The organism is Chitinophaga sp. LS1 (assembly GCF_034274695.1).
GTDB lineage: Bacteria > Bacteroidota > Bacteroidia > Chitinophagales > Chitinophagaceae > Chitinophaga.
Genome location: NZ_CP128362.1, coordinates 1,845,488 through 1,903,158 on the forward strand (window position 1 = coordinate 1,845,488; position 57,671 = coordinate 1,903,158).

Here is a 57,671-nt window from a genome sequence, read left to right on the forward strand (position 1 = left end):
TCATTAGGTGATGGCTTACGTCCCGGTAGTATTGCAGATGCCAACGATGCCGCGCAGTTCGCTGAACTGGAAACCCTGGGCGAACTCACTAAAATCGCCTGGAAACACGATGTACAGGTCATGATCGAAGGCCCCGGCCATGTACCCATGCACCTGATCAAAGAGAACATGGATAAGCAGCTGGAACATTGTCACGAAGCACCTTTCTATACACTTGGCCCATTGACCACTGATATCGCTCCCGGTTATGATCATATCACTTCTGCCATCGGCGCGGCCATGATCGGTTGGTTTGGTACGGCTATGCTCTGTTACGTCACGCCTAAGGAACACCTGGGCCTACCCAACAAAGAAGATGTACGACAAGGTGTAATTACCTATAAGATCGCCGCACATGCTGCCGATCTGGCCAAAGGTCATCCGGGAGCACAACACAGGGACAATGCACTCAGCAAAGCCCGCTTTGAATTCCGCTGGGAAGATCAGTTTAATCTTGCGCTTGACCCTGACACAGCCCGTTCTTATCATGACGAAACCCTGCCTGCAGAAGGGGCCAAGGTGGCTCACTTCTGTTCTATGTGCGGACCACACTTCTGCTCTATGAAAATATCGCAGGAAATAAGGGAAGCCGGCATGGCAGAGAAATCAACAGAATTCCGCGAACAAGGCAGCACTATTTATTCATAGAAGGAGCTGGCCACAAGCCACTCCCGCTCCTCACCGGAACACTATTTATTCATAATCTGACTGTTATACAATCGCGGTACAGTTTTGGGATCATTTTTAATCAAACTCCAATACTTTGATACAGATCATCACACATACTGGCAAGATCAATCACGAACCTACACGCTGGTTACAATTGTTGCAGGCAGGCGCTGATAGTATACTGGTACGTAAACCAGGCTGGCAGGAGGCTGATTACGAGATGTTGTTGCTCGAAGCTAATCCATCCTGCTACCCTCACCTCATCATAGCTGATCATCCTGATTTATGTGAGCGCTATGGTCTGTTAGGGATACATTTTGGGGAGGCCATCAGGGGATCTGTCTCGCAGGAAAAACTGCTTAGATTCCAGCAGTTGGGTTGCATACTCAGCACCAGTATCCATAGTGTGATGACCCTACCGGTAGTGAGTAATATCTGGAACCAGGTGCTCCTAAGCCCGGTGTTTGATAGTATTTCCAAAACTGGATATAAAGCCGCGTTTGACACCAACTTCCGGTTGGACAAAGATGGTTATGCAGGCAATGTACTAGCGTTGGGGGGCATTAATCAGCATACTGCTGACAAAGCCCGCCATATGCTATTTGATGGCATTGCCCTGCATGGCGCCATCTGGCAACATCCGGCACATGCAGTACGGAACTTTATCAGTATCCGGGATGCATGGTCAGGTAATCCATTCAGCTCATCATGATTTCTATTCAGTACATTTCACAGCAGACTGACAACTATTCACATCTTGACAATATCCGCATGGCTTGCGAAGCAGGCTGTAAATGGATACAATTGCGCATGAAGCATGCGAACGTTCCTACTATTACAGCAACAGCCGCGCTGGCGAAAGAAGTGTGTGATGCACATAATGCAACACTTATTATCAATGATCATCCTGACATTGCAGCATTAGTGGGTGCACACGGCACACACGTGGGGAAAGAAGATATGACGGTCGCCGCCGCACGTCGGATAGTTGGCCCACATAAGATAGTGGGTGGCACAGCCAATACCCTTGAAGACATCATGCGGCATATAGCAGATGGCGCCGATTATGTAGGCGTGGGACCTTATCGTTTTACGAAGACAAAGCAAAACCTGAGTCCGATTTTAGGACTGGAAGGTATTCGCAGTATCCTGTCTCAATTGTCGGTTCGCATACCAGTTATCGCCATTGGCGGTATTGAGCTGGAAGATGTTCCTGACCTGTTCAGTACAGGTATTCAGGGTATTGCTGTGAGCGGCCTTATTACACACGCGCCCGATAAGCGACAGTTATTATCTACACTTTATCAAACCATCACACATGCAGGCATTGAAAATAGCTGATCATACATTTACTTCCCGGTTGTTTACAGGCACGGGAAAGTTTGCTTCTCTACAATTAATGGAACAGGCACTGTTGGCAGCTGCTACACAATTGGTGACAGTGGCGCTTAAGAGAGTGGATATCCATGATGCAGGTGATGATATGCTTCGCCATTTGCAGGCTTTTAAGTTAATGCCTAACACCTCTGGTGTGCGTACGGCCCATGAAGCAGTATATGCTGCACAACTGGCCCGCGAAGCACTGGAAACAAACTGGGTCAAATTAGAAATACATCCTGATCCACGATACCTGATGCCGGATCCTATTGAGACATTAAAAGCCGCAGAAGAACTGGTAAAACTGGGGTTTGTGGTTTTGCCCTATGTGCATGCAGATCCAGTATTATGTAAGCGGTTAGAGCAGGTGGGGGTCGCGGCAGTCATGCCTTTAGGTGCTCCTATTGGTAGTAACAAAGGCTTACGCACGGCAGATTTCCTTGAAATCATCATTGAGCAGAGCAATATACCTGTTGTAGTTGATGCAGGTATTGGCAGTCCGTCCGATGCTGCGAAGGCAATGGAAATGGGTGCTGATGCCGTACTGGTCAATACTGCCATTGCAGTGGCAAAAAACCCGGTAGCAATGGCGCAGGCATTTGCAACGGCAGTCGTGGCGGGCAGACAGGCATATGAAGCTGGATTGGCCCCCCTGTATAAACAGGCGGTAGCTTCCAGCCCTCTTATTGGATTCTTAGATGAAGTATAAGTATGGCAGATTTTAAATCACTCTTTTCCCAATATGATTGGGAGCAGGTCAAAGCAGGCATCTATGCAAAAACAGCTGTAGATGTAGAACAGGCTTTGCATAGCAGCCGACGTACTATTGAAGATTTCAAAGCATTGATATCACCAGCGGCTACCCCTTATCTCGCAGATATGGCGGCTTTAAGTCAGCAGCTCACCAGGCAGCGGTTTGGCAATACGATGCAATTGTATATTCCGCTTTATCTGAGCAATGAGTGTCAGAACATCTGTACATATTGCGGGTTTAGCCTTGACAATAAGATTGCCCGCAAAACGCTGAACAGGAGAGAGGTGCTGTCAGAAGTAAAGGCAATTAAAGATATGGGATACGACCATGTATTACTGGTAACAGGCGAAGCGCAGCAAACAGTAGGGCTTGCCTATTTCAGGGAAATGCTTGAGCTGATCAGGCCTCACTTTGCCAATATCTCTATGGAAGTACAACCTATGGATCAGTCAGATTATGAAGCGCTGATTCCACTGGGCTTGCATAGTGTATTGGTCTACCAGGAAACTTACCATGAAGCAGATTATAAATTGCATCATCCCAAAGGACGGAAATCTAATTTCAACTATCGGCTTGATACACCAGATCGCCTGGGCAAAGCGGGTATTCACAAAATAGGATTGGGGGTATTAATTGGTTTGGAAGATTGGCGTACAGATAGTTTCTTCACTGCTTTGCATTTGCAATATTTAGAAAAAACTTATTGGCAAACCCGGTACAGTCTTTCATTTCCACGTCTACGCCCTTGTGCCGGCGGCCTGATGCCAAAGGCGGTCATGAATGACAGGGAACTGGTACAGTTGATCTGCGCTTATCGCTTATTATCATCAGAGGTAGAGTTAAGTCTTTCCACACGCGAGTCTCCGCGATTCAGAGATCATGTAATTCAATTGGGTATTACTACGATGAGTGCGGGGTCGCGTACAAACCCGGGAGGGTATACGATAGATGCAGATTCATTGGAACAATTTGAGATTTCGGATGAACGAAGCCCTTTTGAAATTGCTGCTATGCTGCAGGCAAATGGCTATGAGGCAGTTTGGAAAGATTGGGATAAAGCTTTTTAGAAACGCAATTCTAAGGCCATCGCAGGTGTTGCCCTCTGGCGCGAAACTGCTTCTGCCAAAGGCGGAAGTAGTTTCGCGCCAGAGGCTCTTTAATACAACAGTCCCGCCAGCTGACGGGACTGTTATTTTTACCTAAATCCATTACTGAAATTTGTTACTTATAAATATAAGTAGCCGCTTAATCTTTGAATTCAAATGTAAGTTGCCCATAATGAACAATAGCATTATGCGTCATTTTGAACAAAAAGAACAGCCAGACTTATAATGAACAACATGTTCAGTGCACAACTTTTTCCAGATCCCGATACGTTCTTACAGTATCATGTGCACTCTTCAGCGCTCTGCGCTGATTCGCCACCAAATCCCGGATGCTGTATGGCATGGAGATACTAGACCCCAACACATCCTCATAAGTCCGCTGCGTGGCATCTTCCCCATACTCACATGCAGACAGGATTGAATGCCTGTCATGCCCTGAAAAAGTAGCTTTCACATCCATCCAGGTTCTGTACAGCTTACCATAAATAGTAGTATTGTATGTAGGTTCTGCGCCACCATCCTGCAATATATTATTCAGTTGATCTATATATGTAATACTTTCTTCTTTCATTCTCTGGAACAGTGCTTTCAGATCGGCATCATCCGTCTGATCAATGGCTTTATGATATCCCTCTACTCTGTCATTATTGATCCGGATCAGATCATTCAGGGCTTCTATCAATTTCTCGTTCAATTGCATGATGGTAGTTTTAAAATGAATGAAGATTGTTGTGTTCTTTAATTTCAAAAATGTGACCAGCCTTTTCAGATACCATGGTTTATTACCTGGCCCGCAATGAATATACTTACTGCCGACGGAAAGCACTTATCAGTAGCGTACATTTTACCTCCCTCCGGGGAATATGTTCTACAAAGCCTTTTGGCCGCAAACGCAGTATGTATAGGGATTCCGGGGTGCTAAAACGGTTTACATCGCTATCAGAAGCACTTCTCAAAGCAGAGTTGCTTAACTGGCATAAATTTTCTATTCCTTAAGATAACCAAATCTTTTTGATATGAACGGCTTACTTTATTTAATCGCGATTATTCTGATCATCGGATGGGTTTTGGGCGTGTTTGTTTACTCCGCAGGTAGTTTGATTCACACTTTGCTGGTATTAGCAATTATTGCTATCCTCGTAAATATAATACGCGGTAGAGCTGTTTAAAACAGACTACCTCAGAATTAGAAATTTCATGTTGCAGCCGACTGTAAGAAGGTAATCCTTCTTGAGTCGGCTGTAACATGTTATATATATTCAATTCGTCTAAAAACAGCATCGGTAATGGTTTTTCAGAAAAATAAAACCAGATGGAAATCATGCTCGTATATCTTATCGTTACACTTGTGAAGAATTACCCAAAAATCGACCATGTTAAGTTGTAGCTAGTCATGTAATGTTTGTTTCATTCTCTAATTTTTAAAACTCCTTTATTATGTTCACACGGAAAACCCACTCCGTAACCAGTAATGGTAACGAGGATGGCTTTGCCATGCCTAATGTACATCGCCGTACATTTCTCAAATATGCAGGTATGAGTGCTGCTATACTCTCTGCAGGCTCTGTATTAAGTAGTTGTAGTGATGATGATACTAATGATGGTACTGGTGTTAGCCTCGGTAGTGGGGATGTCGCCGTATTGAATTATGCATTCGCACTCGAACAGCTGGAAGCAGCATTTTATACACAGGTAATACTTACACCGTATAGCGGCATCAGCGACTCAGAAATGACACTGCTGACCGATATCCGCAATCACGAAATTGCACACCGTGAATTCTTCCGTAAAGCACTCAGTACAGGGGCTATCCAGGATTTACAGGTCGATTTCAGCACCATCGATTTTACCAGCAGAGATAAAGTACTTGCAGCAGCACAAACGTTCGAAGACCTGGGTGTAGCAGCATACAATGGCGCCGGTAAATACATTACTACGCCTGCTTACCTGGCACTGGCCGGAAAAATTGTATCTGTAGAAGCGCGTCATGCGGCTTATATCCGCGATCTGGTAAGTAATGGCACCTTCTCTTCCAATGCTGATAGTAATGGTCTGGATGGGGCTAAAACACCTACTGATGTATTCGCCGCCGCCAGTGTATATATCAAAACCCAGATCAATACCAACACACTTCCAAAATAACTTTAAATTCTACACTCATGGACCTGCAAAATATCTTTTCTGAAATAGAGAAAAAAGATCCTGAAATTTATGACAGGCTGGATTCCCGCAGAAATGTGATGAAGCAGTTTGGCCGTGTGATGGCTTTGACAGCCGTACCTTTTGCACTCGGCAGCATGTTGAAAAAAGCGTATGGTCGTACGCCATCTGATGTACTGGCAGTGCTGAACTTTGCCCTCACACTGGAATACCTGGAAGCAGCTTTCTATGCCGAGGCAATCACACATACTTCCTTATTCCCCACCGCCGCATCGCTGAATGCATTTACGACTATCGGTACACATGAAAATGCGCATGTTGCTTTTCTGAAAAGTGCCATTACCAGTTCAAGTGGTACACCTGTTGATAAACCAACCTTCGACTTTACTGCGGGTGGTACTTTCAGCGATGTATTTACTAACTATGCAACACTGCTGGGCGTAGCACAGGCATTTGAAGATACCGGTGTAAGAGCTTACAAAGGACAGGCAGCTACACTAATGGAAAATCCGACAGTGCTCACAGCAGCATTGCAGATTCACTCTATCGAAGCAAGGCATGCTGCGCATATCCGTTCTATGCGCCGTGCATCTACCGGGAATACTAAAATAAAACCATGGATCACGGGTAAGTATACCGATATCGCCGCTACACAACCTGTATACAATGGTGAAGAAAATGAGGTACAGGCAAACATCACTATTACCGGCATTACTTCACTGGTAACACAGGATGCTGCAACGGAATCATTTGATGAACCGCTTACGAAAGATGAGGTATTAGCGATTGCGAATCTCTTTATCGTTCAGTAATCCTTTTCGCTGGCCGAAGGCCGAAAAATTTTTTTTGAAAAAGCTTTTGCCAAAGGCAAAGGCTTTTTTCTTAAAGGGCTTTACCTTTGCTGCTATGAGAAAATATCTTTTGTTTAGCCTGCTCTTAGCAGCCTGCAGCACCTCTCGTCAACCTGTGAATACTTTGGATGTATCTCAACTCCACCTGCTCCACAAGCACATTATTCCTTACAATACAACCTTCAACGGTACGACAATAGGAGGCCTCTCAGGTATCGATTACGACAGCGCCCGCAATGTATATTACCTCATCTGCGATGACCGTTCTGAACACGAAGCAGCCCGTTACTATACCGCACAGGTACCGGTAAACGATGATAAGGTGACCTTCACCGCTGTAAATACCCTCCCGATGCGCGACGGCCATCCTTTTCCCGCTACAAAAAACCTCGCACCAGATCCGGAAGCCATGCGCTACAACCCACACGCTGATCACCTCATCTGGAGCAGTGAAGGAGAGCGCATCGTGAACGCCAAAGACACCATACTAAAAGATCCGGCTATATACGAACTCTCCCGCGACGGGCATTTTCCCGATACCTTCCCCATCCCTGCACAAATGCATATGCAGGCTACCAACAATGGTCCCCGCAAAAACGGTACTTTCGAAGGATTGGGTTTCACCCCCGATGGTAAATACATGTTCGTCAGTGTCGAAGAACCCCGTTATGAAGATGGTCCCCGTGCAGGGCTAAAAGACACCACTGCCTGGATCCGCATTATCAAATACAATCTGCAAACCAGGCAACCCATTGCTCAGTTTGCCTACAAACTGGCACCTATTGCAGCAGCACCTGTACCTGCCGATGGTTTTGCCATCAATGGTATTCCTGATATCCTGGTGCTTTCAGAAAACCAGTTGCTCATCATGGAGCGCTCTTTTTCTACCGGGGTAAAGAATTGTACCATCCGCCTCTACAAGGCAGACCTTTCCCATGCCACAGATGTATCGGCTATTCAATCTTTGCAGACAGATACGCACTTTACACCTGTAGTGAAAAAACCTTTGTTCAATTTTGAAAGTCTGAATACCTATGTGGATAATGTGGAAGGAATGACCCTTGGCCCTCTACTGCCAAATGGCCACAGAAGCCTTATATGTGTGGCAGACAATAATTTCTCAGACAAAGAAGAAACTCAATTCTACATCTTCGAAATCAAATAACAATAGTATTTTATCAATGAGTGGTATCATCTGGTTGTATAGTTGGAGATCCAATCATTGTCAGCTATATTAGAGAATCATACTACATCTTGAATGTATAATCTATGCCAATTTTTAGGCTATCCGTGAAAACCCTATATTCCATTTGACGCAGTCAGAATAATAGGTTCCCCACTCGTTACAAGCACAGTATGCTCATGCTGGGCCACAAAACTGCCATCTTTGGTCACCAGTGTCCAGCCATCCCCCAATGTTTCAGCATAGTTAGCCCCGGTGGAGATAAAGGTCTCGATCGCAACCACAGAATTGCTGCGGAAACGGGTTCTGTTGAACCGGTCATAGAAGTTAGGGATCTCTCTAGGCGCTTCGTGCAGACTTCTGCCTATACCGTGCCCCACCAGGTTCCTGATTACCCTGTATCCTTTTTCTCTGGCGGCATCTTCCACAATACGGCCAATGTGGGAGAGGCGTACACCATCGCTGATATTGCTGATAGCTTTGTGCAGGATTTCGATAGAGGCATTGACAAGACGGGCATGGTGGTGAATATCTTCGCCTAAAATGAAGGAACCGCCATTGTCAGCATAGTATCCCGCCAGTTCTGCGGACACATCCACATTTACCAGGTCGCCGGGTTGTAAAATTCTCTTTGCAGAAGGGATACCGTGGGCAACTTCATTGTTCACGCTGATGCAGGTAAACCCAGGAAATCCGTAAGTGATTTTTGGTGCTGATCTGGCGCCCATTTGTTGTAATAAGGCGCCCCCATACTCATCCAGTTCTTTCGTAGACATGCCGGGTGCGGCATATTGACGCATCTGCTGCAACACTTTGCCAACTACTTCACTGATGGCCTGCATGCCGGTTAGTTCTGTTGTGGATGTAATGGACATAATTTCTCCTTTTTTGCTGAAAATGGATTTGGTGAATGGGCTTCCCCTTAAGGAAATTATTTCCTGAAAATGAGGCGCATGCCTGCTGGCAAATCGCTTTTTTTTCAGAAAAACCCCTGCTGATTTCCACTTTCAGGAATGTATTAAATCAGTTTTTCAAGGCAGGCTATGATGCTGGCATGGATGTCTGCAATGGTACGCATCTCGTTTGCCCCATTATAGCATACTATTTTGGTAATGGCAGGGTCTGTATCTGCCAGGATTTCGTATTCTTTTTTCACCGCGAGCTGGAGGGAGAAGTCCTTTTCATGGATATCTTCCTTACCATTCAGGTAGCTGCGGTCTTCATTTTTCATTCTTTTGGTCAGAGCCTGCTCGGTGTGGGAGAAAGGCACATCCAGGTAAATGGAGAGGTCTGGCTGGGGAATACGGTTGTATTCATATTCAAACATGTTGATCCAGTCCCGCAATTCCTGTTTTTCCGCATCAGTATTCAGTTTAGCACACTGAAAGGCGATATTGGACAATACATACCTGTCAACCAGCACAGTATAGCCATCAGCCAGCCATTCGTTGATAGTGCTGGCAAAGTCTTTTCTGTCTTCTGCAAAAATAAGGGCCACCAATTGTGGGTGTACATTTTTCACATCGCCGAACTCACCGCGCAGGAATTTAGCTACCAGGTCGCCAAATACGCCTCCGTTCTGACTTCTTGGGAAGTGTACGAAGCGGGTTTCTATACCCTGCTGGTGGTAATAATTGGTCAATAAGTCAATCTGGGTCGATTTTCCTGCCCCATCTAATCCTTCGATGGCTATAAATCTGCTCTTCTGCATTGATCTGGTTTAGGGGGTAAAGATATTACATCCGGTTCAGGTTTGTGAATCCGGGTTGAGTTGGATATCCGGTTCAGAGGTAGCATATCCTGCACATGAACATATAGGTGACCCGGTGGTAACTCATAGATAAGCCGTAGATAACCCGCCTCTATATAGATGCGGGTTATCTACGGCTTATGGGCGGCTTATAGGCGGCTTATAGGCGGGTTATCTCCGGGAGAGACCTATGGATGATACTTATAGACGAAGGTGTTATTTGCTATATAGGCTTTAACATAACCTTAAGGGAGTTAAACATTATTTTTAATGTCTATAATCAGTGACTGTATGCCCTACATTGAAAAAGAAATTATCCACTTATTTGACTATACCATACATCCTTCATCCAGTGAGCGGTTGTATCAGATCTTTTCGGTACCCCGATTGTCGTTTTCTGCGACTTTGGAGCGGCAGCAGTTATTACAGGCATTTTTGTTTTACTGGGAGCGGATACAGGGTTTTACCTATCATAAGGCAGACTTGCAGGAGGTGTATCAGTTCACTACCTATGTCGAGCAGCCGGAGAGTACTATTGGTCAATATTTTGGGAAGGACAGGTACCAGTTGCAGGGGAGGTGTTTACAAACGATCCGGTTGCTTCGTAATATTTATGGGAAATACCTGCTTCCATTGCATGGCATACCATTGCTGGAAGATTTTGCAGGGCCGGCCAGGGAACTGTATGAAACATTGGAGATTGATAAACTCCCCAAAGAACTGACCTTTCAGCAGACATTTTCTTTTGCCCGCAAACTGGTGGCATGCAGGGAGAGGAACCTGACAGCCAGGTTCTGGGATTCGCTGTTTGAATATGAGGCATGGTGGTCACTGGCCATGGGTACGATTAAGTACGGATTTACTATTCCTTCCTTTTCTGCAGATAATTTTGTGATAGAGGAGTTCTGGCACCCTATGGTAACAAATCCGGTCAAAAACAACCTGCAAACGACGAGTAATATGATTGTATTGACAGGGCCGAATATGTCGGGGAAATCGACGACTTTAAAGGCGATAGGGCTGTGTGTATCTTTGGCACATATCGGGTTGGCAGTGCCGGCGGAGAATTGTAGGATACCGTTTTATGACCAGGTGTTAGTGGCGATCAATGTGACGGATGATCTGAAGAATGGATTTAGTCATTTTATGCAGGAGATCGTGCACCTTAAAAATACGGCCATACAGGCGAAGGCGGGGCAGCGGTGCTTTGCCATATTTGATGAGATATTCAGGGGTACGAATATAGATGATGCGATGGAGGTGACGTTTACTACCATTAAAGGGTTGAGTCAGTTCAGGCAGTGTCATTTTATTATTTCGACACATTTGTACCAGTTGCAGGGCTTATTACCTCCGGAATTATACGAACCGTATCAGTTACGGGCAGGCATACAGGAGGGGGTACCAGTGAATAGTTATCGACTGGATAGGGGTTGGTCTGACCTGAAGTTCGGCAGACTTATTTTTGAGAAAGAAGGGTTGAGTCAGTTGCTGGAATAGCGGGTTGGTTCAACAGAAGAGCCCTGGCCCACAGCAATTTTTGGGAGGCTCATTTTTTGCTCAACAGCCACTTATTTGGATGACCATTTTTGCTCAATAGCCACTTATTTGGATGACCATTTTTGGATGCTTAATTACCAATTCTCTTTGCAGCAATTTTGCGGTAAGCTTTTAGATATTTGTTTAATCTGGCTATGTCTTTTTCAGTTACTTCCGGAATGCGTTTTATATCCATATTATCCGTGAGATCGTTCATTTTTACAGCGCAGGATAATGGATTTTGTAAGGTACGATCTACAAAATGATCATAGTCTTCATCTTCTGATAGTTTAGTAACCCCTTTTAATGCTTCCAGTAGTTTTGGCGGCAGCCCTTCAGCAGCGAGCTTTTCAAAAGTCCAGTCTGTATCTTCGACTACATCGTGGAGTGCGCCTACAATTTTTTCTTCTACTGTAATACCCATGTTCATGACTCTTAATACATGTCCGATATAAGGGGCTCCGTACTTATCTTTCTGACCGTGATGGGCTGCAACGGCGATTTCAATAGCTCTTTCCAATGTCATTGTAAAACGGTTTTTCAATCGCTTCAAGTTAGTGCAATTTGCTTAATAAATAATTTACGATCAGCAGGGAAAGTACATTCATTCCAGTAGCCTATCTATAAGCATGTAACCATTGTTGCCAGTCAGGAGCATTGCCTGTCAATTGTAAAAACAAACCGCCTGTAATACATACGCCTAATGCAATAGATATTTGTTGAAAAATAACGTATGTACCTGCAGCTGTACCCGCCAGTGATATTTGCTTTAATGCTAATAGTAGGCAGAAAATCGGCTATGGCCTCGTTTCCGGAACACCCGTTTTTTTCTTTAACTGTGATGTAGATAACCGGAAAAGCGCTTGATCTCCTTTTGCCCGGATTATCGCAAAGCCTTTATCATCAACACCTCTTTCATATAATATTCCTGATAATTGTCGCTCTGTTTGACTTAACTTTTCCCTTGCTTTCACTCTTTCAAATTCCAGCAATCTTTGTTCAATTATTTCTGCTCTTCGTGTTTGGACAGCAAAATAAGTCTGTGTAAAGGCAACTTCCGGCTTTCTGGAATCTCCATTTTGTGCTATCAAGTAGCAGGCATAGCGTATAAGCATAATATGCTGTATTTCCTGTTGAGCTCCTTTTCCTGCCTCGATCACCTTCCTGACGTCGGGAAAGTGATCCTCTATTTTCCCACCAGCATTACTTTGTGCAAATCCTGTGCAAATGAAAAAAGGCTTTTAGCAATTCAGCTAAAAGCCTTTACCATCTTGTGCTCCCAACAGGGCATGATCCTGTGCCCCCCTGACTATGAGTCAGGTGCTATGGTAAAAAAACAGGAAGCCTATTTATTAGACCTCCTATTTAATTTGTCACTTTAATAATGATATCTACATTGTAAGATAAGAATAGCATCATCCAATACTTTATACACTAACCGATGCTCTTGATCTATTCTTCGAGACCAGCAACCCGTTAAATTTTCCTTGAGTGCTTCTGGTTTTCCCAAACCTTCAAATGGCTGACGCATTGTATCTTTTATCAGCTCATTAATTTTCTTGAGGATCTTCTTATCTGTCTTTTGCCAATACAAATAATCCTCCCACCCGTTTTGGTCCCAACTTAATTTCATTAATCGTCGATTAATTCATGTTCTTCATTAATACCATTATTTGTTCTTTCAATCGCCTCCATTAAACGAGTTCTGTTTTTCTCTGACTTCATAAGGTGTAATGTTTCCAAAATAGAATTATATTCTTCCAAAGAAATAATTACAACACTTTTATCTCCGCCTCTGGGCACAATAAGCGTATCATGGTTTTCTGTTACATTATCCAAATGCGCTTTTAGTTGTTGCCTAAACTCGCTATAGTTTACAACTTGCATAAACACGTTATTTTAAAATATGTCTGAGCATAAAAAATGCTCAGAATGAAAAAAGTATCGCAAATACGTACTTAAATCCGTACAAAAGTACGAAATAACTTTGAGATGAACAAGTAAAAAACAAAAAGCCTCCGGCGCATTGCCGAAGGCTTCATCTTTGTGCTCCCAACAGGGCATGATCCTGTGACCCCCTGATTATGAGTCAGGTGCTCTAACCAACTGAGCTATAGGAGCTGTTCTTTTCAGAACGAAATTATATATGTAAACTTTCTCGGGTCCCTTTGCGGGACGGCGAAATTACTTAAAATTTATTCAATTTTCCCAAACCCCAGGTAAAAATTTTTATTCTACCTCCTCTACCTCTATATAGAAATTCTCTTCATCTATCTCGAAGTCCGCTGCTGCCTGATTACGAAGGGTCAGTGTTTTCCATTCAGTAGTAGGGTATATAAATTCATGGTTTTTAATTTTCACCGGCATCCGGAAATAGGGAACATCAGCCACCCAGCGATAACGGACCATGAGGGTGGTCCCTTTTTCGGAGAGGGAATATTCTAAACGGGGAACCCGGGTGTAATGAAGGTATTGATTGAATAAATAGTGGTAATCGTTTCCTGTGAAGTCGCAGATAAACTGTTCCAACTCATCAGCAGATAGGGTCTGATAGCGAAAATGTTGTTGGATAGCTAATAGTAAGCGATTCCAGCAGGAAGGGTCATTGATCACATTCTGTAAGGTGAACAATAGCAGACTTCCTTTTGTGTACATGTCGCTAATGTCATAGAAGATATTGTTCACATTGTATACGCCGGTGACCGGTCGTTTGTTTTGTACCTGTTCCCGCTGGTCGTTTAGAAACTCGCGGGCAGCGGCTTCGCCATCGCGGCAACCGATGTAGATGCTTTCTGCATAGGTGGCGAAGGCTTCATGGATCCACATGTCTGCCATATCCTTACAACTAATGTTGTTTCCCCACCACTCATGGGCCGATTCATGCCAGACCACAGCCGCGAATTCAGGATGTGGGTCGTTGGGGATCCGACCTACACAGACACCGCTTTGGTGTTCCATGGGATAAAGGCTTTCTACTAAAGTAAAGCTGTCTCTGGGAAAGGGGTAGGGGCCGAAATGCTGCGAATAACAAGATAACATGGCGGGAACTTCTTTGAAGTATACTTTTGCCTGTTCCAGGTGGTAAGGCATGACATAATAGTTCACTCCCTGATCCCTGTAATGGGTATATTTTCCAATACTGAAGGTTACATTGTAATTATTAATAGGGTAACTAACAGCCCATTCGTACCTGGTTTTGTGATCAGAAAGAGGAATTTGGCGTTGTAACCGCCCATTGGAGACTTCGGAAAAACCGGAAGGGACGGTGATCCAGATCTCCATACTATCCGGTTCATCTGATAAATGATCCTTGCAGGGCCACCATAAGCTAGCCCCTGAACCCTGACAAACAACTTGTGCCCACGGATTGCCCAGGTCATCTTTGTCCCATAAGACGCCGCCGTTCATACTGATGCTTTTGTCCGGGACCTGAGGGATGCCTTCATAATAGATGGTGATTTCTTCTATTGAGCCGACAGGTTGCATGCCTGGAAATTTTACAAAGACCGCATTTGCTTCGCGGGTGAAGGTCAAAGACTGGTTTTTGAACAGGATTTCGTTGATTTTCATATTTGCATATAAGTCGATCTGCATTTGATCGAAGGGAGATATGACTTTAAAGCGGATCTTATTGTTCCCACTGATGCGCCGGCGATCCAGGTCTATATCCGCATCCAGGTGGTAGAAAGTGACGTCATAGCAGGAGCGGAGTGGGGACAACATTCCCCTGAGTGTATCGGCCCGGGTAAAATGCTGGTGAGGAGCGGAAAGACCAGTAACTTGCTTTAGAGACAAAGACCTACTTTTTACCGACAGAAAAAAATCCGCCCGCCAGGCTACATCTTTTAAATGTCTCTTATTACTATTAATCACCGTCTCCCAATGCCGCCTTACATCCTGCAAATAATATTTCCCATTTTCCTGCTGATAAGTCACAATCATCCTAATCTGCTCAAAATCCATGGATGCTCTCATAATTTTTGACATTAAGGTATACCGGATCCCACCTCTGCCATGCTTATTTACATGCCTGATCCCCGCCGGACTAGCCACTAACTCACACCTCACCAGCGCCAGACTGGCCGTATCAATAAATAACCGCCCACTCACCAACCCGTTCTTATTATTATTCTTAGGTACCACTGCTATTATTAGCTGGCGCCCACACAAGGTGTCTACATAATAATTATAGTATCGGAAGGAATTGGGGTTTAAAATAGCGTATCTGGTATTCGCATATTTAATAAGGTCTTCATGCAAGGCACCGGCTGGGGCATTGGAAATATTACTTATCCAGTTATAAAACTGAAAGTCAGGGTTGGAAAACATCTTTTTCCGGCCCACCTTCGTCACTTTCCACTGATCCCCCTTTATTTCCAGTTCGGATTCATTATAGTTGAGCGTATCACCCGCCAACCGGATATCTTCCTTATAAAAGGCCCTCATTGTCACCAGGCTGGTGTCATAGTTATTCGGAATAGCAGCGATCATTCTTTTGACTATCTCCAACCCCTGACCGGGGTGAACAGCGACCTCCCTGAGGTGAACTACCTGGGCAAAAAGTGAAGTGGGGAATAACAGGAGAAATAACCCTTTCAATAACCGGTGAAACAAATACTTCATGGCCTCTTTTTCCTGTAAAACAACAGGAATCTCCGCCACCAGTCTACTCAAATCCGGATTTGATCATTCATTTTGATGTATTCTTTAGGGCTCATCCCCATCCTATTTTTAAAAGCCCGCTGGAAAGTAGGAAGGGAATTAAACCCACAATCCAGGGCGAGGCCCATAATAGTAAGATGCTCAAACGACGGATCTGATACCTTTTCTTTGAACGCTTCTATGCGGTAATTATTGACAAACTCATTGAAGCTTTTATTCAAATGCTGGTTTAAAACCGTCGAAATAGTTTTGGCCGGGAGGCCGGTATGCTTAGACAATAAAGCAAGATTCAGGGAAGGATTTAAAAACAATTGATCCTCTTCCATTACCTTTTTCAGGAGAGGCACAGCTGTATCGATCAATTGAGACTCCAATGGGGCAGGGGTGGCCTTCACCTCCCGCACCGGCATCAGCAATCCTTTTATGCCTAAAAAGTACACCAATACCACCATCGGAATATACACAGGGTACCAATCTACCGCATTCAACACATAATCAGTCAGTTGTGGAATGATATAGGGAATCAGATACAGTAGCCAGACTGCCTGAAACCCCATGAACGCCCCTGTAAACTGCTTCATCCACTGCAACCGGTCCTTATGCAGGTTGAACCTTTCCAGATAACGATAGGAAAGAAACAGGTAAATAGTGATCGACAACCAGCGGGGAATATCCGAATACACATTATAAGTATCAATAAAGAGCGCCCATGGGCGATTATTGTTCACAATTACCCCGGAAACTACCCCTACTACATAGATCACTGCCGTTACCTGGGGAACCACATCCACCACCACCGGCCAGAAATGCCGGCGATACCGCTGCGTAACCCGGAAATCCGGGTCGGTCACTGATCTGACATAGAAATACAAAAATGGTCCGATGGGCATAATGATGATCAGGGGTACAAAATTTAACATAAACCCAATCGGGATAGGTAACGAGGATAAATTGCCCAGGTACATATTCAGACAAGCCAGGGTAATACACAGGATCAATCCCCCCAGCCACTGATTGGCGTACTTATTTTTAGAAGAATAGAAGAGAAATCCGCACATAATGAACCCTTGCAGGGTTCCCAGCAACATCAATGTATTGAACGCAAAGTGCATGGAATCAGGTTAAACAACCTGAAAATAAATAATTTTTTCCGCCGCAGACATTATAATTTGCAACTGCACAGCAATAGCATTCTAAGTATGAAAGGCATTAAAAACATCATATTCGACCTCGGCGGCGTAATCTTAAATATTGATTATCAGGCGACAAACAAGGCCTTTACAGACCTGGGGGTAACAGATTTTCACAGCCTGTTCAGCCAGTTCAAAGGCAATAAATTGTTCGACGACCTGGAAACGGGTAAGGTAAGTAATGAAGAGTTTTTGACGGAAATGCAGAAACATACCCCGGCTGGCACAACCGAACAGCAGATTATTGATGCCTGGAATGCCATGCTGCTGGACTTTCCGTTGCGCAGACTACAGATATTGCAGCAATTGAGACAACATTACAGCCTGTATTTGTTGAGTAATACCAATGCCATTCACATGGCAGCATTCAATAAAATCCTGGAAGAGAGTAGGGGAATCCCATCTTTGGCTGCTTTTTTTGACAAAGCATATTATTCTCACCTGATTGGCTACCGCAAACCAGATAAGGAATCATACCAGCTGGTGTTAGATGAGAACGGGTTGAAACCTGAAGAGACCTTATTTATAGATGACACCCTTCCTAATATAGAAGGGGCTACAGCGGTTGGGGTGCAGACCATTCACTTGCTTGCACCCAGAACCATTACAGACATTTTCAAATAGAATTTACTTGACTTCCTCAAAATCGAGGTAATCACCCTTGTCTATTTTAGGTTTAGCCTGCTGCTGGCCGCTGAAGTTATTCGGCTGTTGCTGCTGATGATACTGTTGTTCCTGTTCATATTGCTGGCGCATACGGTCCTGGATGTCTCCCATCTGGCGGCGTACCTGCCTGGCTGTCTGGTACATTGGTAATACAAGATTGAATACGAACTTGTAAAGTATATAGCAGATAAATAATAGAAATATAATCTTGAACATAGTACAAATGTAGCCCATAATCCGTTTCAGGGGCTGAAAGAGGGGGGTATTTTAAGATTCCTTTAACAGGTGGAAATGGTCAAAAATTAGATTAATAGGGGGAAAATCTCTCTTCTACTCCTAAAAAATCTAAAAAAACAGCGCCAGCACCACCGGCGCTGTAAAATCTTAGTACATTTTTAATATGCTTGCGGCTTCCATAGCAGCCCCCTTATTAAATTCCCAGGCCAGTTTGCGGTGGTTAACAGCATCTACAATTGTCCCAATCAGGCACAGTCCGCCTGTGAATAAGTACAAAATACCCATGCCAACCTGATTAAGTATGAAGCGGTGTATACCCGATACGCATACCAAACCCAGCAGGCAGCAAATGAGCACCGTCTGCGGATCTTTGCGGCGGGATTGATACAGGGCAATAAACTTCCGTTTATTGTCCTCACTATAATCTTTGGTGAGTTCCTGTAACCACAGGATCTCTTCCTGGTCAACGCCAGGCAACATGGCAAAGGAAAAATCGGTCATGTATGATGGTTTTTAAGTCTCAACTGTGATCTTCCAAGCTGAAAAGTTCTATGCAACAATACGGCTACAGCAAAAGGGCTTAACACGTGATGGTGGATCGCATTCTTCCAGTCCCCATGTAATAAATAATGAATGCCATGTCCCAACCCACACCCCGGGCACCAGGTAAATCCGAGCCACTTAAACGGGCAGAGGCTAAAGTTGCCATCTGCTGCCGGATTCATCCAATATAGCAAGATTAACGCTACTGGCCATATGATCAATTCTTTGTTAATTCGTTGTACGTGGTGAATAATTAACATATAAGAAACGGTCAAACGAAGTTATTAGATTTTGACGTAATCTGTGCAGATAGCGGATTTCCTAATGGAAATTATTTCATACAAGTTAAAGAAAATGCGCTTTGATCAAAATAAAATCCTAATTTTGCATAGGAAAATGATTCTAACGAAGGGGACTGAAAGTCCCCTTCTCGTTTTTTGTATGGCAAACGAACAAGTGATAACAAGCATCCGGGAGCATTTAGAAGAAATGCTTGCTGAATATCCGGAATATTTCGTGGTCGATATCAGGATTAAGCCCACTAATAATGTAAAGCTATTTGTGGATGGTGATAATGGTGTACCTGTGGATAAGCTGGTCTCATTCAACCGTAATTTATACGCAAGGCTGGAAGCCGCGGCGTTGTTTCCTGACAACGATTTCTCTCTGGAAGTCTCATCCCCTGGACTGGACGAACCACTGAAACTGCACCGTCAATTCGTAAAGAATATAGGTAGAAAGGTAGCAATAACCCTGCTGGATGGTTCCGAAAAGGAAGGCACCCTGCTGGCGGCTACTGATGAAGCCCTGACTATAGAGGAGACGATCGGTAAGAAAAAAGAGAAAAAAACTACTGACATAAACCTTAACGAAATCAAGCACACCAAAGTGTGCATCGTGTTTTAAAATATATAATATAAGCAAAACATGGCTAGTATTAATCTGATTGAGTCATTCACGGAGTTTAAAGAAGCGGAAAACATTGACCGTCCTACGTTAATGAAGGTGTTAGAAGATGTGTTTAAAACGCTTCTCCGTAAAAAGTATGGCTCTGATGAGAATTTTGACGTGATTGTAAATACTGAGAAAGGTGACCTGGAAATATTGCGCCGCCGTACCATTGTTAATGATGGTGAGGTAGAAGATGATAATGCACAGATCGCTTATTCTGAAGCCATTTTAGTAGAACCGGATTACCAGGTAGGTGAGGATTTGTACGAGGAAGTTGAGATCATGGATTTTGGCCGCAGAGCCATCCTGGCTGCTAAGCAGACATTGTCTGCACGTATCGGTGACCTGAAAAAGAACATTTTAGTAAAGAAATATGCGGATAGGGTAGGTGAAATTGTAACAGGTGAAGTCTACCAGGTTTGGAAAAAAGAAGTTTTATTGCTTGATGATGAAAGGAATGAGTTAATTTTACCTAAATCTGAACAGATTCCTACCGATTATTTCAAGAAAGGTGAAAATGTAAGGGCAGTAGTAAAAAAAGTGGAGATGAAGAACAACGCTCCGCTCATCATTCTCTCCCGCACCCATCCTACCTTCCTCGCTAAATTGCTGGAAATTGAAGTTCCGGAGATCTTTGACGGCCTGATTGTAATCAAGAAAATCGTTCGTGAGCCCGGAGAAAGAGCTAAAGTGGCAGTTGAATCATATGACGACCGTATCGACCCTGTTGGCGCCTGTGTGGGTATGAAAGGAAGCCGTATCCATGGCATAGTACGTGAACTGCGAAACGAAAATATTGATATCATTAACTATACTGCGAATATTCAACTGTTGATCCAGCGTGCGTTAACACCTGCGCGTATCAGCCGCATGGAAATAGATAATGAGAATAAATACGCATCCGTTTTTTTAAAGGCAGATCAGGTATCTCTGGCTATCGGTAAAAAAGGGGTAAATATTAAATTGGCCTGTGAATTGACCGGATATGAAATAGATGTATTCCGTGATGAGGAACAAGAGCAGGCTGAGTACGATATTGACCTTTCCGAATTCTCAGATGAGATCGAAGAATGGGTACTGGATGAACTCAAACGTATTGGTTGTGATACCGCCCGTAGCGTATTAGACCTGACTGTTGAAGAATTGGTACGTCGTTCTGATCTGGAAGAAGAAACTGTAAAGGACGTGAGAAGGATCCTGCAGGAAGAATTTGACAAAGAGTAAGACCGCACCTCCACTTCCCCGGGATGTGGGCTTACTTGACAGGATTTTTTTTAAGTTATTGTTAATTGTTAAAAAGGAGTCCCGTTGATAAACGGGAAAAAAGGGGAGGCCCGAGATTACAATATGCCTGAAGTAACAAACAACACGCCGCGATTGCTGGCAGCAGCGAAAGAGTTTAATATTGGAAAGGAAACGTTGATCGACTTCCTTTCTAATAAAGGCTATGACATGGATGGATTCGGTTCACCTAATGCACGCCTGACCTCTCAGATGTACACAGCTTTGCAATCTGAATTCCAACAGGACAAGGCTAATAAGCGTAAAAGCGATCAGATAGCCCTGCCCAAAGGAAGCGTGTTAGATGCAATGAAGAAGAAGGAAAAAGAAGAAGCAGAAGCAGCCGCTAAGAAGAAAGAAGCAGCTGCCAAGGAAGAGCAGCCCACAGCCCCGGTAGCAGAGGTACCAAAACCAGAAGCTAAACCAGAACCAAAGCCTGAGCCGAAGGTAGAACAGCCTAAAGCCGAGCCGAAGCCCGAACCCAAACCGGAGCCGAAGCCTGAGCCTAAACCAGAGCCTGTAAAGGCACCGGTTGCAGAAGTTCCTCCTGTTATAGTGAAGGAAGAAGTTAAACCGCAGCAACCGCCTGTAGCACCTGTCGCTGAAAAAGCGCCGGAACCAAAGCCACAACCGGAACCTGAAAAGAAACCAGATACTCCAAGAATCAATGGTCCTAAAATCATGGGCACTATCGACCTCGAGGCTCTGAACAGACATAATAATAAAAAACCTCAGCCTGCCGCAGCTAAAAGGCCAGAACAGGAAGAGAAACCACCGGTTGCAAAACAACCGGAACCGGTAGCTAAGGCGCAAGAGCCTGTACAGGTACCTCCTGTACAACAGCAAACTACTCCTCCGGTGCAAACTCCTGTTGCGACAGAAAAACCTGTCCAGCCAGAAGTAAAACCTACTCCGGTGCAACAACAACCAATAGAAAAAGAAAAAATTACAGCGCCTGCTGCTGAAAAAACTGCTCCAAAAGCTGTAGAAGAGAAACAGGCGCCAGCTACCGAAAAACCGGCAGCTGCTCAGGAAAAAACAAAAGAACCGGCTGCAAAAGAACAAATTAAGCCGGCCGCACACCATATGGACGTAGTTGCAGCAGCAGATATCACATCTGAGCAAGATGACAACACCGGTTCTGCCGTAATTGAAAACATTCAGGCAGAAAAATTAACTGGTCCTAAAGTCATCGGTAAAATCGACCTCCCCGTTCATCAGGAAAGGAGAGATCGTGACAATAAGGGCAATAATAACTTCAACCGCGGTGGCAATAATAATAATGCCGAAAACAACCGTAAACGTAAGCGTATAATTGTCGAAAAGAAACCTGAGCCTATCCAGCCAGGCGATGAAGCCAACAAGGGTGGCGAAGGTACTCATGGCAACAACCAGGGTGGTAACCGTGGTGGCCAGGGTCACCAGGGCGGTAACCGCGAGGGTGGTAACCGTAACTTCAACAGAGACAACCGTGGTGGTGGTGGTAACCGTGATCATAGTCACGGTGGCGGCCATAACAACAATAATAGTAGCAACACTAACCGTCCGGCTGGTCCTAGCAGACCTCATACCGCACCTAACCGTGACAACCGCCCAGGTGGTGGTCCAGGTCATCAGGGTGGTAACCGTGGTCCGGGTGGTCCAGGTCATCAGGGAGGCAATCGCGGTCCAGGTGGTGGTCAGGGTGGCAACCGTCCGGGTGGACAAGGTGGTGGTTACAACCGTAGTGGTGGCGGCCAATATGGCAATCGCCCAGGTGGTAGCAGCTATAACAACCGTAGCGGCAAGCCAGAAGATAAGGAGATCGACAAAAACGAAATCCAGAATAAGATCAAGGAAACCATGGCCAAAATGGGCGGTGGTGGAGGCCGAGGCAAAAACATCAAAGCAAAACAACGCCGTGAGAAACGTCATGAGCTCGCTGAGCAAATGGCAAATCAGGCCGGCGGTGACCACAAGCTGCAGGTTACTGAGTTCGTTTCTGTAAGCGAACTGGCCAACCTGATGGATGTAAGCTTTGCCGAGGTGATCTCAAAATGTATGGGACTGGGTATCATGGTATCCATCAACCAACGTCTGGATGCAGAAGTAATCGAACTGGTAGCTGGCGAGTTTGGCTATGAAGTAGAATTCATCGGTGTAGATGAATCCGACGACATAGAAGAAGAAGAAATCCAGGATAATGAAGAAGATCTGGTACCTAGAGCACCAATCGTTACCATCATGGGTCACGTTGACCACGGTAAAACTTCATTACTTGACTATATCCGTAATGCAAACGTAGTATCCGGTGAGGCCGGCGGTATCACCCAGCACATTGGTGCTTACCAGGTGACTACAGCTGCTGGCAAGCGCGTTACCTTCCTCGATACCCCTGGTCACGAAGCGTTTACAGCGATGCGTGCCCGTGGTGCCAAGGTGGCGGATATTGCAATCATCGTAATCGCTGCGGACGATGCTATCATGCCTCAAACACGTGAAGCAATCTCCCACTCACAGGCTGCTGGTCTGCCAATGATCTTTGCGATCAACAAGATCGATAAGGATGGCGCCAACCCTGAAAAAATCAAAGAACAACTGGCAGGTATGAACCTCCTGGTTGAAGATTGGGGTGGTAAATACCAAAGCCAGGAAATCTCAGCGAAGAGTGGTCTGAACATCGACGTATTATTGGAAAAGATCCTGCTCGAAGCAGAACTGCTGGAACTGAAAGCTAACCCGAACAGGGAAGGTTCCGGTAGCGTGATCGAAGCCTCTCTCGATAAAGGTCGTGGTTATGTAGCGACCCTGCTGGTACAAAATGGTACCCTCCGTCAGGGCGATACCATCGCTTCCGGTTCTAACTTCGGTAAGATCAAAGCGATGTTCAACGAACGCGGTCTGCGCGTTGACTCCGCCGGACCATCTGCTCCTGTACAGGTGCTGGGTCTGAACGGTGCTCCACAGGCCGGTGAGAAATTCAGAATGTATGAAAATGAATCTGAAGCGAAGGAAACTGCAAACCGTCGTGCTCAGATCATCCGCGAACAAGGTATCCGTACTAAGAAACATATCACACTGGATGAAATTGGCCGCCGTCTGGCACTGGGCAACTTCAAACAGCTGAACGTAATCATCAAGGGTGACTTCGATGGTTCTGTAGAAGCGCTGAGCGACTCCCTGCAGAAACTGTCTACCGAAGAAATCGTGGTGAGCGTTGTACACAAGGCAGTAGGTCAGATCACCGAATCCGACGTATTGCTGGCTACCGCATCCGATGCGATCATCCTTGGCTTCCAGGTTCGACCTTCTTCTCAGGCTAGCAAACTGGCAGAGAAAGAAAATATCGAAATCCGTACTTACTCCATCATCTATGACGCTATCGATGAACTGAAGAGCGCGATGGAAGGTATGCTGGAACCGAAGATCGAGAAGAAAGTGGTTGCGAACGTGGAAATCCGCGAAACCTACCGCTTCGACAAGGTTACCGTTGCAGGTTGCTTTGTACTGGATGGTAAGATCACCCGTAACACCCGTGTCAACCTGGTACGTGAAGGTATCGTGATCTACACCGGCGAACTTCAATCCCTGAAACGCTATAAGGACGATGTGAAGGAAGTTGCATCCAACATGGAGTGCGGTCTGAGTATCAAGAATTACAGCGACCTTAAAGTGGGCGATATCGTAGAAGGTTTCGAAGAAGTAGAAGTTAAACGTACGCTCTAATGCAGCCTGCACAAGGCTTTTACAGCAATAAAATTTTGTTAAAAAAATAAGCCGCTCTTACGCGGCTTATTTTTTGGTTATTTTTGAGACTCACTGTGCTATTTAATACTATGAATAAATTTTTGGCTTTTTCTGCAGTTGTGATGCTGCTCGGTCAGGTTGCTTCTGCGCAGCAGCGAATGGTGGCGGACAAAATTGCCGCTATTGTGGGAGATAAGATCATCCTGAGCTCCGATGTAGAAGGGGAACTGGTGAATATGCAACGCCAGATTCAGGACGGTAATCTGCCTCCTGATGCGGCTTGTACGATCATGGAACAGATCATTGCCCAAAAAGTAATGGTGATTCAGGCAGAGAGAGACAGCTTGCCCGTAAGTGAATCAGATGTGGATGGTCAGATCGACAACCGTATCCGCTACTTCGAGCAACTGTACGGTAGCCGTGAGAAAATGAAAGAAATAACCGGTTACTCCGTATACCAGCTGCGTGAGCGCTTCCGCCAGCCTATCAAAGAAGGGCTGCTGGCCAAGGCTATGCAGGACAAGATCACTAACTCTGTGAAAGTTACACCTTCTGAGGTGAAAAGGTATTTTGACGGTATTCCTAAGGACAGCCTCAAATTTTATGAGTCTGAACTGGAAATCGGTCAACTGATCATCATTCCAAAGGCAACCAAAGAGATGGAACAATACACCATCGACCGCCTGAATGAGATCAAAAAAGATGTATTGGCAAAGAAAGCCGACTTCGGCCGCCAGGCCATCATGATCTCCGAAGATCCAGGTACCAAAGAAAATAATGGTATCTACATCCTGAACCGTACTGACAAACAGTGGGATCCTGAATTCCTTGCTGCCTCTTTCAGGCTCAAGGAAAATGAGATCTCTTCTCCTGTAAAAAGCCAGTTCGGTTACCACCTGATCCAGTGTCTGAAACGCCAGGGCGACAACATCACCGTACAGCACATCCTGCTTAAACCACTCGTTGGTAAGTCTGATATCGCTGCTGCAAAGGTGAAACTGGATAGCATTCGTCAACTCATCGTAAATGGTAAAATGAACTTCGGTGATGCTGTGAACAAATTCAGCGATGAGCAAATGGCTAAATTTACAGGTGGTATGTTGCAGAACAATGTAAGCGGCGGTACCCTGATCACTATGGACCAGCTGGATCAGCCATCAGAAAGAGCCATCGTTATGATGCTCGATACCCTGAAACCAGGCGGCATATCAGAACCAGTGCAGTATGTAGACGAAGAAAGCAAAGCTACCCAGCTTCGTATCGTATACCTGAAAACACGTACCAACCCTCACCGCGAAAACCTGAATGACGATTACGCACGTATTCAACAGCGTACATTGGCCATCAAACAGGCAGAAGCAAGAGATAAATGGCTGAGAGAAACAATCCCTACATATTACATCCATGTAGATAATGAGTATAAGAAATGTGGGCATATAGCCAGATGGATGGGTGCAGTAGCACAGAAGTAATTACTGAAAAGGCGGATCAAATCGATCCGCCTTTTTGTTTAGGTTTTTTCAACGTAACTTCGCGCCTTCAATTCATAATGGGATGAGCGAAGCCATAAAACATGAATGCGGATTAGCATTTATAAGACTTAGGAAGCCTTTTTCTTATTATCAGCAACAATATGGAACGGTTTTCTACGGCCTCAACAAATTGTACCTGCTGATGGAAAAGCAGCATAACCGTGGACAGGATGGTGCAGGTATAGCCACTGTGAAGTTGAACACCGAACCCGGGGTTCCCTTCATGCACAGGCTTCGAAGCAGCGCTCCCCAAGCCATAGGAGACATCTTCGGCAAGGTAAGAGACGAAATCGACGAAATCGAAAAATACCAACCGGAAATCACCAAGTACCCCGGCCTCATGAAAGGCCACATGCGTTTCCTCGGCGAAAACATGATGGGTCACCTCCGCTACGCCACTCAGGGTAAAAACAACGTAGAACTCTGCCACCCGTTCGTAAGATATAACACCATCCCCGCACGCAACCTCTCTATCGCAGGCAACTTCAACCTCGTAAATGCTGATGAACTGTTTAAGTTCGTAAATGTAGACCCGGGAGAAACTCACCGTAACAGTGACCTCGCGGCGATGCTGGAAGTTGTACACCACTTCCTGTGCAAAGAAGATGAAGTACGTCAGAACGGACTGGATGTGAAGAAGATCCTGAAGGATGCCTTCTCTATGTTCGACGGTGGTTATCACGTGTGTGGCCTGCTGGGTAGTGGCGATTCTTTCGTGATCCGCGATGGCCACGGTATCCGTCCTTCTTATTATTATGTGAATGACGAGGTGATCGTAGCCGCTTCTGAGCGTGCTGCCATCCGTACCGCATTCAATGTAGGTGAAAATGAAGTACACGAACTGATGCCAGGAAACGCCCTGATCGTAAAAGAAAACGGCGAATACAGCATTGAGCAGATCCTGGATCAGAAAGAACGTAAAGCTTGTAGCTTCGAGAGGATCTACTTCTCCCGTGGTAATGACGAAAAGATCTATAAAGAGCGTTCCCGCCTGGGTTACAACCTGGCTGAGCGGGTTCTTGCAGATATTAATAATGACCTGAAGAATACCATCTTCTCCTTTATTCCAAACACCGCTGAGATTGCCTTTTATGGTATGATCAAGGGTTTGGAAGACTACCTGAATAAAATCAAGGTAGAAAGGATCGTATCATGGGGCAAAGACTTCGATGAGGAAAAGCTGACTGAAATGGTGAACCGCCGTATCCGCATCGACAAAATTGCTATCAAAGACGTGAAGATGCGTACGTTCATCACTGCCGATACCAGCCGTAATGAGATGGTGCAGCACGTGTATGACATCACTTATGGTACTGTTCGTCCGGGTGTGGATACGCTGGTAGTGATCGATGACTCTATCGTAAGAGGTACCACCCTGCGTGAAAGCATTATCAAAATGCTGGACAGACTGGGTCCAAAACGTATTATTATCGTTTCTTCTGCTCCACAGATCCGTTATCCTGACTGCTATGGTATTGATATGAGCAAGATGGGTGATTTTGTGGCTTTCCAGGCAGCAATTGCCCTGCTGAAAGACCATGGTAAGGAGCATATACTGCAGGAAGCGTATGGTTTGTGCAATGAGTTACAACGTACAAATACATTGCATGCGCAGAACGTGGTGAGGAATATTTATAAACCATTTACTACTGAGCAGATTTCTGCAAAGATTGCAGAGATCATCACTCCGAAAGGAATAAGCGCAGAGGTAAATGTGATTTATCAGTCTATTGAGAGCCTGCACGAGGCTTGTCCTAATAACTTAGGGGATTGGTACTTTACAGGGAATTATCCGACACCGGGAGGGAATAGGGTAGTGAATAAGGCGTTTATGAACTTCATGGAAGGGAAGAACGAAAGAGGATACTAAAAATAAAGCCCGTTGCGTAGCAACGGGCTTTATTTTTGGGCAGCACCTGCTACGGGCATTATTAATTTTATCTTAAATCAGGCTTTATGCAGCAGGCCACACCATGAAGTGATCCAGTTATTTCAGTAAATTAGTAAGTAACTAAAAGTCAATTATCAATAACAGGATGAAAACGTTACTGCTGATCCGCCACGCAAAATCTAGCTGGAATGATCCGGACGTAGATGATTTTGACCGGCCACTCAACAAACGGGGCAAACAAAACGCACCAGAAATGGCCACTCGCCTACACTCCAGGGGAATCGTTCCCGAACTCCTTATCGCCAGCCCCGCCAAACGCACCAAAACGACTGCCCGTCTCATGGCTAAAGAATGGCATTATGACAAAGATGCCATCCTGCTGGAAGACGAACTCTATCTTTGCTACGCCTCTACCTTCCTGAAAATGATCACTAAGATTGATGATGATATCGACACTGTCGCCATCTTCGCTCACAATCCAGGTATCACCGACTTCGCCAATTACATCACGCAGGAAATCAGGATAGACAATATCCCTACCACCGGCGTTTTTGCTGTAAAAGCTAATATCAATTCATGGAAAGAGTTTGACAGCGCCACCAAGAACTTTCTATTCTTTGACTATCCCAAAGCAGAAGTAGTCTAAGCCCCGTCCTGTTTCTCCCTATCTTAGTCTTTCTGAATCTTATTGTAGGATACTGTGATTCCTTTGATCAGTGAAGAACTGAATCCCTGGTGTTCCATCTCATTAAGACCTGCAATCGTACAACCTTTAGGGGTAGTCACCTTGTCGATCTCTTCTTCCGGATGGCGTTTCTCACGGATCAGCAATTCTGCCGCCCCCTTCACGGTTTGTGCCGCGATCAGGTTTGCCGTACGTACGTCAAAGCCGATTTCGATACCACCCTGGATGTTGGCCCTGATAAAACGCAGTGCATATGCAATACCACAGGCACCCAGTACCGTGGCCGCATCCATCAGCTTTTCGTCGATAGCTACGGTTACCCCCAGCTGGTCGAACATATCCTTCACATAATCCTGCAGCTCAGGCGCCACATTCTTGTAGCACACACAGGTCATTGACTCCTGAATAGCAATGGCTGTATTCGGCATGGCACGTACGACTGCGATACCGGTACCACCTACCTTTTCCAGGTCATCCATTAACACCCCAGTCATGACACTGATCAGCACCTGCCTGGATGGATCAAAGGCGGTCTGCACTTTGCTCAGTACATCTTTCCAGTTGTACGGCTTGAGGGCGATGACAACGATCTCCGCATCACGGATAGCGGCTTCGTTATCAGCAGTTGTATTGACACCGGCTGTCTGAAAGTCTTTCAGAGCCGTTACGTTTCTTCTGGTAATCGTCAGGTCGGCTGGTTGTGAAAACCCGCTTTTCAGTAAACCCTGTGCAATGGCAGCACCAAGATTGCCACCACCGATGATAGCTATTTTTTTGCTAGACATGTTGTTCACTATATGCTTTAAATCAAGGGGAAGGTATAACAAGATATGCAAATGTGCAAATGAATCAGCCACAATGGTTAGGCTCTTCGGGGGAAAATTTGTTACTTCGCATCCCAAAATCCTATGCAATGCCTAAACTTTTTTTTAGAGTGATCATGTGTATGCTCCTTTGTCTGTTTACTCAGACAATAGTGGCCAGCCCACCGAAGAAAATAAAAGGAAAGGTAGTGCGGATCATAGATGGAGATACATTTGAGGTACTGGTAAAAAAAGAGACGTTCCGCATCAGGCTTTCTGCGATCGATGCACCGGAGAAGGGGCAGGACTACTACCAGAAAAGCAAACAGGCATTGTCCGATTTGTGTTTCAACAAGATCGTAACGGTCGAACTGTTACGAAAAGACAGGTATCAGCGCTGGATAGGCGATGTCTATAGTAGCAAAGGTGAATACATTAATGGCTGGATGATAGCCGGAGGGCATGCCTGGCATTATACAGAATATTCTAAAAGTGCACCATTGGCCGCGGCACAGGCCACAGCCAAACGTAATAAACTGGGACTCTGGAAGCAGGGAAAACCTATCGCTCCCTGGGAGTTCCGCTCAGCCAAAAACAAAAACAGGAAGAAAAAGGCTGCTTAATTTACTACCCCCTTATATTGATATCCCTAAAATAACGGCTATGCATGCGGCATAAGCGTTATTTTAGGGATATTTTCAATAAGTGGAAATCTGTATTTAACTTATGTCAGTGAATACCAGCGATAAAGCCCTCACCGGCCATATGTTGTATATGCGCCTGCTGGAAGCCGGAGATGGGCACCAGCCGCTAGTCACCCTGCGGTTTTTGCGGGGCGTACTCGAGCAGTTATTCCGGCATCTCACCAAAAATGAAGCCCGTAGCTTCAGCAACCTGTTTGCCCGTATGCAGTTCTACTTCGACAAGCACGGAGTAGCATCCAATCAACGGCGCCAACTGACCATTCTTCGCATTCTTACCACCAAAGCCATGATGGGCGGCCTCCGTGCCGATCAGCAGGATGCCCTGCTCTGTATCCGTACCCTGGCCGATGTCATTGAACAATATTACGAGGTTCCTCCCCCCGAAGCGCTGCTGGAACGTTGTGCCTCCGTAGCAGGAGAGACCCTGATACAGGGTCCGGTGGATGATAACCCGCTGGTGCCCCTCCTCAAATGCCTCGTTACCGGCGTAGGCCCTTTGCAAAAAACACCTGATGGTGTGGAGTCGTTTGTACTCCAGGGCAAAGATGATGAGGCAGGGGAGTTCCTGATCAACATTACTACTGTTTATCAGCCACATACTGCTGCCCTGCACAAACAGGTACGGGTATATGATACCCTCCATATTCTGCATGCAGATCGTGATGAGGCTACCGGCCAGTACGAAGCAGTGAAAGCCACCCGGTTTATACTGGAACCCGATCTCCTCATCGACATCAGTGATCTGGCAGAATGCTTTGGCCGCAGCGGCCCTAATCCGTTTTTATATTTAGTCAGGAAACTGGTACCACAAACGACCGGGTTGCCTGCTTTCAAGGGAAATATCGTCAACTCCCTGCTGGACAATGTGCTACGTCACCCGGATATGAAGCTCCGGGAATCCTTTGTAGAAGCAGTGGCCGAAAATGTATTGCAGGCGGCTGGCTATGGCAGACAGGAGCTGAACAGCATGTATGCCGACATCAGGGAAACACACTGGCCAAATTTATTGGAGGCATCCAGGGAATTGAAAGACCGACCGGTGAGAATAGAACCGACCTTCTTTTCTGCTTTATATGGCCTACAGGGCCGTCTGGATATCCTGGCAGAAGATGATACAGATCCTACCCGTAAGGAGATCTTTGAGCTCAAAAGTGGCAGGGCGCCGGATTTTGGAGCCTGGAAGAACCACGAAATGCAGGTAACAGGGTATAACCTGCTGCTACAATCTACTTTTGGCGATCAGCGCTGTGGCAGCTCTGCGATCCTGTATTCTTCTGCATCCAATAGCCCATTGCGCAACATGGCGAATAACCGCCCAGCGGAAAATGAGTTGCTCGCCCTGCGCAATGAAATCGTCTCCCAACTATTAAGACTCTCCTCAGGAGAATATGATATACTTGAAAAAATCACGACACTCGCTGGCGAAGGATTGCCTTCTTTCAGCGTAGTGCACTTTGCCAACTTCGAAGAAACTTATGGCAAGGCCAGTCCACTGCTGAGAAGCTACTATCAGCAGTTCCTTTCTTTCTTGCTCAGGGAGTTCCTGCTGGCCAAGTGTGGTATGTATGCCTCCATGCACAGGGAAGAAGATGTTGAAGGCTTTGCCGCTCTCTGGTTACAACCCGAATCGGAAAAGCTAACCCGGTTCACGATTATTCCCGGCCTCTGTTTCCAGAATTTTGATGAAGCCCAGAGTAGTGTTGTATTCACCATACAGGAGCCGGTGAATCATAACTTTCGCCCCGGGGATACTGCCATCATTTATCCAAGAGATACCACCGGACTGGCGCCATTGCAACACCAGATCCTGAAAGGCAGGGTAGATGAATTGCAGAAAGACAGGCTGACCTTTTCACTGAACAACCGACAGATCACCCACGACTTCTTTGCTCACCAGCAACAATGGGTGATCGAACACGATATTTATGAATCCAACTTCTGGATCTCAGCGACGGCGCTGTTTCATGTACTGGAACCCCGCTTTGCTGCCAGAATGGAGTTGTTACTGGGCATGCGGGAACCCGTCAGGGTGCCATTTCCGCTACCTGCCCCCACCATGTTCAACAGCAACCAGCAAGAGATCCTGCAGGCTGCGCTGGATGCCAAAGACTATTACCTGGTACAGGGACCTCCCGGTACCGGTAAGACATCCTCCCTGCTTACTTCGATGGTGACTTCTCTGGCAGCTGCCGGCACCCAGATGATGATCGTGGCTTTTACCAACAAGGCAGTAGACGAAATTTGCAAAAAGCTGGAAAGCAAAGGTGTACAATACCTGCGGTTGGGCGGCCGCCGTTCAGCAGCAGAAAATCAATTGAGAACCTATTGCCTGGAAGGGGATATTGCACAGGCCAGGGAGTACATTGCCAATCAGCAGATCTTTGTAGCTACGGTGGCAACGATGGCTACCCGGTTACCTAACCTGCAATTGCTGGGGGTTAAAACGGATACCCTCATTGTAGACGAGGCCTCTCAGTTGACGGAGCCACAGCTTTTAGGATTGGTGTTGCCTTTTCAGAAGTTTATCCTGATCGGAGATCAGAACCAGCTGCCACCAGTGGTCGCGCAGGCAGATAATTTCTGTATGACGGAAGAGCCCCTTTTACACAGTACAGGTATTACAGATCTGCGCTGCACACTATTCGAAAGGCTGATCCAGGCTTGTAAACAAAACGGCTGGCATCATGGCTGGGGCATGCTGAATACCCATTTCCGCATGCACAATGATATCGCAGACCTGATCAATCATTACTATGCTCACCAGTTATCGCCAGGCCAACCTTTACAGGCAGCTCCTTTTGTAAAGCAGGATGTAGCTGATGGCGACTGGCATCACATACTTTCACAAGGCAGAACCATCTTCCTGCCCAGTCCTATGGAGCCGACTTCCAAAATGCATCTGACAGAGGCACAACAGGTGGTATCACTGCTCACTTATCTACAGGAGAGCAGGGGAGCGGCTTTTAATAAAGAAACAGTGGGAGTAGTGACACCATGGCGCACCCAGATAAGTCTGATCAGAGAACTGATAGGCACTAACGAAGTACTACAAGCCATCAACATAGATACCGCTGAACGCTTCCAGGGCGCAGAGAATGATATCATCATCATATCACTGGCGGTATATCATCCTACTCAGTTGAATATGTTACAAAGCCTTGGCACTTTCAGATGGGAGGAGCATACGATAGAGGTAGACAGGAAGCTGCTGGTTACCCTATCACGGGCACGACAGCAGGTAATACTGATGGGATATGAGCCGGCACTGCGGAGTAGTATGCACTATAGCAAGGTGCTGGATAAGATCAGGGCACAATAAAAAATAAAGCCACCCGCCGTAAGGCAGATGGCTATATGTCAGACAACATCATATGATCATTCCTGACTAATCAGGCTTTAATCCAGAGTAACATGGCTCCAGTTTTCACCGCTTTTGATACGGTATAACTGCATTTCGCTGATATCGAATTGTTCAGCGATCTGTTTCATGGTCTTGCGACCAGGTTTGGCCAGTAAGCGCTTGATGCTCTTAACTTTAGTAATGTTCAGTTTCAGACCTTTGACGCGGTTACGTTGTTTTTCCTTGTAAGCGAGTTTGGCGGGGCTGAATTGCTGGTGGGCTTCCATTTCTTCTTTGGTAGCCCATTGAAGGTTTGTGGTTTTGTTGTTCTTCTTGTCGTAATCGATGTGAATTACATACTTGTGAGAACGACCGGGTTTCTTGTTGAATAATTTCGCTACTTCTCTGTGGAGGTACAGTGACTGGTAACTATCAGCGGGTTTTACATTTAGCACGGTATAACCTTCGACGGTAGAGCCTGAGAGCAACTTACCGTCTGTTATATCTTCATAATAGCTAATCACTCTTCCCATGTTAGATACTGCATACTTTTTACGCAGGGCAGATTTGTTTTTGATCTGCAAGTCTTTCCAGACTTCATTTTTCAGATTTTTAATCGTGGCCATGTGAAAGAAAATTTAATAGTTGAACCTGGGGTTTATCCGTAAACGTTACAATCTGCTACTTCATTGTTTAAGTTTACTGGCAGGTTAGAATTATCAGGAAGGGTAGAGGCCCTTTCTATAATGTGACCTTTGTAATGTTCTGCTATTGTGTCTAAAACTTCTTCTACTGCTGCCAGTGTACTGCAAGTTACTAATTGTTGCCTGAATTCTTTTATGTGGGGTAACCCTTTGAGATAATTCGTATAGTGACGACGCATTTCGAGTATGCCTACCACATCGCCTTTCCAGCTTACTGACTGGCGCAGGTGTTTTTTACAAACGTCTACCCTTTCCTGAATGGATGGTGGGGGCAAATGCTTGCCGGTAGCCATAAAGTGCTTGATCTCATCAAAGATCCACGGATATCCTATTGCAGCGCGACCTATCATAACGCCATCTACGCCATATTTCTGACGGGCAGCGATGACTTGTTCGGGCGTAGTGATATCGCCGTTGCCGAATATAGGAATGTGGATACGTGGGTTATTTTTGACTTTCCCGATGAGGCTCCAGTCGGCATGGCCTTTATACATCTGGGTGCGGGTGCGCCCGTGTATGGTGAGGGCCTGGATGCCTACATCCTGTAGTCTTTCGGCTACTTCTTCAATATTTTTGGTATCGTCGTCCCATCCCAGGCGGGTCTTTACTGTTACCGGCAGTTTAGTAGCTTTTACTACTGCGGCGGTCAGTCTTACCATTTTGGGAATATCTTTCAGGATACCGGAACCGGCTCCTTTGCATACTACTTTTTTAACGGGGCATCCATAGTTGATGTCCAGCAGGTCGGGGTTGGTGGCTTCCACGATCTGAGCGGCCATAGCCATAGGCTCTTCATCGCCTCCGAATATCTGGATACCTACCGGACGTTCTTCAGGGAAGATGTCCAGTTTTTGCCGGCTTTTGATTGCGTCACGGATAAGACCCTCCGAAGAGATAAATTCTGAATACATCAGGTCAGCACCCTTATCCTTACACACCGCACGAAAGGGCGGATCACTTACATCCTCCATGGGAGCAAGTAATAGCGGAAAATCGCCCAATAGTATGTTACCTATCTTTACCATCTTTTTCTGTTAAGGGTTGACCAAGGTGCCGGAATTTCCCGGATTGCAATTGCCAACTCAATTTCACACTGTAAATTTACGCAAAATTAATCTAAGACAGGTTATATGAAGCAGTATCCACCGTCCTTTCAATTTGTAATATTCATTGGCTTTTTCATCGGTTTCTACCTGCTTTACTTTCTATTTTTAATTATCGTTTTTCCTCATATCAGCGGGTATACCATTTTCACGCTGCAAAGTCTGGATTCGTCGGTTCCTAAAGTTCTCGGCTATAGGAAATTAACGCAAATACTTTACACTTTAGTCGTTTATCTTTTGCCGGCGTTAATTTTTGCCAGATTAGCTATGCCAAAACCCATGGAATATCTTTCCCTGAACCGTGGGCCGAAGCTGACACCCGCTATATTAGCAATTTTGATAATGCTTGTAAGTCTGCCAATGGTAGACCTTTCCGCCCAGTGGAATCAAACATGGCCAGTTTCGGAGACCATGCGTATGCAGGAAGAGGTAGCAGAGAAGATGACCCGCGATCTACTCAAAATGGATACATTTTCTACTCTATTAGGGAACGTGTTATTTTTTGCAGTGATGCCAGCGATCGCCGAAGAAGCGTTCTTCAGAGGCGTTGTACAGCGACTCATGATAAAAATGATGCCGGTAAAAAATGGCGCATGGTTAGCGATACTGGTTACGGCGCTACTATTCAGCGCTGTACACATGCAATGGCTATCTTTTGTACCAAGAGTGATACTGGGTTTCCTGCTGGGTGTGATCTATTATCTGACAGGTAACCTGTGGTTGTCCATTCTGGCACATTCCATCAACAACGGTTTGCAGGTAGTACTTATGTATCTGTTCCAGATGCACCTGATGAAAACCGATCCGATGGCAAGCGGGCAGTCGAACTGGCTGGCAGCCATTGCAAGTCTGGTCGTTACTGGCCTTTGGGTGTGGGTGTTACAGCGCCGGTCAAAGCCAGCAATTCAATAGCAACCTGTTGAGTATAAGACACATTTAATTGGTAATTTTACAGATACCATTTGCATGGACTGTTTATTTTACCCATTTTTGTACAAACTATTCTCTTTAATAGATGAAAACATTCTTCACCCGTACAGCTTCGGCGTTAGTATTTGTAGCGATCATGCTGGCCGGGATCCTATACAGTCCATTTACCTTTTTCCTGTTATTCTTCCTGGTTAATTTCTTTGCCTTAAAGGAGTATTTCAAACTTATCAAGCATATCGATCCTGACTATGGCGCTGTTTCCGGATGGCACCAGAACGGGGTGCTGGTAGCCAGCTGTGCATTGATGATGGCATTTAGTGGTGATCACTTTGCGGGTGGCAATCTCTCTTTAGGTTTCCTTGGCTGGTGTATGGCTATCATCTTCATGATGGTGTTGCCTATTGGCGAAATCCTGCTTAGCAAAGAGTTTTCTCTGAAAAATCTCGGCTATTCCGCACTGGGCCTGCTATATATCACGGTTTCCTTTGGTCTGCTTGTGCACCTGTGTCTGAATTATGACACCATCCGCTTCAAATCCGGTCCGGATGGCGTAGGTACAGGCCCCGGCTGGCTCATTCCTTTGCTGCTTATTATTTTTATCTGGATCAACGATACGATGGCCTACATTGTGGGTTCTCTGATAGGAAAGACACCATTTTTCCCCTCCATTTCTCCTAAAAAGACCATCGAAGGTACAGTAGGGGGGATGATCCTGGCCGTAGCCGCTGCCGGCGAATATGGCTACAACTGGGGGAGCCAGTGGCTGTCTCTGCAACACTGGATGGCGCTGGCAGGTCTGGCAGCAGTAATTGGTACTGCTGGCGACCTCATAGAATCTAAACTCAAGCGTATGGCGGGGGTGAAAGATTCCGGCAATATTATGCCAGGGCATGGAGGGTTTATGGACCGCTTCGATTCTCTTATACTGGCGGCACCTTTTGCATGGATTTACATCCATTTCTTCGCAATGGTTTAACTTTGTATTCGCTTTAACCAAACTATATCACCTAACAATTATAGCATGAAGATTCATCGAGAAGGATTGGCCAGTATTCTGATCGCCTTTGTAGTACTAGCACTGATCAGTGGTGCAGTCATTTATTTCCTACCCGGTATGCCACTTGTAGGCAATATCGTCGCTGCCTTTTCTGTGGTTTTATTCCTGTTTATCGTTTCTTTCTTCCGCATTCCAGCAAGAGAAATGAAACTGGGAGAAAGCCTGGTTATGGCTCCCTGCGATGGTAAAGTAGTCGTAATTGAAGAGACTTACGAACCTGAGTACTTCAAAGACAAGCGCCTGCAGGTATCCATCTTTATGAGCCCTGCGAACGTGCACGTAAACAGAAATCCAATCAGCGGAGAAGTGAAGCTGTCTCAATACCATTCAGGTAAATACCTGGTAGCATGGCACCCTAAGTCTTCTACAGAAAATGAGCGTCATACCGTAGTAATCGGCAATGGTAAGGCAGACATTCTGGTAAGACAGATTGCCGGTGCACTTGCCCGTCGTATCGTAAACTATCTGAAACCAGGTATGCAGGTGACCCAGAATGAGGAATTGGGCTTTATCAAGTTCGGTTCCCGTGTGGATCTGTACCTGCCTATCGGTACTAAAGTAGATGTGCAACTGGAACAGGTAGTTCGTTCCGGCCAGACTGTGATCGCTACTTTATAAGCAGAAAAAGGTTAACTTTAAAAGGTAACTAAATCATCCAGCTAATGAAGAAGATGTTATTCAGTGCAATGACCTTGATTTTCCTGACAGGCGCCGCTATGGCACAGGACAAACAAAAGGCTAAAGCCAGCTGTAAAAAGGATGCTACCGGAAAAAGTGCCTGCTGCAAGCAGCCGGGTAATACGGCCAGCCTGCGGACAAAGAAGGCCAAATCCGCTCCAGCTACCGCACAGGCTACGCCAGCAGCAAAACCTGCCAACAAGAAATAATTATAAAAAAGCCGGCTATTATTGATAGCCGGCTTTTTTATGGATAAGTATACAAGTAGTATTGTAGCAGCGGTCTGGCACTATAGAATGAGTATAGAACGAGTATACAAAAAGTATAGAATGAGTATACAAGTAGTATAGAACGAGTATACAAACCTTATAAGATATCTTTCAGCTCCTGCAATCCTTTGATCACATATGTCGGTTTTAATGTTCCTGTCACAGGCACAAGGGTATTGAAGTACACCTGATCTATTCCTGCATTGTGCGCCCCGAGAATATCAATTTCCAATGCATCGCCTATCATGATACTACTTTCAGCAGTAGCCCCCGCCATTTTCAAAGCGTAATCAAATATTTCGCGATAAGGCTTGAGACTACCTGCTAATTCTGATGTAATTACATGGGTGAAGAATTGATCTATCCCGGAGCTTTTCATCTTAATCAGCTGGGTTTCTTCAAAACCATTCGTGATCATATGCATCGGGTAGTTCTTTGCTGCCAGGTATTCCAGTACTTCCTTTGCATTGGGGAATAAAGTGGTTTTATAAGGCAGGATTTCCAGGAACTGGGTACCCATGGCATGCGACAACTTATCGTCTCCAATCTTGAAATCCAGCAGGGTTCTGCTGAATCGTTTGAACCGAAGATCGTTGCGGTTAATGAATCCTTTGCGGAAACGATCCCACAATTTATCGTTATGTGTCATGTAGGTGCGGTGGAACACCTCAAATGAGGGAACTCCTCTGCTGGCCAGCGTATGTGTGTGGTATAATTCTTCTAAGACCTGGTAAGCATTGGTTTCAAAATCCCATAATGTGTGGTCCAGATCAAAAAATATATGCTTGTATTTCATGTCTTACAAAGATACGAAATCCACATTTTTTACTATTTTCCAGCTTCTAAACAGGATTTATGAACGCAGTAGTCACAGGTGCCAGTAAAGGTATAGGGAAAGCCATCGCCGAAAAACTTGCCATGGAAGGATTTAATGTAGCTATTTGTTCCAGGGATGCAGCCAAACTGGCTGCTGCCGCTGCAGACATTAAAGCAAAAGCGCCACAGGCAGAGGTATTGACATTCTCTGCCGATATGAGCAAAAAGGAAGACGTACTGGCTTTTGCCAATAAAATAAAAGAGACATTCCAGACTGTAGACATCCTCGTGAATAACGCAGGACTGTACATTCCCGGGGCCCTGCACGAGCAGGAAGACGGACTGCTGGAATATCTGATGGCCGTAAATGTATTTAGCGCACATACTATCACCCGGCAATTATTACCCTCAATGATCACACAACGTAAAGGACACATTTTTAACCTTTGCTCTACCGCCAGCTACAATGCCTATCCAAATGGAGGGGCTTATAGCATCACTAAATTCGCCCTGCTGGGCTTCTCCAAAAACCTGCGTGAAGAGCTCAAATCTCACAATGTAAAGGTAACCGCCCTCAGCCCCGGACCAACGCTCACCGCATCGTGGGAGGGATGGGATGGCCCTGCGGACAGAATGATGGAACCTGCTGATGTAGCGAACCTGCTATGGGCAGCCTACACACTCTCTGCTCAGGCTGTTGTGGAAGAAGTGATCATGCGTCCAATTTTGGGAGATATTGGCTAAAACCTTTACAAACAAGCGTTTTACGCCCTCATATCTATATTTTTTTTAACTAACTTTTAACCGCGACAGCCGCGTTAAGGGGCGCCGTTTGGTTAAATTTGTTATACATTATGAAGGTCATCACTTTTAGCATAAGGAGGTCGCTGCTATCCCTGCTGTTTTTACTGGGTATAGCATCTAGTCTGCGAGCGCAGGAATTTAAATTCACCACCACTGTATCAAGCAATAAAGTGGCACTGGACGAACCGTTCCAGATCCAGTTTATGCTGGAAAACGGGACCAATGTAACCCAGTTCACACCACCGAACTTCAACGACTTTGAACTATTGCAGGGCCCTAACCAGATGCAGGGTACTTCGATCGTCAATGGCCGACGTTCTGATTATATTGCATTGATCTACCTGATCAGGGCAAAACGGGTGGGTAACTTTACCATTCCTGCTGCTGCCGCCCGTGTGAACGGCGATATTGTAAAGTCCAATCCTGTCACCATCGAAGTGGCAAAAGGCATCAGCGGTTCCGCTGCCCAACAGCAACAACCACAACGCCAGCAGGTACCTGTCAATCCATTTGCCGGCATGGGCCAGCGTAGTGCTCCCAGCCATCAGGCAGAAGAAATGGAAGGTGTGATTAAGAATGGTGAAGACATCAATGCCAAGCTAAAAAAGAACATTTTCGTAAAAGTAGATGTTGACAAAACATCCCTCTACGAAGGCGAACAGCTGACTGCGACCTACAAGCTGTACACCCGCCTACCGACTAACGCCAGTGTGACCAAAGTACCTGCGTTCAAAGGATTTTCCGCTAAAGATATAGAATTGCCAAACCCGCCACAGGCCAGTGAAGAAATGGTAAACGGTATTCCCTACAGGGTATTCGTAATCCGTAAAACCATGCTGTTCCCGATGCAGTCAGGAACGCTGGAACTGGATCCTGTAGAGGTAGACAACCATGTAAGACTGGTGAAACTGGTGAAGAATGGTAAACGCAAAGATCCACTCGCTGATATGTTCAATGACCCGGCTTTTAAAGACGCGTTCAATGATCCATTCTTCGATGATGTCTTTAACCGTCCGGAAGTAGAATACCAGGATGTTCCTTACAAGATCCAGACAGCACCGGTAAAAGTTACTGTAAAACCACTGCCGGTCGATAGTCGACCGGCAAGCTACAATGGAGCCGTGGGCAGATTTAACATGACCGCTACTGTGGATAAGAACAGCCTGTCTACCGACGATGCACTTACCCTGAAAGTGACCATCTCCGGCCAGGGCAATGTGAACCTGCTGAATCCGCCCAAAGTTGACATCCCTGCCAGCTTTGATAAATACGATCCAAAAGTGTCAGACAATATTGAAAAGAACAGCAACCCACTTACTGGTAGCCGTACTTTTGAATATGTGCTGATGCCGGTAGAAGCAGGGGAGCAGACCATTCCACCTGTGGAATTCTCTTACTTTGATGCGGCTTCCAAAACTTACAAAACTGTTAGCTCCAAGCCATTCACCATTCATGTGACAGCTGGTAAGCAAACGAAGAGAGACAAAGAAGATTTCAGCATCAATAAAAACGCCATCACGAACAATAGTAACAGCGTGCTGGATTGGGTTAAACACAATACTTACTTCATTACTTCTATCTGGTTCTACCTGCTGCTGGTATTGCCGCTGCTGGCACTGATCGGTGCATGGCTGTACCGCCGCCGCCTGGATTACCAGCAGAACAATGCAGCATTCCTGAAACACCGCTATGCTAATAAGGTAGCGCTCAAGCGACTGGAACTGGCTGCCCGCTATCTGAAAGAAGGCAAGGACAAAGCATTTTACGAAGAGACTTCCCGCGCTGTATGGGGCTATCTGAGTAACAAACTGCATGTACCATTTGCTGACCTGAGTAAACAACTGATCCAGGATAAACTGGCACAGCAACACGTCAGTGAGCAATATACCGCCGACCTGTTTGACCTGCTGGATAATTGTGAAATGGCCCTGTATACGCCCAACCACAACAATACCAGGATGCAGGGTACCTATCAACAGGCCGTACAGGTAATCAGTAAACTGGAAGATGAACTGACAAGGGCGAAGAGCGCCGTTTAAATAAAATCATAGTCAACAACGTGAAACAGATCGTAACCGCTATACTTTTATGCACACTGATGAGCAGTACCCGCCTGCTGGCGGCAACCGCTCCACAACAGCAGGAATTTGAGAAAGCTAACGCCCTTTTCAGACAGAAACAATACACTGAAGCTGCCGGCATCTATCAGCGACTGGTAGATGAAGGTTTTGATCAGCCGGAGCTCCTCATCAACACAGGCAATGCCTGGTACAAAGCTAACCGTACCGGTCTGGCTGTGTACAGCTATGAAAAAGCCCTGCTCGCAGATCCATTCAGCAAAGCGGCTCAACACAACCTCGCCATTGCCAATCAGCGGGTGGAAGGGTATGTCAACGAATTGCCACAGCTGTTTTTCCAGCAATGGTGGACAGCTATCAAATATATGCATCACCCTAATGGCTGGGCTACCGGCGCCATTATCTTTTGCTGGCTCACGGTTTTAGGCAGCATCTTACTATTACTTCGTCCTACACTGCAGCCCACTGTTGTGAAGAGTGTGACAGGGGTATTCGGCCTGCTTTTCGCTTTCTACCTGTTCATGGGTATTACCACTTATGTCAGTGCCACAACGCATGACAATGGCATCATCATGGGGAATGTAGTAAAGGTGAAATCAGCTCCCGATCAGGGCAGTAAAGATCTGTTCGAACTACATGAAGGTGTAAAAGTGCAGATCACTGACGGTACCAGTGAATTTTGTAAGATAGAGCTGCCAGACGGAAAAACCGGCTGGATGTCTTGTGGAGATATCAAAAAACTATAACCGCTCGATTCGCTCCATGAAATCCTGTTTCCTATGCCGGGAGACAGGAATACAGCTTCCATCATTCATGATAATTTCTCCGCCATCCCCTTTCAGGTAACGTTCCATGTAGTTCAGATTGACTACATAGCTGTGGTGTACCCTGAAGAATCCTTTGTTCCTCAGCATATTTTCTATTTCCTTGAGGGAACGGAAAACCATAGCAGGTGCGGGTGCAGACAGCAGGTGCATGCGGGTATTGATCCCATCGGCCATGCAGTAGAGAATATCTTTTACCAGGATCATCCGCACACCTTCGGGGCTGGGCAATCCCAGTCTTTCACCAGGATGCAGTTGCTGATGTAGCAATTCCAAGTTATTGCCTGACCGGGTAAGGGACTTTCCCTTTTCTGTAAGATGCGCCTGCCTCACCAGCGCTTTGTCCACCGCGTCCTGCAGATCATCCCTGAGGATAGGTTTCATCAAAAAGTCGACTACATTATGACGGATTGCCTGTAGGGCATACTCTTCGTGAGAAGTGGTGACAATGATCGCGGTATTTATATGGCCGCAGGCATTTATCACCTCAAAACCATTGAGGCCCGGCATTTCCACATCCAGGAAAAGCAATTCAGGTTGATATTTATTTATGGCTTCAAGCGCAGAAAGGCCATCCGCACATACGGCGACGACAGTAACAGAGGGGCAATGTTTTTCTAATAATAGCTTTAGTACACTCCGACTCAGCCGTTCGTCATCAACGATGATGGTTCGCATGATCTGATAAATAATTCTTGTCCTATCGTATTTCTCTATTGGTTGAGGGCTAGGTATTATAGAGATTATACTATGAATCTATCTGTTTACGAAAATATTGTCACTGGTAATGAATTCTGCATTGAAAATACAAAATCTGCTGACATTGGATCTATTTTTAATTTGGGAGCTAAGCATTAGCCCCCATAAGCTGGCATCATACGGCTATTGACATGGAGCATGGAGATTTTGATACGATGGCCGGTGAGATCTTCTTCTTCCGCTATTTTGGCCTGAATGTGATATTTTTCATTGATCACCTGCAATCTTTCTACGGCAATGGTAATTCCTTTGTTCAGATAGGACTGTTGGTCCAGGTCGGGCGCTTCATGGTGTACGCCATTATCTTCTATACATACAGCAATAGTATCTCCATCGCGGTCAATGGTGATATTGAGCATACCACCTTTGCCCGGCCTTAACAACAGGCGGCGCCAGATGACATCCTGTACATATGGCTGTATAAGCAGGGGAGGGACAAAAGTAAGCTGCTGAGACACGGAAGGAAGGACTTCCAGCTGGTAGTCGAACTGTGGGCCGAACCGGAGTTGTTCCAGCTGCAGATAAAGTTCCAGTGCCTCCACATCTTCTTCAAGGTTCACCCATTCTTTGTTACAGTTACGGATGATGAGCCGCATTAAGCGGGCAAAACGTGTAAGGTACAGGGATGCAAGATCCGTACTGGTAGTCAGGATGTAGTGGTGTATAGCATTCAGGCTATTAAAAATAAAGTGAGGGTTCATCTGTGCCTGAAATGCATGCATTTCAAGATGGATGATTGCCTGCTGCCTGCTTATTTCTTTTGCCACATCCTTTTTCAGCTTACTTTCCCGGCTTCGGAACAGAATGAATACCAGGGTCAGGCTCAATAAAAAAAACAGCCAATATTGCCAGCCCGCTGCATTGAACAAATCAAAGCAAAAACTCACGCCTTATCGGTTTACTATTCCAAGGATACAATTAAATCTTAGTTCGGAACTAAATGCAACTTTGTCTGACTAGGAATAACAATATCCGTCAAATACCCCGAAGGCGAAAGCAACACTTCTTACAAGGCAGTATTTATGCTAAAAGCGGTGTGATTTGGCCGGTAAGTGGTAGGGGAATCAGGGGTTATAAATAAAAAATTGCGAAATACGTGAACCGCACTTCGCAATTAACAGGTTGGCCAGCAGGGAGGACTATTCTGTAAACTTGTAGCCTACGCCTCTTACTGAATGGAAATATCTTGAGTTCCGGCTGTCTTCTTCGAAGTACTTGCGGAAGTTGAGGATAAAGTTATCAATCGTACGGGTGGTAGGATATACATTGTACCCCCATACGACCTGAAGGATCTTTTCTCTGGTCACAACTTCACCTTTATTTTCGATCAGTAGCTTGAGGAGCATGGTTTCTTTTTTGCTCAGCTCATAGTGTTTACCATCTTTGCCGATGCACTCCTGCGCAGCAAAATCAATTTGATTATCACCGAAATGGTAGACATTCGAGACGGAGTCCTTATCCTGGATCTTCTTATTTTTTAAGATCAGTTTTTCTACACGCAGCAGCAGCTCTTCCAGGTTGAAAGGCTTGGTCATGTAGTCGTCGCCACCTTTTTTCAGGCCCAATACGCGGTCTGCACTACTGTTCTTGGCACTGAGGAAGAGGATGGGCACTTCATTGTTTTGGATACGGATGTTTTCGCACACGGCGATGCCATCCATTTCCGGCAACATTATATCCAGTATGATCAGGTCGAAATACTCGTTTTTCACTGCCTTTAAAGCAGCGGTTCCATTATCTACAGCCGTAACTTCATAGCCTTCCAGCTCCAGGTTCAGCTTGAGGGCTTCCTGAAGATTCTCTTCATCTTCTACCAGTAGTATGGATGCTTTTGTAGCTTCCTTCATAGTTTAAATTTCGATAAGCTTAAATTACTGATAATGTAATTTACGCCGTTTGTACGGAATATACCGGCCATGTGATTTCAAAATATGCTCCGGCAGGTACATTATCTTTTACGATGATAGTGCCTCCATGTTGCTGTACGATCCTTCTGGTAAGGAAGAGGCCCAACCCGGAGCCTTTGGCTTTGCGGGTATTTTCGTTGCCTATGCGGTAAAATTTAAGGAAGATCCTTTCCCGTTCATCAACTGGGATGCCTGGTCCTTCATCTTTCACTACCAGCCTAAGCTGGCCGGCATTTTCCTCTAACCGTACGTCTATGACCGTATTTTTGGGTGCATATTTAGCAGCATTCTCTACGAGGTTGTTCAGCGCTATCTGCAGCATGAACTTGTCACCATTCAGCCATACATCAGGCAAAATATGTGCCTGTATGGAGTGTGTGGCTATTCTACCTTTGATTTCCTTTACGCCATTGACCAGCAATTCAGAAAAATTGAGGTCTTCGCGGAACAGTTTATAACGGTCTGATTCCATTTGGGATGCCAGCAGTATATTATTACACAGCTGATCAAGACGATTGGTTTCGCGAATGGTATTGTCCAGTAGTTTTAACCGCTTTTCCTCATCCAGTCTATGTTTACGAAGGGTTTCCAGATTGAGTTTGGCGGCAGCAATAGGGGATTTCAGTTCGTGTGTTACGGCCATCATGAAGTTCTGCTGTTGCTGTGAGAGCTTCATTTGCTTGTAGATGGAGCGGTATACAAAGAAACCACCCATTAAAATAATGGCCAGAAAAATAATTCCCTCGCCGATAAACATGACAGTACGGCGGTATTCTGTAGTTTGTATCCGTGCCAGTTCCTGTTGATATTCTACCGGATGTGCAACACTGTCAGTTCTCAGCACCAGGTTCTGGATTTCGAAGCGGGATATCTGTTCGCTTTGCATAAACAGGAGTACCCCCCACCATACGAGTGCCAGGATCGTATATGCAAGTACAAACAGATAGATAACGGAAATGGCTTTTCCGTCCTGTAGTTTATTGAGTAGCTTTTTCATTGGTCCGTAAACCGGCTTTCTCCACCCGTAAGCCAACATTCATGATATCCGGAAGCGGATTTTGCCGCATGTTTTGTTCAAAGGTAAACTTATAAACACCTGGTTTATTCAGTATCGCATGTTGCTGAATGGGGATCTGGTGTTCATAAATATCGTCCAGCCCACTACCCAGCCATTTACCGGTCATATCAGCAAGGGGCAGTTCTACCCTTTGTGGTATTGGTTGTTCGCCCGGAAACCGGGTATCGATCAGCAGGTAAATATTGCTATAGGGGTATGCATCCTTGTGACGGATATTCACATAGATGTTATACAAATAGGCTGTATCTGCCGGTTGCAGGGTGACCTCAAATGCTGGCTTATAGTTGTAGGCCCATTCATGCCCCGGGATCTCCAGGTTCTTTTCATAGGTGTCCATCTTCATGGGCTCGCAGGAAGCTGCTACCAGCAACATTCCTACAGCCATCATCCGGAAGAATTTATTCATATACTATTGCGATACGGTTTTTTATTACAGCACATTCAGCACCTGCTCTTTCGCTTTTTCCAGCTCATCTTTCATGAGCACTACCCATTGCTGGATGTTGGCATCATTAGCTTTGGAACCGGTCGTATTAATTTCACGGCCTACTTCCTGTAATACGAATCCCAGTTTTTTACCTTTGGAAGGTTCTGCTTCTTTCAGGATTTCTTTGAAGTAACGGCAGTGGTTTTCCAGTCTTACCAGTTCTTCAGAGATGTCCAGTTTTTCTAAATAAAATATAAGTTCCTGTTCCAGGCGATTCTCGTCTATGTTTTCTTTACCTACATATTCTGCCAGCAGAGATTCGAGTCTGGTTCTTACCCTGTCTTTACGCTGCGGATCCAGTTCTCTTACCTTGATGGTGTAGTTTTCAATGTTCTCTATACGTGTGAGCAGGTCCGCTGCCAGCACAGAACCTTCGTCCAGGCGATGGGCATCGAGGTCGGAAATAGCCTGTTTCAGTGCTGTTTCGACTTCCTGCCACTCTTCTTCAGAGATCTGCTCATTAGCAGGGCTCACCACTTCTGGAAGCTTCATCAGCACATTGAGCATATCTTCTTTAGGCAAATTCAGTTCATCGGCCAGTGTGGTGATAGACTGATGATAGAACTTTGCCAGATCTGTATTAATGACCACCGGACGGTTTGCACCGTTTTGTCTGATATTAACACTGGCATCCAGCGTTCCACGTACTAACGTTTGTTGCAGCTGGTTGCGTATATCAAACTCGTAGGGCTTTAACAACGGGGAAATTTTCAGGTTTACTTCAAACTGTTTTCCATTCAGTGATTTAATTTCTACCACTATTGTTGTCTCTCCCCGGGTGATTTCAGCCCTTCCGAAGCCGGTCATTGATTTCAGCATAATAGAGATTTGTAAGCAACAAACCTACCTAAATTAGGCCAAAGCGCAAAGAAACGTTCAAGATCAGGCTTTAAAGAGCAGGTCATAGAGCTCCTGCTGGCTGTATTCCCTGATGTCGCCCGGCAGCAAACCGGCTATAGTAGCCTTACCTATCCGGTAACGTATAAGTCTCAACGTTGGGAAGCCAACGGCAGCGGTCATTTTCCTGACCTGCCTGTTTTTTCCTTCCTTCAGGGACAATTTTATCCATGGGGCGGGAATGCTCTTACGGAAACGGATAGGAGGGTTGCGGTCAGGGACCTCCGGATCTTCCGGAAAAAGGGTGGCCTTACAGGGGCGGGTTTTGTACATTTTACCATCAATATTGATAGGTACCCCCTGACGCAACTGTTGTACAGCAGTGTCGGTCACAGCTCCATCTACCTGTACCCAGTATTCCCTTTCATGTGCAAATTTCGGATCCAGAAGGCGGTGATTGAGGGCCTTGTCATTGGTCAGCACCAGGAGGCCTTCACTGTCGTAATCTAAACGTCCCACCGGGTAAACATCCGGGGGAACTTTAAAAAAATCTCCCAGGCTGGCTTTCCCTTCTTCTTTGCCGAAACGGGTAAGTACCTGGAAAGGTTTATATATTATATAATAATTAAATGCCATAAGGAATGCTCCCGGAAGTGATTTTTTGCAGGTTTTAATCCACTAAATTAGTAATTTTGGAGATTGAATACTATGTGTACGCCTTTCCATAATGCCTCGTGTATGAACTGTCAGGATCGCTTTGGATCAATATTATTCAAAGCTGAAAAGTGCAATCTGGAAGAGATAGACGCCGCCAAAGTATGCTCCACCTACAAAAAAGGAGAAGTAGTATTCCAGGAAGGCACCTATCCTTTCGGCATTTACTGCGTAAATACCGGCAAAATTAAGCTCTCTCATTCAGGAGATGATGGCCGCGAACAGATCGTCAGGTTGGCTAAGCCAGGTGACATCATCGGCTACAAGGCACTTCTGTCTGCGGAAAGGTACACCGCTTCTGCTATTGCACTGGACGATTCTTCCGTGTGCTTTATTCCCAAAGACCTTTTCATGAGCATCCTGCAAAAAGATGCTAACCTCTCTTTCGAGATGATGCGCATCATTGCCAGCGAACTCCGTAAGGCCGAGACCAAGATCACCCACCTGGCTCAGAAGCCGGTGCGGGAAAGACTGGCCGAAACGCTCCTTTTCATCAAGGAAACTTATGGCGTAGAGCAGGATGGCACCACCCTGAATGTGCGCCTGAGCCGTGAAGAGATTGCCAACCTGGTAGGCACAGCCACAGAATCAGCCATCCGCCTGCTTTCCGAATTCAAAAAAGACGGTCTGATTGAGCTGCAGGGCAAGAAAATCCGCCTGCTCAACCAGGAAGAAATCACCAAAACCGCCAACCTGCAGGACTAATTATCACCGTCCTGTCATTTCCTTTATTTCCTGATTGTTGTCAGCCCCGCTCTTGACTCTTGTCATTTTTCCCCCTTCGCATTGCCGGTATTTTTGCACCAAATCCTTTATCATGGCTACATTTACCGCCGTCCCTGGGATAGAAGTGGAGTGTGAACATTGCGGGGAGGCCTGTGCTGACACTACTATCATTATTGGGGATAAGATCTTTTGTTGTCAGGGATGTAAACTAGTGTACGAACTGCTCAATGAGAATGACCTTTGTGAATACTATAACTTAAATAATAAACCCGGACTTGCTCAAAGGATACCTGTGAGGAAGGACAAATTTGCCTTTCTTGACGATAATAAAATCCAGCAGCAACTGATCCAATACAGGGATGACGATCATACGCACATCACTTTTTACATTCCACATATTCACTGCAGCTCCTGCCTCTGGTTGCTGGAGAACCTGCACAAGCTGGATAGCGGGGTTGAAAGCGTAACGGTAAACTTTACCCGCAAGGAAACGCGTATTGTATACCAGCAGTCGCAGACGACCCTTCGCCGCATTGCTGAAATACTGACCAGCATTGGCTATGAGCCCTATATCAGCCTGCAGGACATGCAGAAAAAGAAACCCCGTGTACAGCGGGACCTGATTTACCGGCTAGGGGTAGCCGGGTTTGCCTTTGGTAATATCATGCTGCTCAGTTTTCCAGAGTACTTTGGTAACTATGGTTATTCCGATGCGAAAATGAATGAGATTTTCAGAATACTGAATGTGACACTGTCACTGCCCGTATTCTTTTATAGTGCTCAGGTATTTTTCAAATCGGCGTGGAGTGGCCTCAAGACAGGTTTTCTGAACATTGATGCTCCCATCGTACTCGCCATCGTTGTCACCTTTGTACGCAGCCTAGTCGATGTGTTTTCAGGCTCTGGCTCCGGTTATTTCGACTCAATGACCGGTATCGTATTTTTCATGCTGATCGGCAGAATTCTGCAGGACAAGACTTACCAGGGATTATCTTTCGACAGGGATTATACCTCTTATTTCCCGTTAGCCATTACAATTATAAAAGATGGTCAGGAAGTGCCTACTGCACTTCCTGACATCAAAGTAAATGATACCTTACTCATTCACGACAATGAGCTGATACCAGCAGATGGTATCCTGGTACGCGGTACAGCCCTCGTAGATTATAGCTTTGTAACCGGAGAGTCGGTGCCGGTAAGCAAATCGATAGGTGAGATCGTGTATGCAGGAGGTAAACAGTTAGAAGGAAACATTGAGATCCTGACGATCAAGGAAGTGGCGCAAAGTTACCTGACCAGTCTCTGGAACAGGGATGAACTGAAGCAGAAAGTGACCCGTCAGGAGTCATTCATTCACCTGGTAGCGCGTAACTTCACCTGGTTGCTGCTGGCAATCGCAGCGCTGTCAGCCCTTTACTGGTGGAAGTTTGACCACACGAGGATCTGGCCGGCAGCCACGTCTATCCTGATTGTAGCCTGTCCGTGTACATTACTCTTAGCCGCTTCTTTCACCAATGGTCACATTCTCCGCATTCTGAGCAGACATAAATTGTACCTGCGCAATGCGGGTGCCATTGAAAGGCTGGCGGGTATTACAGACATTGTATTTGATAAAACAGGTACGCTGACCGGCAACAAGGATATCCCTGTCACCTGGCATGGGCCTGCACTTTCAAGGGCACAGATTATGAGCATCGCTTCTGTAGCCGCTCAATCTACCCACCCACTCAGTAAACTGATCAGCGCTTTTTATCACAACATTCCAAGAGTACCTGTAAGCGGGTTCAAAACCACCACAGGTATGGGCGTAAGCGGATATATACAGGAAGATGCAATATTGCTGGGCAACGCCTCCTTTACAGGCACCCGCACTGCTGCTATGCACAACGATGGTAGCATTGTATACGTAGCTATCAACGAGCAGCCGCTGGGATATTTCCTGATCGGTAACCAATACCGTGAAGGCATTAGTACGCTGCTGCAAAGCCTGAGAACAAAGGGGTACAGCCTCTCCCTGCTCTCCGGCGATAATGACCGGGAAGCGGGCTATCTGAAATCATTGATGGGAGAAGACGCCACACTCCGCTTTACCCAACAACCACAAGACAAACTAAACTACATACTGGACCTGCAAACGAAGGGCAGACGTGTGCTGATGATCGGCGATGGTCTCAACGATGCAGGCGCACTGAAACAGAGTGATGTAGGTATATCATTAACCGAAGACAGCAACAACTTTACACCCGCGAGTGATGGGATCTTAGAAGCAGGACAACTGACGAGATTACCAAAGTTTATCAGGATCTGTATAGCGAACAAACGGATCATTGTCATCAGCTTTGTAATTTCACTGATCTATAACGTGATCGGGTTGTCATTTGCAGTGCAGGGTATTTTATCTCCGCTTACAGCGGCGATTCTGATGCCGGCCAATTCTATCAGCATGATATTACTCTCATATGGCCTGAGCGAATGGGCCGACAGACGCTAAAAACAGGCCATTACTTTTTTCAAAACCCTGCCTTTGCCTAAGGGAGCAAAGGTGGGTTTTCAGGATTCTTCTACTCAATTTATTAAAGCAGGATACTGCTCAATGAGTGCACTGATTTATATCAGCGCACTCATTGAGCGGCATCATCGTCCCCGCAAACGTAGTAGGCTAGCTTTGTTCATGGAAATTAAAACAACTCACCATGAGCGTGATCATTTTATTACTAGGAGCCAGTCTACTGGTAGCGATATGTTTCCTGGCGGCCTTTATTTGGTCGGTAAGAAGCGGACAGTTTGAAGATCATTTCTCGCCGGCCCATCGAATTCTTTTTGAGCACAAGCCAACCGAACACGCCAGCGGATCTACACCACCAGCACCATCTTGTAACAACAACAGCACTGCCACTCCACCTAATTGTAAGCAATAAGTAATCAGCAACAGGAAGTTTAATTTTTTTCTACGATCAACTCGTCATCCGTAATCGCACAAATATGTCTCTTGAAAAATTTGCGTACGACAACCGTACCGTGAAATGGTTTGCATATGCCAGTATTGGCTGGGGGCTTATTGGTATGCTGGCAGGTCTTTGGGCCGCGCTGGCGCTGGTACTCCCGGGCATTAACCTGGACTTTGCACCTACGACCTTTGGCCGTATCCGGCCCGTTCACACCAATGCTGTCATCTTCGCTTTCGTAGGTAACGGTATTTTCATGGGTGTGTACTATTCACTTCAACGCTTGTGTAAGGCACGCATGTACAGCGACCTGCTGAGCAAAATTCACTTCTGGGGCTGGCAGACAATTATTGCCTGTGGTGCCCTTTCGCTGTTCATGGGTTATACTACCGGTAAGGAATATGCCGAGCTGGAATGGCCACTGGATATTGCTATCACACTTATCTGGGTTGTATTTGGTGCGAACATGCTGGGTACGATTCTGAAAAGGAGAGAAGCCCACCTGTATGTAGCCATCTGGTTCTACATTGGTACATGGGTAGCTATTGCCATGCTGCACATCATCAACTCTTTCGAGTTGCCACTGAGCTTCATGAAGAGTTACTCCTGGTATGCCGGTGTGCAGGATGCACTGGTACAATGGTGGTATGGTCACAATGCGGTTGCGTTCTTCCTGACCACTCCTTACCTGGGCCTTATGTACTACTTCGTACCTAAAGCTGCGAACAGACCTGTGTATTCCTATCGCTGGTCTATCATCCACTTCTGGGCGCTGATCTTTATTTACATCTGGGCTGGTCCTCACCACCTGTTATATACTGCTCTTCCTGAATGGGCACAGTCACTGGGTACTGTATTCTCCATCATGCTGATTGCTCCCTCATGGGGTGGTATGCTGAATGGTCTGCTCACGCTGCGTGGTGCCTGGGATAAAGTAAGGGAAGATGCGATACTGAAATTCTTTGTAGTAGCACTGACCTGTTATGGTATGTCTACATTCGAAGGTCCGATGCTCTCCCTTAAAAACGTAAATGCTATCAGCCACTATACCGACTGGACTATCGCTCACGTACACGTAGGTGCACTGGGTTGGAATGGCTTCCTGACCTTCGGTATCCTGTATTGGATGCTGCCACGTATTTTCAGCACGGAACTGTACAACCGCAAATGGGCAAATACTCACTTCTGGCTGGGTACCCTGGGTATCATCTTCTATGTGATTCCAATGTATTGGGCTGCTTTCACTCAGAGCATGATGTGGAAAGAGTTTACTGCTGAAGGACAGTTGAAATATCAGTTCCTTGAAACAGTTCACACGGTTGTTCCAATGTATGCATTGCGTGCTGTAGGTGGTGTATTCTACATCTCTGGTGTGATACTGATGATTGTGAACCTGGCGAAGACGATCAGTCGTGGTACGTTTGTAGCTGACGAAGCTGCAGAAGCACCAGCACTGCCAAAAGTGATAGAGGTACATGGTAAAGCACACTGGCACAACTGGATTGAACGTCGTCCAATTCAACTGGCAGTATTCAGTCTGATCGTAGTAGCAATTGGTGGTTTACTGGAACTGGTGCCTACCTTCCTGGTAAGAAGCAACATTCCTACTATCTCCAGCGTAAAGCCTTATACGCCGCTTGAACTGCATGGCCGTGATATTTACATCCGCGAAGGTTGTTATACCTGTCACTCCCAGATGATCCGTCCTTTCCGTGATGAGGTAGCCCGTTACGGTGAATATTCCAAAGCAGGTGAATTCGTGTACGATCACCCGTTCCAATGGGGTTCAAAACGTACCGGTCCGGATCTGGCCAGAATAGGTGGCAAGTATCCTGACTCATGGCATTACAATCACATGCTGGATCCAACCTCTATGTCTCCAGGTTCTATCATGCCAAGATACCCATGGTTATTTGAAGACAGACTGGATAAGACCAAGACACCAGCTATGATCAATGTAATGCGTAAACTCGGTGTACCATACGCGCCAGGATATGAAAATCAGGCAACCGCAGATCTGGAAAAACAAGCAAATGAAATTGCCGGTTCTCTGGAAAAAGAAAAACTGCATGTTGGTAAAGACCGTGAAATCGTAGCGTTAATTGCTTATCTGCAAAGGATGGGTAAGGATATCAAAACGAAATAAACTGATTTATCATGAAGTTCATAAACTATCTGCAATCCATCACCGGTGTAACCATTTACCCGCTGATATCGCTGGTCCTCTTTTCGCTGTTCTTTATAGTAGCGGCCTTCTGGGCTTTCAAAGCACCAAAAGGTATGGTGGACCACATCAGTAATATCCCATTAGACGAAAGCTGAAACCTGACCAACAATGAAGAAAAGACTTTTTAATACAACACTGTTGTTCTCACTGCTGGCCAGCTTACCTGCGGCTGCGGAAGAATACACCTCCTACAAGCCAGATGGTCCATCAGAACTGGGCCACCCTGTAGCTATCGTACTCCTCACCGTGATCGTAGGCCTGTTCATCGCTATTGTAATATTGGGTAGTGCTGTTATTGGTGCTATTGACATCTATAAGGAGCGACTGAAAAACAGTAAAGCACTCCTGATCGGAGGCTTACTGGTAGGCAGCCTCTTTTCAGCTTCCGGCGCTATGGCACAGGAAGCTGTGACAACAACAGCCACAACAAACATCATCAGCGGTCTGTCCACATCTTCCTTTTACCTGCTGATCTCTGTAATCGGCCTTGAACTCCTCGTTATCATCGCTCTGCTGTATGCGCTTCGTATTCTTGTGGGTATTAAGAGCAGACGTAAAGTAAGAGCTGAGAAAGCTGAAAAAGCAGTAGCTGAAGGCAAAAAGAGTATCCACTGGCTGGAAAAGCTGAATGACACTAAGACGCTGGATGCTGACTCTGAAGCTGAAGCAGACATGGGCCACGATTACGATGGTATCCATGAGCTGAACAATCCAACACCTCCATGGTGGAGATACGGGTTCTACATCAGTATTGTATTTGCCGTAGTATACCTCTGGCGATTCCAGGTTGCTCACTCAGCACCATCACAGATAGAAGAGCTGGCTATAGCCAATGCGAAAGCGGATGAAGCTAAAGCTGCCTATCTGAAAAATGCGGCGAACAATGTAGATGAGAATACTGTGAAACAGCTGACCGATCCTGCGGATCTGGCTGCTGCGGCCAAACTTTTCGCGAGCAATTGTGCTCCCTGCCATGGCCCACAGGGTCAGGGTGTGGTAGGACCCAACCTCACGGACGACTACTGGCTACATGGAGGAACGATCAACAAGGTATTCACGACTATCAAATATGGCATACCTGAAAAAGGGATGAAGTCATGGAAAGATGATTTCTCTCCCGGACAGCTGGCACAGTTAGCAAGCTATGTAAAGAGTATTCATGGCACTAACCCTCCTAATCCGAAGGAGCCACAGGGTAATCTGGAAAAATAACCTTTCACGGGCCGGACTGACCGGTTATACGGAAATCAGTTCCGGCCCACTTTTTAATGCGTTCACAATGGATACAACGTTTCGAGACAGTTTGGCGACTGTGGATAAACAAGGGAAACGCAATTGGATTTATGCACAGAGACCTAAGGGTAAACTTTATAATGCGAGAAGTATTCTTAGCTATCTCTATTTCATTGCGTTTTTTGCCGGACCGTTTATTCAGATAAACGGCCGGCCCCTTTTTTTAATTAACGTAGTTGAAGGCCGTTTTATCCTCTTCGGCGCTCTTTTCTGGCCCCAGGATTTCTTCATCTTCGGGTTGGCAATGGTTGCCTTTATCCTCTTTATAGTCATCTTTACGATGGCCTTTGGCCGTCTTTTTTGCGGTTGGGCGTGCCCCCAGACCATCTTTATGGAAATGCTTTTCCGAAAGATAGAATACTGGATAGAAGGTGATGCGGCTGCACAGCGAGTACTGAATCAAGCCCCCTGGACTACAGACAAGATTTTCAAAAAGACCAGCAAACAGGTGTTATTTTATACGCTTTCATTCGTGATCGCCAACACCTTTCTGGCTTACATTATAGGTTTAGACAACCTTTCGCGCATTATTACGGGACCTGTAACTGAACATATTGGTGGCCTTACGGCCATTCTCATTTTTGCAGGCATTTTTTATGGCGTCTTTGCTTTTTTCAGGGAGCAGGTATGTACTATTGTCTGTCCGTATGGCCGTTTACAAGGCGCATTGCTGGACAAAAATTCCGTGATCGTAGCATACGACTACTCAAGGGGAGAACCCAGAAGCCATTTTAAGAAACAACAGGATGCTGCCTTCGGAGATTGTATCGACTGTGCACAATGTGTAAAGGTGTGCCCCACAGGTATAGACATCCGTAACGGCACCCAGCTGGAATGCGTAGGCTGTACTGCCTGTATCGATGCATGTAATTTCATGATGGCGAAGGTGAACAGACCTTTGAACCTGATCCGTTACGCATCAGAAGATGGTATTGCCAACAAACAACCGCTGACGATCACCGCCCGTATGAAAGTGTACAGCAGTATCCTGGTGCTGATCGTTGCAGCCATCACTTTTATGCTGGCAAGCAGACAACCGGTAGGTGGCGATATCATCCGTGCTGGAGGTATGTTGTACCAGGAGAGAGGAGAGGACAGCGTATCCAACCTGTACAGTGTAAAACTAATCAACAAAACGACAGCTGATATTCCGCTGACGTTGAGACTGGAAGATATAGCAGGTCGTATACAATCAATTGGCGCTTCTGTGATCAAAGTAAAAGCAGAATCACAGGGAGAAGGCACCTTCTTTATCGTATTACCCAAAAGTGCGATCGGGAAAAGAAAAACGGTGCTGCATGTAGCACTATATGCAGGCGACAAGAAAACCGGTTCCATCAAAACTACTTTCCTGGGACCGATACAATTCCAATAACTTTTATAAACTAATCATCATGAACTGGGGACATAGCATCATCGTTGTATTCGTTCTTTTTGCCGCCGGTATGCTCACATTGGTTACCAAGAGTATGCATGCACATGTGGAAATGGTGAACAATGACTATTATGCGGAAGAGCTGAAATACCAACAGGTGATAGACGGACGTAAAGAAGCAGCATTACTTTCGGCACCGGTGAAGATCGATCAGGCCGGCGATCATATAGATGTGACTTTCCCTCCTGAAATGCAGGGAACACCACTGAGTGGTAAGATCCTTTTTTACAAAGCTGCGGATTCCCGTCAGGACGTAACAGTTCCGCTCCGCGCTGGTGTAGAAGGTACTATGAGCATCAGCAAACAGAAACTGAAAAAGGGTGATTACCAGGTTCAAATGGAATGGGATGCCAAGGGCAAA

At 45.8% G+C, this 57,671-nt stretch carries 57 protein-coding genes and 1 tRNA gene (2 of these 58 running past the window's edge); 34 read left to right on the top strand and 24 right to left on the bottom strand.

The features are described 5' to 3' along the window. From thiC to thiH, 5 genes are all read left to right on the top strand, one after another. Positions 1-687: the end of a phosphomethylpyrimidine synthase ThiC gene (gene thiC / locus QQL36_RS07575; RefSeq protein WP_321569437.1), read on the top strand. Its footprint begins 915 nt before the window's first position; the window shows 687 of its 1,602 coding nt (coding positions 916-1,602); the start codon falls outside the window, past its left edge; the stop codon is at positions 685-687. Positions 688-802: 115 nt separating this feature from the next. After that, entirely contained in the window at positions 803-1,420 is a 618-nt protein-coding gene (locus QQL36_RS07580) for a thiamine phosphate synthase (protein WP_083721987.1), read from the top strand. Then, the gene (locus QQL36_RS07585; protein WP_083721986.1) at positions 1,417-2,049 is read left to right on the top strand and encodes a thiamine phosphate synthase; all 633 of its coding nucleotides are present in this window, start codon (positions 1,417-1,419) and stop codon (positions 2,047-2,049) included. The genes QQL36_RS07580 and QQL36_RS07585 overlap by 4 nt, the downstream gene beginning before the upstream one ends. Continuing rightward, positions 2,027-2,794 carry a thiazole synthase gene (locus QQL36_RS07590; RefSeq protein ID WP_083721985.1) on the top strand — a complete coding sequence of 256 codons (768 nt, stop codon included), beginning with the start codon at positions 2,027-2,029 and terminating at the stop codon, positions 2,792-2,794. The genes QQL36_RS07585 and QQL36_RS07590 overlap by 23 nt, the downstream gene beginning before the upstream one ends. Before the next feature lie 2 nt (positions 2,795-2,796). Further along, complete coding sequence (thiH, locus tag QQL36_RS07595; RefSeq protein WP_321569438.1) at positions 2,797-3,906, top strand: 2-iminoacetate synthase ThiH; 1,110 nt, start codon at positions 2,797-2,799, stop codon at positions 3,904-3,906. 277 nt (positions 3,907-4,183) lie between these two features. Here the strand turns inward: thiH and QQL36_RS07600 are convergent, their stop codons facing one another. Then, positions 4,184-4,645 carry a PA2169 family four-helix-bundle protein gene (locus QQL36_RS07600; protein WP_321569439.1) on the bottom strand — a complete coding sequence of 154 codons (462 nt, stop codon included), beginning with the start codon at positions 4,643-4,645 and terminating at the stop codon, positions 4,184-4,186. Positions 4,646-4,961: 316 nt separating this feature from the next. Here QQL36_RS07600 and QQL36_RS07605 point away from each other — a divergent pair, with 316 nt between their 5' ends. From QQL36_RS07605 to QQL36_RS07620, 4 genes are all read left to right on the top strand, one after another. Beyond that, positions 4,962-5,114: a lmo0937 family membrane protein gene (locus QQL36_RS07605; RefSeq protein ID WP_143708779.1), complete on the top strand. Its 153-nt coding sequence runs from the start codon at positions 4,962-4,964 to the stop codon at positions 5,112-5,114. Positions 5,115-5,382: 268 nt separating this feature from the next. Beyond that, positions 5,383-6,087: a ferritin-like domain-containing protein gene (locus tag QQL36_RS07610; RefSeq protein ID WP_321569440.1), complete on the top strand. Its 705-nt coding sequence runs from the start codon at positions 5,383-5,385 to the stop codon at positions 6,085-6,087. 17 nt (positions 6,088-6,104) lie between these two features. Further along, on the top strand, positions 6,105-6,917 hold the full coding sequence (locus tag QQL36_RS07615) for a ferritin-like domain-containing protein (RefSeq protein WP_321569441.1): 813 nt from the start codon (positions 6,105-6,107) through the stop codon (positions 6,915-6,917). A 94-nt stretch (positions 6,918-7,011) separates the two neighbouring features. Then, positions 7,012-8,121: an esterase-like activity of phytase family protein gene (locus tag QQL36_RS07620; protein WP_143708778.1), complete on the top strand. Its 1,110-nt coding sequence runs from the start codon at positions 7,012-7,014 to the stop codon at positions 8,119-8,121. A gap of 134 nt (positions 8,122-8,255) precedes the next feature. Here the strand turns inward: QQL36_RS07620 and map are convergent, their stop codons facing one another. Beyond that, positions 8,256-9,014, bottom strand: coding sequence for a type I methionyl aminopeptidase (map, locus tag QQL36_RS07625; protein ID WP_083721979.1), 759 nt, complete (start codon positions 9,012-9,014; stop codon positions 8,256-8,258). 143 nt (positions 9,015-9,157) lie between these two features. Continuing rightward, positions 9,158-9,850, bottom strand: coding sequence for a dTMP kinase (gene tmk / locus QQL36_RS07630; protein ID WP_083721978.1), 693 nt, complete (start codon positions 9,848-9,850; stop codon positions 9,158-9,160). 330 nt (positions 9,851-10,180) lie between these two features. Here tmk and QQL36_RS07635 point away from each other — a divergent pair, with 330 nt between their 5' ends. Then, complete coding sequence (locus QQL36_RS07635; RefSeq protein WP_321569442.1) at positions 10,181-11,389, top strand: MutS-related protein; 1,209 nt, start codon at positions 10,181-10,183, stop codon at positions 11,387-11,389. A gap of 130 nt (positions 11,390-11,519) precedes the next feature. Here QQL36_RS07635 and QQL36_RS07640 read toward each other — a convergent pair whose 3' ends face one another. The 7 genes from QQL36_RS07640 to QQL36_RS07670 form a co-directional block, all read right to left on the bottom strand. Next, entirely contained in the window at positions 11,520-11,954 is a 435-nt protein-coding gene (locus QQL36_RS07640; protein WP_083721976.1) for an HD domain-containing protein, read from the bottom strand. A gap of 271 nt (positions 11,955-12,225) precedes the next feature. Continuing rightward, complete coding sequence (locus tag QQL36_RS07645; RefSeq protein ID WP_321569443.1) at positions 12,226-12,543, bottom strand: hypothetical protein; 318 nt, start codon at positions 12,541-12,543, stop codon at positions 12,226-12,228. A 263-nt stretch (positions 12,544-12,806) separates the two neighbouring features. Further along, entirely contained in the window at positions 12,807-13,061 is a 255-nt protein-coding gene (locus QQL36_RS07650; RefSeq protein WP_083721975.1) for a Txe/YoeB family addiction module toxin, read from the bottom strand. Further along, a complete protein-coding gene (locus QQL36_RS07655) occupies positions 13,061-13,315 on the bottom strand; it encodes a type II toxin-antitoxin system Phd/YefM family antitoxin (RefSeq protein ID WP_083721974.1) in 255 nt (84 codons plus the stop codon). Before QQL36_RS07655 ends, QQL36_RS07650 begins: the two co-directional genes overlap by 1 nt. Before the next feature lie 160 nt (positions 13,316-13,475). Further along, positions 13,476-13,549 (bottom strand) — tRNA-Ile (locus tag QQL36_RS07660). Positions 13,550-13,657: 108 nt separating this feature from the next. Continuing rightward, positions 13,658-16,102, bottom strand: a complete 2,445-nt coding sequence (locus QQL36_RS07665; protein ID WP_321569444.1) for a M1 family metallopeptidase — start codon at positions 16,100-16,102, stop codon at positions 13,658-13,660. Next, complete coding sequence (locus QQL36_RS07670; RefSeq protein ID WP_321569445.1) at positions 16,099-17,202, bottom strand: helix-turn-helix domain-containing protein; 1,104 nt, start codon at positions 17,200-17,202, stop codon at positions 16,099-16,101. Before QQL36_RS07670 ends, QQL36_RS07665 begins: the two co-directional genes overlap by 4 nt. Before the next feature lie 87 nt (positions 17,203-17,289). Here QQL36_RS07670 and QQL36_RS07675 point away from each other — a divergent pair, with 87 nt between their 5' ends. Next, positions 17,290-17,904 carry an HAD family phosphatase gene (locus tag QQL36_RS07675; RefSeq protein WP_321569446.1) on the top strand — a complete coding sequence of 205 codons (615 nt, stop codon included), beginning with the start codon at positions 17,290-17,292 and terminating at the stop codon, positions 17,902-17,904. Between the two features lie 3 nt (positions 17,905-17,907). On the opposite strand, the gene QQL36_RS07680 is transcribed toward QQL36_RS07675, so the two are convergent. From QQL36_RS07680 to QQL36_RS35635, 3 genes are all read right to left on the bottom strand, one after another. Further along, positions 17,908-18,180 carry a DUF4834 family protein gene (locus tag QQL36_RS07680; RefSeq protein ID WP_321569447.1) on the bottom strand — a complete coding sequence of 91 codons (273 nt, stop codon included), beginning with the start codon at positions 18,178-18,180 and terminating at the stop codon, positions 17,908-17,910. Positions 18,181-18,330: 150 nt separating this feature from the next. After that, positions 18,331-18,684, bottom strand: a complete 354-nt coding sequence (locus QQL36_RS07685) for a TM2 domain-containing protein (RefSeq protein WP_321569448.1) — start codon at positions 18,682-18,684, stop codon at positions 18,331-18,333. Continuing rightward, positions 18,681-18,986 (bottom strand): DUF2752 domain-containing protein, encoded by a 306-nt coding sequence (locus QQL36_RS35635; RefSeq protein ID WP_415751072.1) that lies wholly within the window; start codon positions 18,984-18,986, stop codon positions 18,681-18,683. Before QQL36_RS35635 ends, QQL36_RS07685 begins: the two co-directional genes overlap by 4 nt. A 181-nt stretch (positions 18,987-19,167) precedes the next feature. On the opposite strand from QQL36_RS35635, the gene rimP reads away from it, so the two are divergent. The 6 genes from rimP to QQL36_RS07715 all read left to right on the top strand — a co-directional run bounded on the left by rimP (position 19,168) and on the right by QQL36_RS07715 (position 28,753). Further along, the gene (gene rimP / locus QQL36_RS07690) at positions 19,168-19,632 is read left to right on the top strand and encodes a ribosome maturation factor RimP (protein WP_235643549.1); all 465 of its coding nucleotides are present in this window, start codon (positions 19,168-19,170) and stop codon (positions 19,630-19,632) included. Positions 19,633-19,653: 21 nt separating this feature from the next. Further along, a complete protein-coding gene (gene nusA / locus QQL36_RS07695) occupies positions 19,654-20,901 on the top strand; it encodes a transcription termination factor NusA (protein WP_083721968.1) in 1,248 nt (415 codons plus the stop codon). A 123-nt stretch (positions 20,902-21,024) separates the two neighbouring features. Continuing rightward, entirely contained in the window at positions 21,025-24,663 is a 3,639-nt protein-coding gene (gene infB, locus QQL36_RS07700) for a translation initiation factor IF-2 (protein ID WP_083722022.1), read from the top strand. A gap of 110 nt (positions 24,664-24,773) precedes the next feature. Further along, complete coding sequence (locus QQL36_RS07705) at positions 24,774-26,156, top strand: peptidylprolyl isomerase (protein ID WP_083721967.1); 1,383 nt, start codon at positions 24,774-24,776, stop codon at positions 26,154-26,156. Between the two features lie 82 nt (positions 26,157-26,238). Beyond that, positions 26,239-28,086, top strand: a complete 1,848-nt coding sequence (locus QQL36_RS07710) for an amidophosphoribosyltransferase (RefSeq protein ID WP_083721966.1) — start codon at positions 26,239-26,241, stop codon at positions 28,084-28,086. A gap of 166 nt (positions 28,087-28,252) precedes the next feature. Beyond that, positions 28,253-28,753: a SixA phosphatase family protein gene (locus QQL36_RS07715; protein ID WP_083721965.1), complete on the top strand. Its 501-nt coding sequence runs from the start codon at positions 28,253-28,255 to the stop codon at positions 28,751-28,753. A gap of 23 nt (positions 28,754-28,776) precedes the next feature. Here the strand turns inward: QQL36_RS07715 and proC are convergent, their stop codons facing one another. Next, positions 28,777-29,577, bottom strand: a complete 801-nt coding sequence (gene proC / locus QQL36_RS07720) for a pyrroline-5-carboxylate reductase (RefSeq protein ID WP_083722021.1) — start codon at positions 29,575-29,577, stop codon at positions 28,777-28,779. A gap of 128 nt (positions 29,578-29,705) precedes the next feature. Between proC and QQL36_RS07725 the strand changes: the two genes are divergently transcribed. Continuing rightward, entirely contained in the window at positions 29,706-30,218 is a 513-nt protein-coding gene (locus tag QQL36_RS07725) for a thermonuclease family protein (RefSeq protein WP_179091034.1), read from the top strand. 103 nt (positions 30,219-30,321) lie between these two features. Continuing rightward, positions 30,322-33,618, top strand: coding sequence for a DEAD/DEAH box helicase (locus QQL36_RS07730; protein WP_321569449.1), 3,297 nt, complete (start codon positions 30,322-30,324; stop codon positions 33,616-33,618). Positions 33,619-33,695: 77 nt separating this feature from the next. On the opposite strand, the gene QQL36_RS07735 is transcribed toward QQL36_RS07730, so the two are convergent. Beyond that, positions 33,696-34,265, bottom strand: coding sequence for a helix-turn-helix domain-containing protein (locus tag QQL36_RS07735; protein WP_083721962.1), 570 nt, complete (start codon positions 34,263-34,265; stop codon positions 33,696-33,698). Between the two features lie 32 nt (positions 34,266-34,297). Then, a complete protein-coding gene (dusB, locus tag QQL36_RS07740; protein WP_321569450.1) occupies positions 34,298-35,368 on the bottom strand; it encodes a tRNA dihydrouridine synthase DusB in 1,071 nt (356 codons plus the stop codon). A 345-nt stretch (positions 35,369-35,713) separates the two neighbouring features. On the opposite strand from dusB, the gene QQL36_RS07745 reads away from it, so the two are divergent. The 4 genes from QQL36_RS07745 to QQL36_RS07760 all read left to right on the top strand — a co-directional run bounded on the left by QQL36_RS07745 (position 35,714) and on the right by QQL36_RS07760 (position 38,320). Next, a complete protein-coding gene (locus tag QQL36_RS07745; protein ID WP_321569451.1) occupies positions 35,714-36,358 on the top strand; it encodes a CPBP family intramembrane glutamic endopeptidase in 645 nt (214 codons plus the stop codon). A 103-nt stretch (positions 36,359-36,461) separates the two neighbouring features. After that, on the top strand, positions 36,462-37,352 hold the full coding sequence (locus QQL36_RS07750; RefSeq protein WP_083721959.1) for a phosphatidate cytidylyltransferase: 891 nt from the start codon (positions 36,462-36,464) through the stop codon (positions 37,350-37,352). A gap of 45 nt (positions 37,353-37,397) precedes the next feature. Next, positions 37,398-38,051: a phosphatidylserine decarboxylase family protein gene (locus QQL36_RS07755; protein WP_083721958.1), complete on the top strand. Its 654-nt coding sequence runs from the start codon at positions 37,398-37,400 to the stop codon at positions 38,049-38,051. A 44-nt stretch (positions 38,052-38,095) separates the two neighbouring features. Then, a complete protein-coding gene (locus tag QQL36_RS07760) occupies positions 38,096-38,320 on the top strand; it encodes a hypothetical protein (protein ID WP_321569452.1) in 225 nt (74 codons plus the stop codon). A 157-nt stretch (positions 38,321-38,477) separates the two neighbouring features. On the opposite strand, the gene QQL36_RS07765 is transcribed toward QQL36_RS07760, so the two are convergent. After that, the gene (locus QQL36_RS07765; RefSeq protein WP_083721956.1) at positions 38,478-39,176 is read right to left on the bottom strand and encodes a YjjG family noncanonical pyrimidine nucleotidase; all 699 of its coding nucleotides are present in this window, start codon (positions 39,174-39,176) and stop codon (positions 38,478-38,480) included. Positions 39,177-39,235: 59 nt separating this feature from the next. On the opposite strand from QQL36_RS07765, the gene QQL36_RS07770 reads away from it, so the two are divergent. From QQL36_RS07770 to QQL36_RS07780, 3 genes are all read left to right on the top strand, one after another. Continuing rightward, on the top strand, positions 39,236-39,940 hold the full coding sequence (locus QQL36_RS07770) for an SDR family oxidoreductase (protein WP_083721955.1): 705 nt from the start codon (positions 39,236-39,238) through the stop codon (positions 39,938-39,940). A 110-nt stretch (positions 39,941-40,050) separates the two neighbouring features. Continuing rightward, on the top strand, positions 40,051-42,039 hold the full coding sequence (locus QQL36_RS07775) for a BatD family protein (RefSeq protein WP_321569453.1): 1,989 nt from the start codon (positions 40,051-40,053) through the stop codon (positions 42,037-42,039). Between the two features lie 20 nt (positions 42,040-42,059). Next, complete coding sequence (locus QQL36_RS07780) at positions 42,060-42,824, top strand: SH3 domain-containing protein (RefSeq protein WP_143708776.1); 765 nt, start codon at positions 42,060-42,062, stop codon at positions 42,822-42,824. On the opposite strand, the gene QQL36_RS07785 is transcribed toward QQL36_RS07780, so the two are convergent. From QQL36_RS07785 to QQL36_RS07815, 7 genes are all read right to left on the bottom strand, one after another. Then, positions 42,819-43,580 (bottom strand): LytR/AlgR family response regulator transcription factor, encoded by a 762-nt coding sequence (locus QQL36_RS07785; protein WP_083721952.1) that lies wholly within the window; start codon positions 43,578-43,580, stop codon positions 42,819-42,821. The genes QQL36_RS07780 and QQL36_RS07785 overlap by 6 nt on opposite strands. Positions 43,581-43,756: 176 nt before the next feature. Next, positions 43,757-44,548, bottom strand: a complete 792-nt coding sequence (locus tag QQL36_RS07790) for a sensor histidine kinase (protein WP_321569454.1) — start codon at positions 44,546-44,548, stop codon at positions 43,757-43,759. Positions 44,549-44,800: 252 nt separating this feature from the next. Further along, positions 44,801-45,508, bottom strand: a complete 708-nt coding sequence (locus QQL36_RS07795; RefSeq protein ID WP_083721950.1) for a response regulator transcription factor — start codon at positions 45,506-45,508, stop codon at positions 44,801-44,803. A gap of 40 nt (positions 45,509-45,548) precedes the next feature. Further along, the gene (locus QQL36_RS07800) at positions 45,549-46,565 is read right to left on the bottom strand and encodes a sensor histidine kinase (RefSeq protein ID WP_321569455.1); all 1,017 of its coding nucleotides are present in this window, start codon (positions 46,563-46,565) and stop codon (positions 45,549-45,551) included. After that, on the bottom strand, positions 46,546-47,052 hold the full coding sequence (locus QQL36_RS07805) for a gliding motility lipoprotein GldH (RefSeq protein WP_321569456.1): 507 nt from the start codon (positions 47,050-47,052) through the stop codon (positions 46,546-46,548). Before QQL36_RS07805 ends, QQL36_RS07800 begins: the two co-directional genes overlap by 20 nt. Positions 47,053-47,076: 24 nt before the next feature. Further along, on the bottom strand, positions 47,077-47,952 hold the full coding sequence (locus QQL36_RS07810; RefSeq protein ID WP_083721947.1) for a YicC/YloC family endoribonuclease: 876 nt from the start codon (positions 47,950-47,952) through the stop codon (positions 47,077-47,079). 63 nt (positions 47,953-48,015) lie between these two features. After that, on the bottom strand, positions 48,016-48,606 hold the full coding sequence (locus tag QQL36_RS07815) for a pseudouridine synthase (RefSeq protein WP_083721946.1): 591 nt from the start codon (positions 48,604-48,606) through the stop codon (positions 48,016-48,018). 102 nt (positions 48,607-48,708) lie between these two features. Here QQL36_RS07815 and QQL36_RS07820 point away from each other — a divergent pair, with 102 nt between their 5' ends. The 8 genes from QQL36_RS07820 to QQL36_RS07855 all read left to right on the top strand — a co-directional run. Then, complete coding sequence (locus QQL36_RS07820; RefSeq protein WP_235643547.1) at positions 48,709-49,389, top strand: Crp/Fnr family transcriptional regulator; 681 nt, start codon at positions 48,709-48,711, stop codon at positions 49,387-49,389. 112 nt (positions 49,390-49,501) lie between these two features. Continuing rightward, positions 49,502-51,901, top strand: a complete 2,400-nt coding sequence (locus QQL36_RS07825) for a heavy metal translocating P-type ATPase (RefSeq protein WP_321569457.1) — start codon at positions 49,502-49,504, stop codon at positions 51,899-51,901. 202 nt (positions 51,902-52,103) lie between these two features. After that, positions 52,104-52,328 carry a cbb3-type cytochrome oxidase assembly protein CcoS gene (gene ccoS / locus QQL36_RS07830; protein ID WP_083721943.1) on the top strand — a complete coding sequence of 75 codons (225 nt, stop codon included), beginning with the start codon at positions 52,104-52,106 and terminating at the stop codon, positions 52,326-52,328. A gap of 64 nt (positions 52,329-52,392) precedes the next feature. Further along, positions 52,393-54,501: a cytochrome-c oxidase, cbb3-type subunit I gene (gene ccoN, locus QQL36_RS07835; protein WP_083721942.1), complete on the top strand. Its 2,109-nt coding sequence runs from the start codon at positions 52,393-52,395 to the stop codon at positions 54,499-54,501. Positions 54,502-54,512: 11 nt separating this feature from the next. Beyond that, the gene (locus tag QQL36_RS07840; RefSeq protein ID WP_083721941.1) at positions 54,513-54,677 is read left to right on the top strand and encodes a cytochrome C oxidase Cbb3; all 165 of its coding nucleotides are present in this window, start codon (positions 54,513-54,515) and stop codon (positions 54,675-54,677) included. A gap of 13 nt (positions 54,678-54,690) precedes the next feature. After that, positions 54,691-55,794, top strand: coding sequence for a cbb3-type cytochrome c oxidase N-terminal domain-containing protein (locus tag QQL36_RS07845; RefSeq protein WP_321569458.1), 1,104 nt, complete (start codon positions 54,691-54,693; stop codon positions 55,792-55,794). 67 nt (positions 55,795-55,861) lie between these two features. Beyond that, positions 55,862-57,250, top strand: coding sequence for a cytochrome c oxidase accessory protein CcoG (gene ccoG / locus QQL36_RS07850; protein WP_083721939.1), 1,389 nt, complete (start codon positions 55,862-55,864; stop codon positions 57,248-57,250). A gap of 19 nt (positions 57,251-57,269) precedes the next feature. Beyond that, positions 57,270-57,671 carry the 5' portion of a FixH family protein gene (locus QQL36_RS07855; RefSeq protein WP_179091031.1) on the top strand. The gene runs 36 nt beyond the window's last position, so 402 of the gene's 438 nt are visible here — the first part of the coding sequence; its start codon is at positions 57,270-57,272; its stop codon lies beyond the right edge, outside the window.

Coding starts and splice junctions, on each gene's coding strand:
- QQL36_RS07590 (WP_083721985.1), top strand. CDS start 2,027: ATGCAGGCATTGAAAATAGCTGATCATACATTTACTTCCCGGTTGTTT.
- QQL36_RS07760 (WP_321569452.1), top strand. CDS start 38,096: ATGAAGAAGATGTTATTCAGTGCAATGACCTTGATTTTCCTGACAGGC.
- QQL36_RS07680 (WP_321569447.1), bottom strand. CDS start 18,180: ATGGGCTACATTTGTACTATGTTCAAGATTATATTTCTATTATTTATC.
- QQL36_RS07775 (WP_321569453.1), top strand. CDS start 40,051: ATGAAGGTCATCACTTTTAGCATAAGGAGGTCGCTGCTATCCCTGCTG.
- ccoS (WP_083721943.1), top strand. CDS start 52,104: ATGAGCGTGATCATTTTATTACTAGGAGCCAGTCTACTGGTAGCGATA.
- QQL36_RS07670 (WP_321569445.1), bottom strand. CDS start 17,202: ATGCACTTTGCGTTCAATACATTGATGTTGCTGGGAACCCTGCAAGGG.
- QQL36_RS35635 (WP_415751072.1), bottom strand. CDS start 18,986: ATGTTAATTATTCACCACGTACAACGAATTAACAAAGAATTGATCATA.
- nusA (WP_083721968.1), top strand. CDS start 19,654: ATGGCTAGTATTAATCTGATTGAGTCATTCACGGAGTTTAAAGAAGCG.
- QQL36_RS07715 (WP_083721965.1), top strand. CDS start 28,253: ATGAAAACGTTACTGCTGATCCGCCACGCAAAATCTAGCTGGAATGAT.
- dusB (WP_321569450.1), bottom strand. CDS start 35,368: ATGGTAAAGATAGGTAACATACTATTGGGCGATTTTCCGCTATTACTT.
- QQL36_RS07845 (WP_321569458.1), top strand. CDS start 54,691: ATGAAGAAAAGACTTTTTAATACAACACTGTTGTTCTCACTGCTGGCC.
- QQL36_RS07840 (WP_083721941.1), top strand. CDS start 54,513: ATGAAGTTCATAAACTATCTGCAATCCATCACCGGTGTAACCATTTAC.
- QQL36_RS07725 (WP_179091034.1), top strand. CDS start 29,706: ATGCCTAAACTTTTTTTTAGAGTGATCATGTGTATGCTCCTTTGTCTG.
- QQL36_RS07825 (WP_321569457.1), top strand. CDS start 49,502: ATGGCTACATTTACCGCCGTCCCTGGGATAGAAGTGGAGTGTGAACAT.
- QQL36_RS07810 (WP_083721947.1), bottom strand. CDS start 47,952: ATGCTGAAATCAATGACCGGCTTCGGAAGGGCTGAAATCACCCGGGGA.
- QQL36_RS07645 (WP_321569443.1), bottom strand. CDS start 12,543: ATGCTTATACGCTATGCCTGCTACTTGATAGCACAAAATGGAGATTCC.
- tmk (WP_083721978.1), bottom strand. CDS start 9,850: ATGCAGAAGAGCAGATTTATAGCCATCGAAGGATTAGATGGGGCAGGA.
- QQL36_RS07770 (WP_083721955.1), top strand. CDS start 39,236: ATGAACGCAGTAGTCACAGGTGCCAGTAAAGGTATAGGGAAAGCCATC.
- QQL36_RS07650 (WP_083721975.1), bottom strand. CDS start 13,061: ATGAAATTAAGTTGGGACCAAAACGGGTGGGAGGATTATTTGTATTGG.
- QQL36_RS07600 (WP_321569439.1), bottom strand. CDS start 4,645: ATGCAATTGAACGAGAAATTGATAGAAGCCCTGAATGATCTGATCCGG.
- QQL36_RS07765 (WP_083721956.1), bottom strand. CDS start 39,176: ATGAAATACAAGCATATATTTTTTGATCTGGACCACACATTATGGGAT.
- QQL36_RS07705 (WP_083721967.1), top strand. CDS start 24,774: ATGAATAAATTTTTGGCTTTTTCTGCAGTTGTGATGCTGCTCGGTCAG.
- QQL36_RS07640 (WP_083721976.1), bottom strand. CDS start 11,954: ATGACATTGGAAAGAGCTATTGAAATCGCCGTTGCAGCCCATCACGGT.
- QQL36_RS07745 (WP_321569451.1), top strand. CDS start 35,714: ATGCCAAAACCCATGGAATATCTTTCCCTGAACCGTGGGCCGAAGCTG.
- QQL36_RS07820 (WP_235643547.1), top strand. CDS start 48,709: ATGAACTGTCAGGATCGCTTTGGATCAATATTATTCAAAGCTGAAAAG.
- QQL36_RS07585 (WP_083721986.1), top strand. CDS start 1,417: ATGATTTCTATTCAGTACATTTCACAGCAGACTGACAACTATTCACAT.
- QQL36_RS07785 (WP_083721952.1), bottom strand. CDS start 43,580: ATGCGAACCATCATCGTTGATGACGAACGGCTGAGTCGGAGTGTACTA.
- thiH (WP_321569438.1), top strand. CDS start 2,797: ATGGCAGATTTTAAATCACTCTTTTCCCAATATGATTGGGAGCAGGTC.
- QQL36_RS07685 (WP_321569448.1), bottom strand. CDS start 18,684: ATGACCGATTTTTCCTTTGCCATGTTGCCTGGCGTTGACCAGGAAGAG.
- QQL36_RS07620 (WP_143708778.1), top strand. CDS start 7,012: ATGAGAAAATATCTTTTGTTTAGCCTGCTCTTAGCAGCCTGCAGCACC.
- QQL36_RS07610 (WP_321569440.1), top strand. CDS start 5,383: ATGTTCACACGGAAAACCCACTCCGTAACCAGTAATGGTAACGAGGAT.
- QQL36_RS07735 (WP_083721962.1), bottom strand. CDS start 34,265: ATGGCCACGATTAAAAATCTGAAAAATGAAGTCTGGAAAGACTTGCAG.
- QQL36_RS07750 (WP_083721959.1), top strand. CDS start 36,462: ATGAAAACATTCTTCACCCGTACAGCTTCGGCGTTAGTATTTGTAGCG.
- QQL36_RS07605 (WP_143708779.1), top strand. CDS start 4,962: ATGAACGGCTTACTTTATTTAATCGCGATTATTCTGATCATCGGATGG.
- QQL36_RS07800 (WP_321569455.1), bottom strand. CDS start 46,565: ATGAAAAAGCTACTCAATAAACTACAGGACGGAAAAGCCATTTCCGTT.
- QQL36_RS07730 (WP_321569449.1), top strand. CDS start 30,322: ATGTCAGTGAATACCAGCGATAAAGCCCTCACCGGCCATATGTTGTAT.
- QQL36_RS07655 (WP_083721974.1), bottom strand. CDS start 13,315: ATGCAAGTTGTAAACTATAGCGAGTTTAGGCAACAACTAAAAGCGCAT.
- ccoG (WP_083721939.1), top strand. CDS start 55,862: ATGGATACAACGTTTCGAGACAGTTTGGCGACTGTGGATAAACAAGGG.
- QQL36_RS07755 (WP_083721958.1), top strand. CDS start 37,398: ATGAAGATTCATCGAGAAGGATTGGCCAGTATTCTGATCGCCTTTGTA.
- QQL36_RS07635 (WP_321569442.1), top strand. CDS start 10,181: ATGCCCTACATTGAAAAAGAAATTATCCACTTATTTGACTATACCATA.
- rimP (WP_235643549.1), top strand. CDS start 19,168: ATGGCAAACGAACAAGTGATAACAAGCATCCGGGAGCATTTAGAAGAA.
- map (WP_083721979.1), bottom strand. CDS start 9,014: ATGTCCATTACATCCACAACAGAACTAACCGGCATGCAGGCCATCAGT.
- QQL36_RS07805 (WP_321569456.1), bottom strand. CDS start 47,052: ATGAATAAATTCTTCCGGATGATGGCTGTAGGAATGTTGCTGGTAGCA.
- QQL36_RS07710 (WP_083721966.1), top strand. CDS start 26,239: ATGAGCGAAGCCATAAAACATGAATGCGGATTAGCATTTATAAGACTT.
- infB (WP_083722022.1), top strand. CDS start 21,025: ATGCCTGAAGTAACAAACAACACGCCGCGATTGCTGGCAGCAGCGAAA.
- QQL36_RS07675 (WP_321569446.1), top strand. CDS start 17,290: ATGAAAGGCATTAAAAACATCATATTCGACCTCGGCGGCGTAATCTTA.
- QQL36_RS07815 (WP_083721946.1), bottom strand. CDS start 48,606: ATGGCATTTAATTATTATATAATATATAAACCTTTCCAGGTACTTACC.
- QQL36_RS07795 (WP_083721950.1), bottom strand. CDS start 45,508: ATGAAGGAAGCTACAAAAGCATCCATACTACTGGTAGAAGATGAAGAG.
- proC (WP_083722021.1), bottom strand. CDS start 29,577: ATGTCTAGCAAAAAAATAGCTATCATCGGTGGTGGCAATCTTGGTGCT.
- ccoN (WP_083721942.1), top strand. CDS start 52,393: ATGTCTCTTGAAAAATTTGCGTACGACAACCGTACCGTGAAATGGTTT.
- QQL36_RS07615 (WP_321569441.1), top strand. CDS start 6,105: ATGGACCTGCAAAATATCTTTTCTGAAATAGAGAAAAAAGATCCTGAA.